Raw genomic sequence first — 57,671 nt, forward strand, 5'->3', positions numbered from 1 at the left:
GAGAGCATCAAGGGATGTGGGAATGACGTTTGTTGAGTAGCCAGCACCAGCGGCAGCGAATCCGCCCATCAAACCCGCCAAGGGGTGCCTGCCTGCCGCCTTGAAGGCAAGGGCAGCCAGGGGCGGCACTACCAGGAAGGCGGTATCTGCCATGATTGAGCCAACAACACCAATAAAGCCCACCGCGTAAGGCAGAATCCAGCGAGGTGCGCCGCCGATCGTGTAACGAATGGAGGCAGCGAGGAAGCCTGATTTCTCTGCTATTCCAATGGCTAACAGAATAGTGATCACCGTGAGCAACGGTGGAAATCCAATGTAGTTAGCTCCAATAGTGGTGGTAAACCATGTAAGGCCTTCTGCGCTGAACAACCCTTTGATGGCTACAGGCTCTTCTGCACCCGGTACTTCGATGACGATATTTTGCCAGGCCATGATGCTCGACAGAATAGCGGTGACAAGGAAAAGCAGAGTGAAGAGGGTGAAAGGTTCGGGTAGTTTATTACCGACGCGCTCAATACCTGTTAGCAACCGGTCTGTGACGCTCTTTTTTGGGGCTGTTGCGGGGGTTGTCATGCCAGTCTCTTTTTCGTCAAAGCTGAAGGTACGCTGAGAAAACAGTCTAACCGCAATGAGAGCTGTACAGGTGTTTTGAATCACATATTCTATGTGTGTCGGCGGTCTCCCCACCCCGGGTAGGCAGGGTGCTCTGTAGGGAGTCTCCGATAAGCTGGGTTCTATGACTCTAGCCAGCGTTACCACTAGCACCGACCTCACCGTCTTCGGCATCTTCTTCTACACGGCGCTGTTCGTTTCTATGGGTCTGGCACTTTTTTGTGTAGCAACCGTGCATAAGCAGCCCCATTTCACCGAGATGCAGAAGCTCAAGTGGGTGCTCTTCACAGTCTTCGTGCCCATCGTAGGCCCCATCGCCTACCTGCTGAGATTACGCAGTGACAAGAAAGAGGGATTGCACTAGGAGCCGCATAGTAAGGTGGTTAATACGATAAACCTATTCGAATGGAGAAGATCGTGCCCATCACCGTAAAAGCCCTACAAAAATTTGGCCCAGACCAGCCCTTTAAGGTCACTGAGATTGAACGCCGCGATCCGCGTGAAGATGACATCGTCATCGATATCAAGGCTGCGGGCATCTGCCACTCTGACATTCACACCATCCGCAATGAATGGGGCGAGGCGCACTTCCCCCTAGCAGTAGGTCACGAAATCGCCGGTGTGGTTGAAGCTGTAGGTTCTAAGGTCACCAAATTCAAGGTGGGCGACCGCGTAGGCGTTGGTTGCCTGGTTAATTCTTGTGGCGAGTGTGAACAGTGCGCCGCAGGTTTTGAAAATAACTGCCTGAACGGGGCAGTGGGTACCTACAACTCAAAGGATGTAGACGGCAGCATCACCCAGGGCGGCTACGCCCAAAAGGTGACCGTCAATGAACGTTTCGTTCTGCGCATTCCCGATGCCATGGAGTTTGACGTAGCCGCTCCCCTACTCTGCGCTGGTATTACTACCTACTCACCGCTAGCTCGTTGGAAGGTAGAACCCGGCCAGAAGGTTGCCATCTTGGGTCTAGGCGGCCTGGGGCACATGGGCGTGCAGATTGCTGCAGCTATGGGCGCTGAGGTCACTGTGCTTTCCCGTAGCCTCAAGAAGGCGGACGCCGCTAAGGAACTGGGTGCCTACCGCACCCTGGCGACCACCGAGGAGGGCTTCTTTACTGAGCACCGCGGTGAGTTTGACCTGATTCTTAACACCATCTCGGCACCTATCGATCTGGATGCCTACCTGGGCCTACTGAAACCCCGTGGCATCATGAGCGTGGTGGGTCTGCCGCCGGAGGCGCTACCCCTGCACCTGAACCGTCTGATCGGTGGCGGTAAGGTACTAACCGGAAATAACATCGGCGGTATTCCTGAAACCCAGGAAATGCTGGATTTCTGCGCGCAAAACGGCATTGCCGCCGTCATTGAAAAAGTCGGCATTGATGAAGCGGACGCCGCCTACGAGCGTGTGGTGGCCGGTGATGCACAGTTCCGCATCGTCATTGACACTGCAACGTTCGATGACGCTGAGGTGACCGCCTAAAAACTGAGCTAGGCAGCGCCACTATCGCTCTATAGCCCGAAGCCCTACCCGCCACTGATACATGCATGTAGTATCTGTTGTCAGGTAGGGCTTTGCGCTTTGTCAGCGCATTCTTGGCACCATCAAAGGAGATTTACCGTGCCTACTCTTCACGACGTCGTCATTCTGGGTGGGGCGCGCACTCCTCAGGGCAAACTTCTAGGCCAACTCGCACCACTTTCTGCAGTGCAGTTGGGCGCCCACGCAGTATCAGCAGCTCTAGAGCGCACCGGCGTTGCGAAAAACGCTGTTGAGCATGTCTATATAGGTCAGGTACTGCAGGCTGGTTGCGGGCAGAACCCAGCCAAGCAAACCGCTATGGCCGCCGGACTACCTGCGCATGTGCCAGCAGTGACCGTCAATAAGGTCTGCCTTTCAGGGCTGGTGTCCATTATTGATGCAGCCCGAATGATTCGTCTGGGCGAGGCTTCGGTGGTGGTAGCTGGCGGTCAGGAGTCCATGTCGCAGGCACCCCACGTTGCCTCCGTCCGTGCTGGTCACCCCTACGGGAACCTGAACCTGGTGGACACCATGGCCGGTGATGGCCTGTCGGACGCCAGTGAAGGCATTTCAATGGGAAACTTGACCGAGCGAGGTAACAGCAACCTTTCCATCACCCGCCTACAGCAGGACGAGATAGCTGCCGCTTCCCACCAGCGCGCAGCAGCGGCACAGCAAGCCGGAGTCTTTGATAAGGAAATTGCGCCTCTGACCATTCCGCAGCGCAAGGGCGAACCCCTGGTGATCTCGGCGGATCAGGGGGTGCGCGGTGACTCCACCACAGAGACCCTTTCGCGTCTGCGCCCCGCCTTCAGCGAGGAAGGCACTATCACCGCGGGTAATTCTTCGCCCATTTCTGACGGTGCGGCCGCCCTGGTGCTGGCATCCAAGGACTACGCAGAAGCTCATGGACTCACTTGGTTAGCTGAAATCGGAGCGGCGGGTCAGACCGCGGGGCCTGATAACCAGCTGCACCACCAGCCCTCACGTGCCACTGCAGCAGCCCTGCAGAAGGCAGGCTGGCAGGCTAGTGACCTCGATTTTTGGGAAATCAACGAGGCTTTTGCCGCTATCACCCTGGCGTCCTCAGATGAGCTGGGTGTTGATGCACAGAAGGTCAATATCCACGGTGGAGCCATCGCCCTGGGCCACCCCATCGGGGCCTCGGGTGCTCGTATCGCCCTGCACGCGGCCCTTGAACTGGCACGCCGCGGTAACGGTAAAGCTGCGGTCTCTCTCTGCGGTGGTGGCGGTCAGGGTGAAGCCCTGCTGCTCTTCCGCTAGGAAGCGCTGACACCTCAACACAGTAACCCTATTGAAGGTGCTGTCTTTTTTGACTCTTCCCAGAGCTTTGGCACAATTCGCTGTAGCCTCATTGAAACCGCAATTCTGGGCGGCATGGAAGTCTCGGTCACAGGGGATGTGGCCAACTGGATGGTGACCGTGGACGAAATCACCGAAGCCCCTCTGCGAATTAAGCTGGGCTCAATAAACACTCAGCGGTGCCCGCCCCGGTGATGCTCTACAGTTAGCACATCACCGGGGCGGGCACCGCTTTCATAGCGATAAACCCTAGTCAGCGAAGGGGTAATCGGTGTAGCCGTGAGCACCTGGGGTATAGAAAGTTTCCATATCCGGGGTGTTGAGTTCCAGGCCCTCACGCCAGCGGCGCACCAGATCTGGGTTAGCAAGGAGCATACGGCCCACTACCGCGGTGTCTGCCAGGCCCTCTTCAACAATGCACTTCGCCTCTGCCAGGTCAGTGACTTCAGTAAAACCGCTGTTGAGCTGGGTGAAACCACCAAAGGTCTTGCGCAGGTGTGCCACGAAATCGCCGGCAATATCGATGTGCAAAATCGACAGGTACGCAAGATCCAGGTCAGCTAACCCCTCAAGGAGAGCGTTGTAGGTTGCCAGGGTCTCTTCGCGGTCGTCTTCGATATTGCCCTGGACGTTGTGCTCGGGAGAGATACGCAGGGCAGTGCGGTCAGCACCAATAGCATCAGCAACCGCGCGCACCACCTCAATGACCAGGCGGGCACGATTAGCCGGCGATCCACCGTACTCGTCAGTGCGCTGGTTAGCTGAGGGTGTCAAGAACTCGTGCAAGAGGTAGCCGTTAGCGCTGTGTAGCTCCACAGCGTCCATGCCAGCCTCGATAGCGTTGCGGGCTGCCGTGACAAACTCTTCTACAATGCGGGGCAGCTCCTCGGTGGCCAGGGCACGGGGTTCGGGCACATCTTCTCTGCCGTTGGCCCCATGCAAGGTCACCCCGGGTGCGATAGCGCTGGGCGCCTCAGCTTGCTCACCATTGTTAATACTGGGCAACGTGAGGCGGCCACCGTGCATAATCTGCATGACGATGGTGCCACCCTTGGCGTGCACAGCGTCGGTGACACGGCGCCAACCAGCTACCTGCTCGGCGGTGTAGATGCCAGGTTGCCTCACGAAAGCCTGCCCTACGTGACTGCTGGCGGTGCCTTCGGTGACGATGAGCCCGGCGGTGGCGCGCTGAGAGTAATACTCTACGTGCAGGTCAGAGGGCACACCGTCAGCGCCGGCGCGGGAACGGGTGAGAGCTGCCATGGTAATACGATTGGTGAGATTAAGAGCGCCAGCTTGAGCCGGGCTAAAGAGGTCAGTCATTGAATATGCCTTTCACAAATTGTTTTCACCCCTGCACAACCGCCCGCGGCACCAACCTATTCCCTGAAGACCCCGCTAACTTGTTTTATCTTCTTAAAATGTGCTCAGCACCCTACCCTTTTTAGCTGGTGGGGGCAGTATTGTTAGAGCAGATATCACTTTTCTCAAGGAGTTCTTATGGCCGGTGGTTTGGCTGCCCTTTTAGATGACGTTGCAGCACTGGTGCGCCTGACTGCAGCGAGCGTAGATGACATTGCCGCTGCCGCTGGTCGGGCCAGTGCTAAAGCAGCAGGTGTGGTAGTGGACGACGCCGCAGTAACCCCCCGCTACGTTGAAGGTCTCTCCCCCGCTCGCGAGGTGCCCATCATCAAAAAAATTGCGATGGGTTCACTGCGTAACAAGCTGCTCTTCATCCTGCCGGCTGCGCTTTTGCTGAGCCAGTTTGTGCCCTGGATGCTAACCCCGCTTTTGATGCTGGGCGGCACCTACCTTTGCTTTGAGGGTGCCGAGAAGGTCATCGAAGTGCTCTCCAAGAAAGATCACCAGAAGAAGAGCCCCGCTATTAAGCAAGGCCCTGACGCTGAGAAGCAGGTGGTGTCTGGGGCGGTGCGCACCGACTTCATTCTTTCCGCCGAAATCATGGTGATTGCACTCAACGAGGTAGCCGCAGAGGGCTTTGTGTCGCGTGCCATCATTCTGGCTGTGGTAGGCGTAGGCATCACTGTGCTGGTTTACGGCGCGGTGGCGCTGCTGGTCAAGATGGACGATATTGGGCTTGCGATGGCAAAGCGCGAATCCGCCGGTGCCCAAAAGTTTGGCATGGGGCTGGTTAAGGCTATGCCCATCGTGATGAACTTTATTTCTGTCGTTGGTATCTTCGCTATGCTCTGGGTAGGTGGGCACATTATTCTGGTCGGCCTGGATGAGCTAGGCTGGCACGCCCCCTATGCCTTCGTACACCACATGGAGCACTACGGCGCTGTGGTTCCTACCATCGGTGGGGTACTGGCGTGGTGCATTAACACCTTCTTCTCCATGGTGCTGGGCCTGGTGTGGGGTAGCGTTATCGCTGGCATCATGCATTTCCTTCCTTTTGGTCACGGCAAGGGCCACGAAGAAGACCACGGGAATGACCATGATGTTGAAACTGACCAGCAGGAGGTAGCCGCCCCCACCGGTGAGCACGGCGGGTCTATAAAAGCCTAAACTTTCTGCGCAAGCCCCGGTGGTTCAGTAATATTCGCTGAACCACCGGGGCTTTGCTCTATCCAGCTACTGTGACCCGTTCCATGCGCATAGTGAAGATGGGCATGCTATAGTTACTCAAGGTTCAACCCCGGCATGGTTGCCGGTGAGCCAAGACCACTGACGTGGCTTTAGGGTTGCCCCGCATCGCTCATACGCGAGGGGCGCTCTCATCTATGAATTTCTCAGCTCAGCACTTTGGCACTGACGAGCACAGAGAAAATACTTCATCACCCGCACCCTACGGTGCGCCCCTGCTTTCGTGCACTTTCGTATGAAAGCAGGTTTAGCTACGTCCCCTCTGCCCGTACTCGGGCATCATAGGGCTCTAGCCCTATCAGAAGACTAAGAAGGTAAAGAAGAAATGACTTACGCATCCATTAAAAATATTGAAACCGCACTAATGCGCGAGCTGACTGTTCAAGAGGCTCGGTACGCCCCGGCACTGCTAGCTCAGGCCGAACAGCTGATTAGTGATCGTGTACCTAGCCTGGATAATCTCTGCGCTTCAGACACTGATTTTGCTGCTACCGTGGCGCAGATTCAGGGTGAAGCCGTTGCCCGCGTCTACCGCGCTCACCGTGTGGGTGAAGGCACCGGCAGCTACCGTATGAACATTGAGATGGCAGCGCAGATTCTCTACATTAGCGAGGACGAAGCCGCCCGCCTGCGTCGCAATAGCGGCTTCTCAGCCCGCGACAGCTTCCTGCAGCTGAGCATGATGGCACAGGCTCCCGCCCGTGAGTTCATCGGCGCATAGTCCGCAATAAGCCAACTAGCCTGCTAGTTGGCTGGGGTGAGTGATTAGCCCAAATACTCGTGTGGTCTAAAAAGATAATTCAAAACTGGCACTATTTTTAGACCAGTTATCTGGGGCACAGTAGAATCCATGACTGAAAACCAGACCACCGAAACCACCGGCTCACCCCTGCTCAAGACCGGGCTAGCTGACATGCTCAAAGGCGGCGTCATCATGGACGTCGTCACCCCCGAACAAGCAAAAATTGCTGAGGACGCAGGCGCCGTCGCCGTCATGGCACTAGAACGAGTGCCTGCAGACATCCGTGCCCAGGGCGGTGTCGCACGCATGAGTGACCCCGACATGATTGAAGGCATCATCGATGCCGTCTCCATCCCCGTCATGGCTAAAGCCCGCATCGGCCACTTTGTTGAAGCCCAAATCCTGCAGCACCTGGGTGTGGACTACATCGACGAATCTGAGGTGCTCTCACCTGCTGACTACGTCAACCACATCGACAAGCAGGGCTTCACCGTGCCCTTTGTCTGCGGCGCTACCAACCTGGGCGAAGCCCTGCGCCGCATTACCGAGGGTGCCGCCATGATCCGCTCCAAGGGCGAAGCTGGCACCGGCGACGTTTCAGAAGCCACCAAGCACATCCGCACCATCAAAACCCAGATCGCCGAGCTGCAGGCTCTGCACACTACCGCGCCAGACCTGCTCTACGTCAAGGCTAAAGAGCTGGCCGCTCCCTACCAGCTGGTTCAAGAAGTAGCGCGCACCGGCAAACTGCCCGTGGTGCTCTTTACCGCTGGCGGCGTCGCTACTCCCGCGGACGCTGCCATGATGATGCAGCTGGGCGCTGACGGCGTCTTTGTGGGTTCCGGTATTTTCAAGTCCGGCAACCCCGAGGCACGTGCCAAAGCAATCGTCAAGGCAACCGCTTTCTACGATGAGCCTGCTGTGGTGGCTGAAGCCTCCCGCGGTTTGGGCGAAGCAATGGTGGGCATCAATGTTTCCGACCTGCCTGCGCCCCACCGCCTAGCAGAGCGCGGCTGGTAACCGGCAAAAGTTCTCGGCATCTCAGTAAGACACGAGCGGCGGTTTGCCGGTGAGCACCCTTAAACGCCTGCCCCGAGCCAGCTCATCGTCATACCATCGCCTGCGTCCACCAGTAAAAAACCCCGGAATCATGTTTCCCCAACTTTTTGTAATTACAAGAGGAAGGCGCCTATGAGCCACCTACCCGGAACCGGTAAAACCGTAGGGATTCTAGCCCTGCAGGGTGGAGTTGCCGAGCACGCAACTCTCTTGGAAAGTCTGGGAGCGCAGGTTCGGTTAGTTAAAAAGCCTGAGCAGATAGAGGGTCTGGACGCCCTGGTTCTACCCGGCGGCGAATCCACCGTTCTTGACCGTCTCACCCGTCTCTTTGGGCTGCGTCAGCCCCTGATGGACGCCATAAACGGCGGATTACCCACTCTGGGCACCTGCGCCGGGCTAATTATGCTGGCTGACCGGGTGGAAGACCCGGTAGCAGGCCAGCAAACCCTTGGGTGCCTGGGCGTGACGGTTCGACGCAATGCTTTTGGCCCGCAGGTCAATTCTGCCGAAACCACTCTTGACTGGGGTAACCAGGGGAACCAGGTGGGCGTCCGTGCGGCCTTTATTCGCGCACCGTTGATGGTGCAGGCGAGCGCTGGGGTGGACGTGTTGGCCCGCTACCGCGGAGAAATTGTGGGTGTTCAGCAGGGCAAGATCATCGGCATTTCTTTCCACCCCGAGCTGACCGGCGACACCACGGTGCACCGGCACCTGCTGAGTTTGACCTAAACAGTGCCGTACCTGCAACAAAAGAAAGTTGTTGCACTTATTTTACTGAGCGTTAATGAACTGCGCGAGCTGGAACTCGCTCTGGGGTTTACTGGCACTGAATAAGTAAATACAACCGTTATGAATAAACCTCGTCGCTCATGGAAGATACGCTCTCTTCTATGAGCGACGATGTTTATAAGGTAGCAAGAGATGCCAACTTACTCCTCAGCAAAACACTGCGGGACCGGGTGCTCATGCCCTGCTATTGATGTTATCAATCAGGTATTTACTTCACAGAGCATCCTGGATGAGTCCGGCTATCACTGGCGCTGGTCTAGTGTGGCATTCTGCTCTAGAAGCTAGACCCGCCGCCACCGCCGCTGAAGCCACCGCCGCCCCCAAAGGATGAACCGGAGCTAAACCCGCTCCCACCGGTTTCATCACTACCGCTACTGGGCGCGACGTTACTACCTGAATAGAGCAGAGGAGCTACCATATAGAAGTGCCAGAAGACCGGCGGTAGCCAGCAGAAGCAGTGCAGGTTTGCGAGCGGTCATAATTTCCATCTTTTTAGCCGTCATTGGCAAGCGGTTATATCCACCCTACCCAAGCAGTAGACTCACTACCTCCATCGAGCGGAGGATATTAGAGGGGTAGGTGCGCCCTAGAAAGTGCTGACGCCGCTTGCCTCCTGGGCACGGTAGGCAAAGTTTTGCAGGACGCCGCGGAGCCCGGTAGACGCCGGGTGTACCGCATAGTCAACGGTAAAGAGGGCAGGGGCACCGGCGTCATTGGTCCAGATTATCTGCCACATGGCCGCGAACTCCTCGGCAAGGGGGGAGCTTTCTGGCACCTGCACCCGCAGGCTGGTTTCCAGGTTAAAGCCGCTCACGTTGCGGCGGGTAAAGTTCCCTGACCCGGCAAGGATCTGGCACTGTGCCGGGGTGAAAACTGCCAGGTACTTGGGGTGGAACTGCTCGCCGTGGGTCTCGTACCAGCGCACCTCTACCCCGGCCTTCACCAGTTCAGCTGCCACCGGCTTACCCGGTAACCCGGTTTTCCTACGCCCAAAGGCGTCGATGTTCTGGTCCAGAATGACCTGCACCTGCGCACCGCGGGCAGCAGCACCCTTGAGGGCAGAGATAATGCTGCGTTCAGAAAGGTAGAACATCCCCAGGAGCACCCGGTCACCGGAACCGGCGCCCGCCAGCATCTTCAAGGCAGCATCACGAATACCTGTCTCAGTCACCAGCTGAACCTGCGCGCTGCCTGCCGCGGCGGCGTCCTCACCTATCTCAGAATCGAGTGCTAGCCAAGAGGCGAAACGCTCAAAGACCGCAGGCTCTCCGCCAGAGAGCCGATACACCGCAGCTTCACTTGCCACTAGATCAGCTAGTACCGGGCCGGTGCCCCAGAACCCCAGGTTGTTGTTAGGGGCAGAAGCATCGTGCGGGTTAGCTGAGCTGACCACCGCTTCGCGCTCGCTGATAGCCACCTTGCGGTGATTTGCCTTAAAATTCAGCAGGCGCAGGTAAGAGCCCAGGCTCACCTTGGGAGCAGAAGGAGCGAGTGGATTAGGTAGAACGCCGGGCGGCTCCGGCAAGTGCCGCAGATAGGTGCGGTAGAAGCTGGAGTAGAGGGGGTGAGAGTCGCGCAGCGGCTCAAGGTTAGTTTCCACCACCTGCACCCCGGCGGCACGCAGAGCCTCAAAATGAGGCTGGGGCGTGCTGCCGTAGAAAGTGTTCATGGGGTCGGTGATAAGCACTATCGCAACATTTGGCGCGTCCGCTCGCTTAGCCAGGAGGGCGTCGGTCAGCCGCTGGGCTAGAGCGGGGTAGGTGCCGGCAGGCTGGCTGTAATCGGCGTTGAAGAGGAATATGTCCAGCACCAGGAAGCGTTCGGCTCGGTCAATGAGCTGCTCCACGGCGTCAAAAATCTGCTGGTCAGAGATGCTTTGCCCATCAGCTCGGTAGGTGAGATCAGCCAGAAGGCGCACCTGCCCCGAGTGGACGCGCCCACTGACATTCAGACCGGCGGGTAGGGCACGGCGGGCGGCAGCGACCCCCACCAGTACTGGGGCAGCAAGAAGTGTGGCTGTTGTGAGCTTGGCGATAGGGTGCATAAACCCAATCTATCGGTTAACTCCTGATTTGGTGCACCGTATGTTTGCTTGGCTGGGCCCTAGGAGTACTCCGGTCACCCTAAAACCACCCGTACCCCGCTTGCAGATTTTCCTTACATGTGTAAACTTTACAAACGTAAGGAAAATCTAGGTAGAAGAAACGCATGACCACCGACCCCCGCCCCGCACGCTCCCGCAGCGCCCTCATCCACGCCATCACCGACGTTCTCACACAGCAAACTCCTGACGCCATCAACATCACAGACATTGTTAAGGCCGCTGGCGTCAGTCGCCCCACCTTCTACCAGCACTTCCCAGACACCACGGCACTCACCCGCGCCGCCGCACTTGAAAAGCTGAAAGCAACCTTCGCTGCTATTGACGCACAAAATCTCACCCCCGAGGCTGAGGGCTTCACCAACCGGTTCACCACCGCTCTCCTCCTCGAGTTACGTGACGATGCCACCTTCTGCCGCAACGTACTCAAAACCGCGGGTGACTCCGCCCTCATGAGCGAACTCATCAGCTTTCTCAGCACCCGCCTGCTCAACCACTCCCCCTTTGCAGCCGGGGTGCGGCCCAAGGCCACAGAACACGAAAGTTACGCCGAGTTTATTGCTGCTGGCATAAGCTGGTCGGCAATGCGCTGGCTGTGCACGGACTTCACCGGAAATAACACCCCCGAGGCTATGGCAGAACGGCTCACCGCCATGGTCCGCGCAGCAGCCTACTAAACCAGCAGAGCCGAACCTACCTGCCACAAGATTTTAAAAGCCGAAAGAAGATTTAAGATGTCGTCACGCCGAGCTAAAAAACCGCAGCTCAACGACCGCTTTAGCGTTATGAAGTACCTCGTACTACTAGCGGTCATCATCATCCCTTCCCTCTACGCAGGGGGATTGACCTGGGCTAACTATGATCCCACGGGCAGGATTGATACTGTGCCTGCTGCCATCGTCAACGAGGATCAGCCTGCGCAACCATCAGGGGGTGATCAGCTCAATCTGGGGGCAGACATCACCGATGAGCTACTGAGCAACACCAGCACCAGCAATTTCAACTGGCGGGTGATGGAGGCGGACACAGCCAGCAAGGCACTTGAGGACGGTGAAATCATGGCAGTTTTGACTATCCCCTCAGATTTCTCTGCCAACGTAGTTTCCGTTTCAGACAACGATCCAGCGGCGGCCCGCAAGGCACAGTTAGATATCGCCACCAATGATGGGTCTAATCTTATCGCTGGCAATATCGCCAACGTTCTGGGCACCTCGGTGGCTGACCGCCTCAAAGAGCAGGTTACGGATGAGTACCTGCAAAACATCTACGCCGGTTTCACGACCCTGCACGATTCTCTGGGTGAAGCTGCCGACGGCGCGAGTCAGCTGACCGACGGCGCTACCAGCGCCAAAGACGGCAGTGACGAGCTGGTTCTGGGCCTGAATGACCTCAAGAGCGGCGCCGATTCGCTGGCATCCGGCTCTAGCGACCTTGCCGCTGGCGCTGCCAGCGCTCGTGATGGTGCCGGTTCACTGGCGCAGGGTGCGGGTTCTTTGGCGACCGGCGCAAACGATGTGAATAACGGCGCCGGCGCCCTAGACGATGGCAGCAGCAAGGTAGCTGAAGGTGCCAGCAGTCTCAATGACGGTGCAGGTCAACTCTCAGAAGGCGCAACCAGCGCTAAGGAGGGCGCGGGTGCTCTCTCCACCGGAGCTACCTCGGTGAATGAGGGCGCGAGCGCTCTGTCCACCGGAGCTACCTCGGTGAATGAGGGCGCGGGTTCTTTGGCGACCGGCTTAGATCAACTTAATACCGAGGTTTCTGGGCTACCCGCCCAGGCCGATGCGCTGGCTGCTGGCACGCAATCGCTGGCTGATGGCGCCGCGGGCCTTGTCACCGGCGCACAGGATCTGGAAGAGGGTGCCGGGCAAGTTTCTGAGGGAGCTTCTGCCCTATCTGAAGGTTCTGTTGCAGCTCTTGAAGGTGCACAGCAGCTGGACGCTGGTGCTGTGGCTCTGCGTGATGGCACGGGAGTCTTGGCGGAAGGTGCAGACAAGGTTTCCACCGGTGCTCAGACTCTGATTGATAACTGGGCTCTACTAACTGACGAACAGAAGCTGGCTGCCGTTCAGGAACTTAAAGTGGGAGCTGACGCGGTCAGCACCGGCGCCAGCACATCCAACGCGGGTGCAAGCACCCTAGCCGAGGGCACCACTGCCCTTGTGGGTGACCAAAACGGTGGTCTCACCAAACTTTCTGCTGGGGCAGGCACCCTAGCGACCGGGGCGTCGTCCCTAGCCACCGGAGCAACCACGCTCTCTGACGGGGCCGACACCCTATCAGCTGGCGCCACCGAACTGAAGGATAAGGCAGCCGCCCTCCCGGAGGGTATGAGCACCCTGGCAGATGCTGTCTCCCAGGCTTCCGATGGGGCGGACGCTCTAGCGCAGGGAACCGAGAAGCTAGCGGGCGGTGCCACCGGCCTCTCTGAAGGTACGGACAAACTGGCAAGCGGCGCGTCCGATCTTGCCACCGGCACTGACACTCTGGCTGCTGGCGCATCTGACCTGGCGGCAGGCACGGGAACCCTGGCAGCGGGGGCATCTGATGTATCAGCAGGTGCTACCGCCCTGCACGATGGCACCGGCAAGCTGGCAAGCGGCGCAGGTGATCTCTCATCAGGTGCCGGCACCCTGGCAGATGGAACCAGCGAACTGGCCTCCGGGGCGCAGACTCTTGCAGACGGTGCGGGGCAGCTCAATACCGGCGCAAGCAGTGCGGTGGACGGCGCGAGCTCACTTTCCGTTGGCTTGGGAGATTTGAAGGAGGGCAACCAGAAGCTCTCCACCTCCCTGGGTGAAGCAGTAGATGAGGTTCCCGCCTTTAGTACCGAGCAGGCGCAGCAGCTAAGTAACGTGACCTCCAACCCGGTCACACTAGAGAAGTCCCGCCTAAATGAGGTAGCTACCTACGGTCACGGTCTGGCCCCCTATTTCATGCCACTGGGTATGTGGGTGGGTGCGATTGCCTACTTCATGATGTACCCGGCGATCTCCCGCAAGTTCGCCCGCAGCGGTCACTCCGGCCTCGCCACCTTGCTGGGCGCGCTCATTCCGGTGGGCGTCATGGGTGCGATCCAAGGCCTCGTGGTTGCTCTGGTCCTGCACTTCCTGGTGGACATCAACATGGTCTCTTTCTGGGGCATTGCCGCTTTCTCTATGCTGACCTCCATCACCTTCATGACCATCAACCAGGCGCTCATCGCCCTGCTGGACGCCCCGGGCAGGTTCATCGCGCTCATTCTGACGGTTCTGCAGGTGGGGGCATCGGGCGGCACCTACCCCATCGAAACGGCCCCAGCCTTCCTACGTGCTGTTCACCCCTGGCTACCACTCACCCACTCCCTGGAAGGCCTGCGTTCCCTCATTGCCGGTGGAACCCTGGGCATTGCTAGCGGGGTGCTCTGGCTACTGGGCTGGACGCTGATTGCCGTTGCGGGCACTGCCTTCAGCATCTGGGTGCGCCACCGCCGCGAAGAACGTGCTGAAGCAGCCCTAGCAGCGGCACGGCAGGCGCAGGCGGTCTAGCAAGGCAGCTTTTGGGCGGATGGAAGAGGGCTCATTCACCCAACCAAATCGTGGATGAGCCCAGAGCGCCGCCCAAATCTGCGGGGCACGGATAAACTTGGTGAAGACCACCAGCCCCCGCAGAAAGTTGACCATGGGTTTCTTTGACTCCGCGCTCGCTCCCGCTGCTGCCCTTCAGCCCCTCACCGCTGAAAGGTTGCAGCAGGCACTGACCCGCCTTGAGGTGAATTGCGATGAGGAAGGCGGCAACCTTATTGCCCAATTTGAGCAGGGATACTTCTTCTTTCTGCTGATGGGCAAGGGACAGTTGCTCAATATTCGCGGCACCTGGCGCGGCTCTCTACCCGTCGATAAGCTACCAGCAGCTAGTGCTTTTGCTGAGAGTTGGAACCGTGAAATGGTGCTGCCTAAAACCTACCCAACTGTTTTTGAGCAAGATAGCCAGCAGCTGGTCATCATGATGGCAGAGACTAACCACCCCACCGGTGCAGGGCTGACCGATGAGCAGCTGGATGAGCTACTGAGCACCGGTATTTCAGCCGGACTTAACGTTTTTGAGGCACTGAATCAGAACCTGAGTGAGGCATAAATGGCACAGCGTTTTAAGGTCGATTTAGGTGGCCTGGTTGAATTGCTCTCTAAGAACCTCTACTCGGGCCCGCAGGTTTACTTGCGCGAGGTTTTACAGAACGGGGTAGACGCTATCACCGCCCGCACCGCCCTTGACCCGGACGCTCCTGCCCGCGTCCGTTTGGAGCCTTGGGCTGACGGTGGCGGTATCACCATTACCGATACCGGTATTGGCTTGACCGCCGCCCAGGCGGAAGAATTTTTGGCGACCATTGGGCGCACCTCCAAGCGTGATGAGGTACTGGGGGAGGGCCGCGCCGAATACTTGGGACAGTTCGGTATTGGTTTGCTGGCCTGTTTCTTGATTGCTGACGCCGTTGAGGTGACCTCCCGCAGTGCCACACCAGGGGAAGCTCCGGTGCGCTGGGTAGGCCTGGCTGATGGCACTTTTGAAGTGCAGACTCTCGCCGATACTGAAGTTGAAATCGGCACCACGATCTCGCTCAAGGCACGGGCGGACGCAACCCATTGGGTTGCTGAGGAAACTGTGGTGACGTTGGCGAGTGACTACGGGGATATGCTGCCCCTGGAGGTTTCTGTGCGGGTAAACGCTGGCGGTCAGCGAGTCTGGCGCCGCATTTCGCGCACCAGGCTGCCCTGGGCAGTGGCTGTGGAGAAAAGCACTGAGGGCACAGAGCATGGCAGCACCGCGCCCAACGCCCATGAAACCGCTATGGCACTCACCAACTACGCCGAGGCGTCCCTGGGCTTCACTCCCCTAGCCACCATTCCCCTGAATGTTCCGGCAACCGGCACCACCGGCGTCGCCTATGTTCTGCCGCAGGCGGTATCCCCCGGCTCTGGGCGCCACCGTGTCTATGTGAAGCAGATGCTGGTCAGCGGCCGAGAGGACACCCTGCTACCTGACTGGGCATTTTTCGTGCGGGCGGTGCTGAATTCTGAGAGCCTGACCCCCACGGCATCCCGAGAGCAGCTCCGTGAGGACGAGGTGCTTTTGCTGACCCGGGAGGCTATCGGCGAGCAGCTTAAAAGCTGGATTACCGCTACGCTTACCGAGCCCTCCCCCGTGCAGGCCCGCCTACTGGAAACCCACCACCTGGCGCTGCGTGCTGTAGCGCTGGCTAGCGACGATATGCTGGATGTGGTGGCCCAGGCTCTGCCTTTTGAAACTACCCAGGGCTTTACCACTCTGGCTGAGGTTGCTCGTGAGGGCGGGGCAGTCCGCTTCACCCCCACCACCGAGGGCTACCGCCGTATCGCCCCAGTGGCGCGCGCCCAGGGTCTCTGGGTGGTCAATGGTGGCTACGTCTATGACGCCGATATTCTTGCCAAGCTGGCGCACCGCCCTGGCTGGGAGGTCACCGAAATGACTGCCGGTGAACTGACCCAGACCCTTGAAGGGGTGGGCATCGACCGTGAATTTGAGGTCATGGCCGCCCTAGAGCGCGCCAAGGCTCTATTGGCTGAACAGGACTGCGACGTGCAGCTACGCAGTTTTGCCCCGGCGGACGTACCCGCCGTGCTCCTGCGTGATGCTGAGGCTGAACGCCGCAGGGCTATCAGCCAGGAAAACGAAGCTGCCGGGGACGTCTGGGGCGGATTGCTGGGGTCCTTTACTGACCCATCAGACAGTAAACCCAGCCGCACGCTGATGCTCAATGACACTAACGACAGCGTCCGCCGCTTGCTGGCCCAGCCGCACCATACATCCTTTGAAGCGGGCATGAACACCCTTTATCTCTCGGCGCTAATGCTGGCCGGTGAGGGACTGGGATCGCGGGAAACCGGGTTGCTCAGTGACAGTCTGAGCCAGTTGCTGGCCGCTGCCCTGCGCACCGAAAACTAGGGGGCATCATGTGGTCACTTGAAGAAGCAAACCTAAAAATCGCCCGTCTGCGGGAGATGCCCTACGGCACCGGCCGCACCGCAGCTGCTGAATTCATCGCCCGTACCATTGAAAACGAGGGGCCGGAGCAAAAGTTGCCCGAAGCCCTGCTTGAGCTGGTTGAAGCCTACGTTTTTGGGACCCCCAACCCCGCGTCCTTCGCCACCTTTTCTCAGCTGCTGCGCCTCTGGGACACCCACCCCGAATACTTCAGCGAGCATGATGGCCGCACCCTTTTTTGGCAGTTCAAGTGGGTGACCGGAGACCTTGCCGCCTGGCCGCAAATCTCCCAGCAACAGGCCCGTGGCCTACTGGATGAGATGCGCCAACGCTACACTCTGGCTGGGTTTAGCACCGCCGCGGTGGACCGCGCCGAGTACATGTGGGCAGGGCACCTGGGGCTGGACGAAGAGGCCGAACGCTGGCGGGCTATCTGGTTGGCACACGGTGAGGACGAGATGGATTGCGGTTCCTGCAAAATCGGCGGCACCCTGCGTGAGTATGTGGTGGCCGGGGAATTTGAGCAGGCAGTTGCTCTGGGTGCGCCTACCGAAGATTTGTGCAACAGGGAACCCGCCAATTCCCACCGCCAGCTTGCCCTGGCTTATCTGCACCTGGGCGATGGTGAAGCGGCGGGGCGACAGCTGGCTCGTGCGCAGGCGACCAGCGGGGGGCACTACGACCCCGATGATCTGGGTATGGAGTTTGAGATTTTGGCACGCGGCGGTCAGCTTCATGCCGCATTGGATTTACTGGCGGCTCACGGCCAGCGGGCACTGCAGTTAGAGGGAGATCCCGGCGATAACCGCGGCTTTTTGCGCTACCTGGTGGCAGGTTTGGCCTGGACAGTTGAAGAACAACGCCAGTTACCCACCCACCTGCACCAAGCTGACACCCTGGGCGAGCTGTATGACTGGGCGGTTCAACAGTCCGTTCCGTTGGCTCACGCTTTTGATGAGCGAGCAGGCAACCGCCGCTTTACCGAGTCCTTAGAGGCAGCCCAGCAGGAGCCCAGACTAGCTGACCTGGTAGTGGTGAGTGAAAAAAACACCGGGCTGAACTTATCCACCGGCACCCGGGCACACGGTGCGGCGCAACCCGTTGCTGACCAGAGGGGGGCGGCTTCTATAAAGCACGACGGGGACACCGACCCCTACGTCACTGCCGATGGCTTTCTTGCCGCGGGTGATCTAGTGCAGGCTGCCCACTGGTACGAACGTGCCGGGGAAGCACGAGAAGAAGCCGGTCAGCTGATGGAAGCTGGTATCGCTTTTGCTGATGCCGCGCAGAGCCTGGCTCAGCTACTGGAACGCCCGCGAGCGTTCGAGCTCTTTGAGCGCGCTTGGGAGCTACTACTTGCCGGGGGCGCCCCAGCGCGCTTACTCCTGGCGGTACTGGCCGCCCGCGGGCAGATGGCTGAGCTACTGGGGCAGTATGAGGGGCTGGAAGCGGCAGTTCTGGCTGCACGCGCCCGGGCGGAAGCTGAGCACAATCAGCTAGAACAGGCGGACGCTGAACCCTGGCAAGTAGGAGCAGCAGCTGCGCTGGTCACCCATGCTGATGACCTTTTGGCTAGACTATATGCCGCAGAGGGAAAGTATTATGATGCCGCACAACTTGCTGGTGAGGTGGCTAAGACCTATGAGCAAGCGGGGCAGAGTGCCCGCTGCGGCGCCGCGCTACTGCTGGCTGGTCAGTGCGCTAGGGACGCCGGGCAGAGCACCCAGGCTGCGAAGTTTTTGGAGGGCGCCGTGGCAGCTCTTGATGCGGCCCAGTGCAAGGAGTCTAAGGCTAAGGCTCTGAACCTGCTGATTGAGATGCTTAATAAGACCGGGCAAACCCACCGCGTCCAAGACCTGCTGGACGGGTTACTCTAGGCTGATCCCTATTCGCAGAAATTAATTACACATCAATCACCAGTAAAAAAACTTCCGGTTTTTACCTTTTTAATGAGAATATGAAAGGACGCCCCCAACAGACATTCGCCCCAAGGAGTAGCTTGTGCACCACCAGCCAGAACCCCTCTTCACAGTAGAAAATTCACCGAAGTCAACCTCTCTTCTGCGCGGAGATGCAGCGCTGAACCAACTCTCTGAGCTTGGTATAGAACTGGAAGTTCTCAAGCAAGCCCTAATGAGTGGCCATAACGGGGCAGCGCAGGTCACCGCCGTCCACCCCAAAACCGCTGCAGGCACCTATCGTTGGTATGAAACCGTGGCCGCACTGAGAAACTCCCTTATCCAAGAAGGCTGGAAGCAAACTGATCACAGAAACGCTCCCCGAATCATGCACCCAGAACTTAATGTTTCCATCATGGTTGCCACTGGAAACGAAAAAACAGGGACTAAAGATACGCCTTCTAACGCTACTGCAAAGGGGGTAATGACTCAGCGAGATGTTTGGAATAACAGCGACTCCGAACAGCAGGTCATCCAAGAAGTAGTAGAAACGATTGAGTCCCAAACACCTGCCACTTGGGTCCTACTTTACTTCTACAGCCAAAAATTCAACCATATTCGAGCTGAGCTATCACTCGCTAGCGCAATGGATGATCGTGGTTTCATTACAAAATGGGAGGAACGTCTTATCCTTCCGGTGATGGACCTGTCAGGCGAGGATGAACTTCTTGATATACAGTCTGATGATGTCCCTGAGGATATTATTTTCGAGATAGGCAATGAACAAGCAAGCTAACACGATTGACCCCACCAGAGTCCAAGTTGCTCGAGAAATTTCTGGTCTCACTAAGGTGGAATTGGCCGCATTTTTAGGAGTCACCCCGCGCACCATCAACACATTCGAAAACGAAGGTGCCCCTGATAAGCACCGGGAAGCTCTAGCCACAGCAACAGGACGCCCTACCGGGTTTTTTAGCGACGAGTCCTTTGAGCGTATCGATATTGAGAATGTCCTTTTCCGAGCAGCAAAGAAGGTCCCTCAAAAAGCTAAAAATGGAAGTACTTCTCTGGGCGCTGTGGGTTTACAGTTTTATGCTCAACTTGTAGCCCCTTATTCTTTGCCAGCAGTTGACGTACCTACTGTAGATAGCAGTAGACCTGAGGCTGCGGCTCAGCGTATCCGCACCGCGTGGTCGCTTCGTGAAGATCCATTACCTAATATGATTCAGCTTTTTGAGTCTCGGGGTATACGGGTGCTGTCATTGCCGAAGTCTATTCAGAAGCTGGATGCTTTTAGTTACTGGTACACCGACGGTAAGCCCTATATTTTTTTGAACACAAGCAAGACTGCGGAGCGAGTGCGTTTTGATCTGGCACATGAGCTGGGTCATCTTGTTATGCATGCACGGGGGGCCACTGAGGGTGCTGATTTAGAGAAGGAAGCAGACCGCTTTGCGGCGGAGTTTTTGATGCCTTCACGCGCAATTAACCGTGATATGCCTGCTTACGCTGATGTTTCCACAGTATTGAAGCTAAAAAAGAAATATCGTGTGTCTGCAATGGCGATGAATTATCGTGGCGGGGAGCTTGGGATTCTGAAAGAGTGGGGGCTACGTCAAAACTATGCAGAACTGGCTAAACGCGGTTTCCGCTTAGGGGAACCGGGAGGCTTGCCCCTGGATCGTTCGCGTGTGATTCCTTTTGTAGTTTCGCAGATGCGAGAAAAAGGTCAGAGCATGGCCCAACTAGCTGCCGAAGTGGGGGTGACAATGCAGGACGTGAACGGTTTCTTATTCGGCGAAGTTCTGGCACCTGTCAGCGCCTCAAAGCAGGACGATGTGCAAGGTTCCTCTGACTATCAGATACCGGTTCTTTCAGTAGTCCGTTAGACCAACCAAGCGCACCGCGTCCAAGACCTACTGGACGAGTTGTTGCGCCAAGACGGCAACAATGAGCCTTACATCCCCACAAATAATCTCAAGCCAGATGAGAAGAACCGTTACCACGATAAGAAGGGCACAATGAAATAGAAACAAGGGTCCACTAACACCGTCTTTTGGATTATGCTTACCCTCCTCGCAGTCATCTTTGTTGTTGTATCCTACGTTCAAGAAAGCTATAAAAGCGATGCTCTTTATATCGCTTTTATTATCACTCTTTCCGCCCTTGCTTTTGTTGGCTTCCGAAGCGCACGGAAAGAACAGTAGAGGTTAACCAACCCCATCCATACCAACTAGACAAGGACCTCGCCATGCAACTGCAGGGCGCCGAAAGGGTACACGTACACCATGCTGAATGAGCTAAACCCCATCCCCTTCAAAGCGAGGGTGAAAGAGTTTGCCTACGACTACCTGGTGATCCTTGCTTACTTAGTGCTGCTCTTCGGGGTGACTATGACCGTTTACCTGCTGTTCCTGGGTGGAGTTCCCCAGATGAGCGAACTGCAGTCTCAGCTGGTTGCCCTGGTTACCTCTGTGATTCCGATTGTCCTAATTTTTACCTATCTGGACTACGCACAAGGCGGTAGTTTCGGCAAGAAAAAGGCTGGCCTCAAACTGGCCTACCGCCATAAGTCAGTGAAAAGTAGCCTGCTAAGGAACATCGTCAAGTTCCTACCCTGGCAGCTGGGGCACATGAGTACGATCCACGGTATCTACACGGATTATGACCTGCTGGCTGTTGGGCTCTCATGCGTCAGCATTACATTAGCTGCCCTACTTCTCTTGATGACACTGTTGCGGAAGGATAAAAGACACCTAGGTGACCTATTGGCAGGCACCCAGGTTCAAGTTCAATAGAATCTAAGGATTTAATACTTGTCCAGCCCCCAACGAACGTCTACGCTCAGAGCAAGGCTCCCAGAAAAGTGGTTTGTAGTGATTTATCCTCAATTTCCACCCTCCGATGGGACCGTTATCTAGTTAGTGCGTATGAGGTGTGCGCCTACTTTTAAATAAGTCTCAAGGGGTGATTGACATAGAAACATTCAATGCACAGGATTATTTTCTTTTTTACGACATTATGAGCAAGTCACGAGACGGGATACTTCCACTCAACTTTGACGAAGACACAGAAGAAACTAATCTCGTATATGCGTTAGTGGACGCGGGGTACGTCAAAGCACAGGTACGTGCAAATGGAAAAATCGCGTCTGCATTTCTGACCATAAGCGGACGGGCATTTCACCGCCAAGTGCGTCGGTGGGTTGAACGGGACGGGCGCAAAGGAAAAGTGCAGCTAAAAGTCTTTGAGGACGCTGCGAACAACAGGGGTATAACGCTTGAAAAACTGCTTGATACCGAGATAGACGGGCAAGCAATCTCGGCTGCAGAAATACTTGAAGCGTTAGATGAACTCGAAGAATGCAATGCTATCTATATCCCCAAAGGCGGTAGGGGAGTTAAAGAGCACGGGCTACCCCTCCAAACCAGAATCCGTGAGGGGTGGATAACGCGCATGGAAAAGGGCGAACCGCCAGCATGGGATCACCTAAACTCTAGAATCGGGGGCACCTACAATACCGTGGATAATTCACAACATAACACCGCAAATATCAGCGGCAACCCACAAAACGTTCAAACATCATTTGGGCATAACTCGGTCCAAAACCAAACGAACTACACCCTCAACGCAGACTCTTCGCGAAAGGTCCAAGAATATTTCACTAACTTACGAGAACTACTTCAGGAAGCGGGGCTGGAACAATCACAGCTTGCGGTGCTTGAGGAAGAAACTAGAAATGCTGAGGCTGAGATCTTAGCGGCAGAATCCGTCGAAGCAAGGCAAGGTATTGCCAGTATATTTGTAGCGAAAACTCTTTCTGCTGCAGTAACTGCCATAGGCACAGAAGCAGGAAACAGGGCTATTGAAATGCTTAGCGAACTACCGCAGTTTCTAGGTTCTCTACCTATGTAAGAATCCGCCAAAGGCAGAATGGGAGCCAAGCATTTTGCTTGGTTCCCATTCTGCGTTTTACAGTATTTTCTTTGTCTTATCTAGGGCCTTATGTATGAGCTGAACTGCTCTAACATGGTCTGCTGTAAAGTCCCGCACCAACGGCTACTACGAGGGTGCTTCTGCGACACTGACGGCAACCAGACCGGAATCACCGCTTAGCTCTAGCGGATCCACACTCCGCTGCGCGCCCGCCACCACAGGGTCAGAGCGCGGGCACCCATGTACCAGAGGGCGTAGGCGCACCAGAGCAGCAGGTAAGCCAGGGTGGCAAGCTGAACTTGTGCCCCGGCACCCTGCCCAGCGAACCAAAGATGCAGACCCACCAGCACGGGAGTGTAAACCGCCAGGGTGCACAGGGCAGCTATCCCCAGGTAACGCACATCGGCGGCACCGATCAGCACGCCGTCCATAATAAAGACGTAGGCAGCCAGCGGCTGCCCCACCCCCAGCACCAGCAGGGAGAGGGCAAAGAGACGCTGAACCTCAGGGTCCGGGGTAAAGATCCAGGCCAGACCAAAACCAAGCGCCGGGCAGATGAGCGCGGTGAGCAGACCAAAGCCCAGACTCCACCGCACCAGGCGGTTTTTCAACTGCACCACAGCGCTCCTACCCGCAGGGGTCGCAAGGTTCTGAGCGCCCATCTCCTTACCCAGAAGCGCCTGAGCGGCAATCGCCAGAGCATCCAGGGCAAAGGCCAACAGGTTAAAGAAGCTCAAAGTCAGCTGGTAGGCGGCAAGGTTAGCCGGCCCCTGGGCGGTCACCACAAAAACAGTTGCCAGCAGGGCGATGCGCATCGACACTGCCCGTAGCATCAGCCATGACCCCACCTTAAAAACAGCCGCCAGGCCGGGGCCATCAGGTGCAAAACCTACCGCATAGGTGCGTACGCCCACCACCACGCGAGCAGAAAGCAGCAGTGCCATACCCCACTGCACAGCTGCGGTAGCGATAGCAGACCCGGCAACACCCAGCCCCACCGGGTAGACCAAGGCCCAGCTGAGCACCACGTTAACCGCAGCGCCGCCGGTGGCAACATAGAGAGGTGTTTTAGTGTCTTGAAAACCGCGCAAAGCGCCGGTTGCAGCCAAAACCAGTAGCATGCCAGGTAGCCCCACCAGCGAGGGCAAGAGGTAGGCAAGCCCGTAGGTCAGCACATCCCCCTGGGCGCCCAGGGCTGTGAGGACGCCGCGCGCACCCACCGCGAGCCCTGCGGCTATTAGAACACCCAAACCCAGCGCCACCCAAAGACCGTTACGGGCAGCGCGATAGGCACCCGACGCATCTCCAGCACCGAAAGCGCGGGCTACGGCCGGAGTGGTGGAGTATGCAAGAAAAATCATCAGCCCCACCACAGTATGGGCCACAGTAGAGCCCAGTGTCAGCCCAGCCAGCTGCAGACTGCCCAAATGACCCACAATGGCAGAGTCTGCCAAAACCAGCAACGGCTCAGCGATTAGGGCACCAAAAGCGGGAACCGCCAGCGCAAGGATCTGGCGGTTCAAACTGGGGCGTGGTTCCGGTGTCTTAGACATTAGGCGCGTTTCATAATGTAGGTTTTTCTGCCGGCAAATTCATCGGTAGAGGCGATTGCAAAACCCTCTTTTTCGTAAAAACGAATGGCTCGGGCATTAGTAGTGAGCACTTCAAGCTCAGCCGGGCCATCCGTAAGGACGCCCTTCATGAGTGCCTGTGCCACACCCGTACCAAAGGCCTCCGGCAAGAGGTAAAGGATCTCTAGTTTCTGTGTTTCGTAGGGCATGCAGGTAGCAAAAGCTAGCCCTAGGAGGGAACCAACCTCTGGCATGTCCAGGGAGGTGCCTCCATCGGTTCTTGCTGCCACTAGCGCTTTACGGCGCTGCCCCAGTTGGTTCTGCACATCCTGGGCCGTATTGGGAGTTGATGCGAGCCATTCTGCAAAGGCTGCTGCCCGCACGGGCACCTGGGCCTCTTGCTGGGCAAAAGTATCGGCAGTAAAGTCATGGGCATAGGCCTTGCGCCAGGACACAATGCGCAGTTTCTCCCAGGCTAAAGCCTCATCTTCCCGCGGGGCGCGAACTTCAAAATCCATAATCTTCCCTTAGCGCCACCTCAAATGTGCTAGCGAGGTCTAATCCAGTGGCGCACAGAAAAATCATACAGCGCTAAGACGTAGATGATAGATAAAATCCTGCCCCAGCACGCCGGTTGTTAACTCAAATGTGCGGGTTCCCACTTTAATGAAGCCCATTTTTTCGTAAAATGCCTGCGCACGGTAGTTCTCTTGGTGGGTTCCAAGATGAATACCGTCGTAGCCAGCAGATTGAGCATCTTCTACCAGTTGCCCCATCAGCATCCCCGAAATGCCCACTCCTCGGGCGCCTGCCCCCACATAGAACTTACTGAGATAAGCCGCATTGCCAGCAACCTCGACCGGCTGAGGCTGCGCCGTATCTATCGCCGAGTAGGCAATGATTTGCCCCTCCGTATCAAGCACAAGATTAACCGTATATACCCCGCTGGCAATAGCTTGCTCTAGCACCTCTTCACTCAGGTTCTCAGCGATAAAAGCTTCAACAGCCTCACGGGGCACCACGGCAGGGGCTGCGTCTGGGAAATTCTCGCCAGCAAAAACCGAGAGAGCTGCAGCGTCCGCCGGGGTAGCAGCGCGGAGGGTAAAACTCATGGGGAGGCTATTCTTTCTCGTAACCGCGCAAGCGGTTCAGAGCGCGGCGTTCGTCCTTAGTGGGTCTGCCCGAACCTCGTTCACGGCGTGGCATAACCCCGGAGCTCAGGTAGGCGGGTTTGGGTCCAGAGATATCCTCATAGCAAGTCACTGCCACCGGTGCACCCACTCGCTTGGCCAGGGTTTTCTTGACCACGAAGGTGCGCTCCCACCCCGGGTAGCGCACCTTGACCACGTCCCCTGGCTTTACCTTTTGGGAGGGCTTGGGGTGGGAATCATTGAGCCGCACGTGCCCCGCCTTAACCTCATCGGACGCCAGCCCGCGGGTCTTGAAGATGCGCACAGCCCAGAGCCAGGCGTCAATCCGCACGGGAGCCTGAGGTAACTGGGTGCTGGCATCTGGGTGAGTCATGCTCTCAAGGTTACCTAAAACAGGTGCCTAGATTGAAGTCAGCGTAGAGCTTAGACCACGCCGGTGGCACCCAGTAGGGATCCCACCGCGAAGGTCACTACCAGAGCCAGCGCACCGCCAATCACCACGCGAGTTGCAGCACGAATGTAGTGCGGGGAGCCTCCCCACTTGGCGCCCAGGGCACCCGTAATAGCAAGGGCAACCAGCACACCGGCGAAGGTTGCAGGGATACGAATTGATACTGGCAGGAGGAGGATGAGCAGGGTGGGTAGAAGCGCGCCCACCAGGAAGGCACCGGCCGAAGCGAAGGCTGCGGTCCAGGGCGAGACGCTTTCTTCTTCGTCAAGACCTAACTCAAAGTGGAGGTGGGTACCCAGAGCATCCTTCTCGGTCATGTCAATAGCCGCTTTGCGGGCAGTATCGGGGGCGATGCCGCGGTCCATGAGAATCTGAGTCAGTTCGTCCAACTCTTCTTCAGGCATGTCGCGGAGTTCAGCTTTTTCTTTAGCAACCAGTGCCTTTTGGCTGTCCACCTGGGAGGATACTGAGACATATTCCCCCAGCGCCATAGAAATAGCGCCGCCTACCACGGCAGCAGCAGCCGCAAGCCCAATGGTGGGTGTTGAGGTGGTAGCACCTGCTACACCAACCACGGTGGCGGCTACAGAAACGATGCCGTCATTGGCGCCCAGGACGGCGGCACGCAGGCGGTTGAGTTTCTCCTGATAGGTGCCCATGTCATGAGCTTCTGAGACGTGCGGGGTGAATTCTTGTGTGGTCATACGTCGACTGTACTCTGGCGTCCTACCAGCTTCTAGCAAGTGCACAGTCATCACCCATTCGGTAGCTCTTAACCACCGAGTTAGTAAGGGCAAACTATCCTTGCCACCAGTGCCACCAAAGGAGCCAAATGCGCTACTTTTTACGCATACCCGCATAGATGAGGGGTTTCGCTACCTCAACCAAAAGGTAGACCGCCAACCCTCACCGAATGAGACGGTGTGACTACTCAATGGTTGGGGCTGAAGCAGGGAGAGCCTAGATGAAGACGCACTGGGCATCTCTCTTTAGTGCAGGTAGCGGCGTACCCAGTGACCCAGCTGGCTGTAGGCGTCCGACCGGACGGCCGGGGGTGAGAGGAAAATATCGTGCACCGCCCCTTCAATCACCAGGCTGGTAACCTGCCTACCCAGCACCGGAGCCCACCGACGAATGTGTTGCACGTTGAGCACCGCGTCGAAGTCATGTTTCTGAGTGCGCGTCTTCATGCGCCCCGACCGTGCTGAACTCATCACAAGCACCGGCACACGCACGTCCAGACCGCGGTGGAGCTGACGCTGCGCCCGGCGGATGGCCGCCAACCAGCCAGCGTAAATAGGTGGGAAGTCAAAGGTCTTCCAGGTCTCGTCAAAGCTCCACTCCCCACCAAATTTTTGGTGCAGGCTCTCAGCGGCCGGATCATTTTTAGCCGGTTGGACGATGGCCCGCGGCTTAACGCGCGCCAGGGCAGAAACCCCGGCGGTCAGTGCCACTCGGACTAGCGGCGGGTCAAAGTGATCCAGCCACGGTGAATTGAGAATCAGAGCGGTCAACTCAGCAGGCTGGGTGCGGCGCGCCCAGAGGGGAGCAATGAGGCCGCCGGTGGAGTGCGCCATCAGCACCACCTTCCGATGCCCGTCCCGCCCGGCGATGAGTTGCCAGGCACGGTTGATCTCTAGGTCGTAGTCAGCTAGGTCTTCGGTGTAGTAAAAAGTTTGACCATCGGTGTGAGAACGCCCGTATTTTCGGAGGTCAAGGGCGTAGAAATCGTACCCCTGGGCTGCCCACCAGTCGCCGAGTTCGCGCTGAAAGAAGTAGTCCACGAAGCCGTGGAGGTAGAGCACAGCACCTCGGGGCTTGCCGTCGGTAGCCGAGGCTACAGTGTTCTCAGCGGGACGACGCACTAGGGTTGCGGTGAGGGCCCCTTCGGCGTCAGCACCCAAATCTAGGGTTTCTCGGGTGTAGGGGGAGCCTAGGATATCTTCGGTCATATCACCACTCTACTATCGGGGCACCTTGAGTTTCATCGGCACACCCCTCGTCATCACCACATGGAACCCAGACTGCCCAAAAATCGGCGCCGGTAACGTATGCTTTTTTCAACTACCTTTTGAGGCCCGTATCACCCCGTCGGGCTTTCCCCTTACCTCTTGAAAGGCCACCACCATGACCTACACCGTAAGTGACTACCTGCTTGATCGCCTGAATGAGCTGGGCCTGCGCGACCTTTTTGGCGTACCTGGCGACTTTAACCTGCAGTTCCTGGACCATGTGATTGAGCATGAGGGTATCGTATGGGTGGGCAATGCTAACGAGCTAAATGCTGGTTATGCAGCGGATGGTTATGCACGTGTGAACGGCATCGGTGCCCTGGTCACTACCTACGGTGTGGGTGAGCTTTCTGCTATCAATGCCACCGCTGGTTCTTACGCTGAGCAGGTGCCGGTTCTGCACATTGTGGGCGCTCCTTCTAAGGACGCCCAGGCAGCGCACCTGACCATGCACCATACCCTGGGAGATGGGGATTTCACCCACTTCATTCGTATGGCATCTGAGGTTTCCTGCACGGTGGCTGACCTAGAGCATGCCACCGCCGTCAGCGAGATTGATCGTGTGCTACGCGAGATGATGATCCATAAGCGTCCCGGCTACATCCTTTTGGCTACCGATGTGGCGCGCGTGGAGGTTGATCCCCCTGCGGCGCCGCTGAATGTTCCTGCTAAGCTTTCCTCCCCCGGTGCCCGCGAATCCTTCCGCAAAGATCTCACCACCTTACTTGCCGGCAAGAAAACCACCGTACTGGCTGACCTTTTGGTGCACCGCATGGGCGCACAGAGCAACCTGACCGAGATGCTGGACGCCACCGGCCTACCCTACGCCACCCTCATGTGGGGTAAGACCCTAGTCGATGAGTCCAAGCCCGAGTTCGCTGGCATCTACGCCGGGGTGGTCTCTAACGAGCGCACCAAAAAGGCTGTGGAGGACGCTGAGATTCTCATTTGCGCCGGTGTTACCTTTACCGACACCACCACCGCCGGGTTCTCACAGAACCTTCCAGAGCACACCGTCTTCCTGGACGCTCAGACTGCCCGCCTTGGCCGCAAAACCTACGCACCTCTCACCCTGGATACCTCCCTGGATATCGTGCGGGAAGTTGCCCTTGAAGTCGGCGCCCTGCCCCAGGACCTGCTGCCCTGGGAGGAAGAAGACCATGCTGACATCGATATGGACGCCCCTCTCACCCAGGACGTTCTCTGGTCGCTGCTCTCCCGCGAGCTAACACCCGGCAATATTGTGGTGGCAGACCAGGGCACCTCATTCTTCGGTATGGCATCACGCCGCTTCCCAGAACGCTCCATGTTCATCGGTCAGCCCCTGTGGGGCTCTATTGGCTACACCCTGCCCGCCATGATGGGCGCCGCTATTGCTGATAGGGACGCCCGCGGCGTGCTGCTGATCGGTGACGGTTCAGCACAGCTGACCATCCAAGAGTTGGGCACCATGCTGGAGCAGAAAATTAACCCCGTGGTTGTGCTCATCAACAACGATGGCTACACGGTAGAGCGCGCCATCCACGGCGCCGCCCAGCCCTACAACGATATCCGCACCTACAACTGGCAGCTGCTCCCCGCCGCCCTGGGTGCCCGTGAGGACGAAGTGCTGATGTTGCGCGTCAACACTGCCACCGAGCTGGTGAACGCTGCCCGCCTTACCCAGCAGACCCGTGACCGCCTGGTCTTTATGGAAATCATGATGGATAAGGACGACGTGCCCGCCCTGCTCGCGGACGTCGCCTCAGCCCTGACCCGCGCTAATTCCTAGCGGTGATCTACCTACGGCCGGAGCCCCTGCCGCAGAGGCCTTACTCGTACCCGAATTTATCAGGTCTTCCCAAGATGGGCCCATAAAACACCCTGGGCCTCATCTCAGCTAGAGATGAGACCCAGGGCTGCTTATGTAACTAGGGGCTAGGCCACGTAGTAGAGACGCTTGTTGACGAACTCATCCATGCCGTAGGGGCCCAGCTCACGGCCGTAGCCAGAGCGCTTGACGCCGCCAAAGGGAATCTCGGCACCTTCACCCGCAGGGGTATTTACGTTAGCCATACCCACCTCAAGCTGGCGGGCAACAGCAGCTGCGCGGGCTTCATCCTGACTAAAGACTGCACCACCCAGGCCGTACTGGGAATCGTTGGCAAGGGCGATCGCCTCTTCTTCGCTAGCTACCTTGTAGACAGTAGCTACCGGGCCAAAGAGCTCCTCGTAGTATATTTCTGATCCAACCGGAACATTAGTGAGTACGGCGGGGCTGATGTAGGAAGATGCCTCATCGAGTAGCTGCCCACCGGCGTGTAGGGTTGCCCCTGCCTCGACGGCGCGGTCCAGCTGCTTTTTCAGACCCTCAGCGGCAGTGCGGGATGAGAGCGGGGTGAAGGTTCCTTCACCAGCTTCTTCAGGTTTGGCGGGCTTCATGCCCTCTGCCAGAGTCACCAGGTGCGCCACGAAGTCCTCGTAGATGTCTTCCATGATGATCATGCGCTTGTTGGAATTACAAGCCTGACCGGTGTTGTACATACGGGTGCCCCATGCCAGCTCAGCGGCAGCTTTCACGTCATCGGTATCTAGCACGATGTAGGGGTCCGAGCCACCCAGCTCCAGCACAGCCTTCTTGAGGTTCTTACCCGCGATGGCAGCAACGGCTGCACCGGCACGTTCTGAACCGGTCAATGAAACGCCCTGCAGGTGCTTGTGCTCGATGACCTTCTCAATCTGCTCATGGGTCGCGAAGACGGTGTTGTAAACGCCCTCGGGCAGACCGGCGTCCTCCATAATCTGCTGGATAGCCAGGGCAGAGCGGGGGCAAATTTCGGCGTGCTTGAGCACGATGGTGTTACCCAACATGAGGTTGGGGGCAGCAAAGCGGGCCACCTGATAGTAGGGGAAGTTCCAAGGCATGATGCCCAGCAGAACGCCCAGTGGCAGACGCTGGATGTGCGCGGTTCCGCCTTCGCTGGGAATTTTTTCATCGGCAGCAAAGCGGGGGCCGTTGGTAGCGTAGTAGTCGAAGATAGCGCTGCTAAATTCAACCTCTTCTACACCTTCAGAGAGGGGCTTGCCCATTTCGGTGGAGATAATCTGCGCCAGCTCATCCTTGCGCTCTTCAAACAGCTCGGCGATACGGTGCACAACCTTGGCACGTTCTTCAATGGGGGTCGCTCGCCAGCTGATAAAAGCTGCGTGGGCGGTATCCACGGCTTCTAGCGCCTGGGCGTCGGTGGTGCTCTCGAAAGTTTCTTCAACCTTGCCGGTGACAGGGTTTTCTACACGATAGTTAGGGGTAGACACGGTGCTCACTCCTTACAGTGGGGTGGTCTTAGTGGAGGTTAGCCAGCGACAGCGCGGATTTCTTCAATGAAGATATCCAGTGCCTGATTCAGCAGGTCATCGCTGATGGTCAGAGGAGGTAGCAGGCGCACTACGTTGCCGTAGGTGCCGCAGGTAAGAATGAGGACGCCGCGCTCAGCGCAGGCGGCAGCAATCTGCTTGGCTGCGGTGGGGTGGGGGGTCTTTGAGTCGGAGTCAGACACAAATTCCACGGCGAACATGGCTCCGCGCCCGCGGATTTCACCCACGACGTCCAGCTCTTCTACGAGGGAGCCCAGCTTTTCGCGGGCGGTTTCTTCGATATGGCGGGCACGGGCTGATAGATCCCATTCCTCCATGGTTTCGATGGTAGCCAAGGCAGCGGCGCAGGCAACAGGGTTACCGCCGTAAGTTCCGCCCAGACCACCGGGCTGAACCTTATCGAAGAGTTCAGCGCGGCCAGTAACAGCTGACAGCGGCATACCGCCGGCAATGCCCTTAGCGGTGGTAATCAGGTCAGGTTCAATACCCTCATGGTCGGAGGCAAACCAGCTGCCGGTGCGGCAGAAACCTGCCTGAACTTCGTCCGCAATAAAGACGATGCCCTTTTCGCGGGCCCAGGTAACCAGCTCGGGCAGGAAACCCTCAGCGGGCACAATGAAGCCACCTTCACCCTGTATGGGTTCAATCAGAATAGCGGCAACGTAGTCAGCACCGATCTGCTTCTCAATCATTTCGATGACGCGGTTAGCTGCCTCTTTGCCGCCCAGCTCGCCGTCACGGTAGGGGTAGCTCATGGGTGCGCGGTAGACCTCGGGGGCAAAGGGGCCAAAACCCTGCTTGTAGGGGGCAGCCTTAGCGGTCAGTGCCATGGTCAGGTTGGTGCGGCCGTGGTAGGCATGATCGAAGACCACCACCGCGTTGCGGCCGGTAGCGGCGCGGGCAATCTTCACGGCGTTCTCAACGGCCTCAGCGCCGGAGTTGAAGAGCACGCTGCGCTTGTCAAAGTCACCGGGGGTCAGCTCGTTGAGCTTTTCAGCCACGGCAACATAGCCCTCGTAGGGGGTCACCATGAAGCAGGTGTGGGTGAAGTGGGTGGCGGCTTCCTGAACAGCAGCGACAACCTTGGGGGCTGATGCGCCCACGGAGGTTACAGCAATACCTGAGCCAAGGTCGGCAAAGGAGTTGCCATCAACATCCACAATCACACCGCCGTCTGCATCTGCTGCGTAGACGGGCAGGGTGGAGGCGACACCGCCGGGTACGTTAGCGGTGCGGCGAGCTGCTAGTTCTTCGGAGCGGGGGCCGGGAACGGCACCTTTGAGGCGGATTTCCTGGGGCAGGCGGTAGGTGATGTCAGACATTTTTCTCTCAAAGATTAGGAGTGGACGGGGGCGAGACGGTGCCCGGACGCCGGGGTGCGGCCCCCGGGCGCCGTCAGAGGTTAGATGTGTAGCCTAGTAGGCGTAGGGGTCGCGCAGGCCGATGTACTGCACCGAGGAATATTCAGCGATACCTTCAGCTCCACCTTCGCGACCCATTCCGGACTGCTTGATACCGCCAAAGGGTGCTGCGGCGTTAGAGATAACTCCGGCATTGAAGCCCACCAGACCGAAGTCCAGGTGGTCGCTGGCACGGTAGAGACGGTCAATGTTCTCGGTGAAGACATAGCTCGCCAGGCCGTATTCGGTGTCGTTGGCGAGTTCGTAAGCTTCGTACTCGTCACTGAAAGTGAAGATGGGAGCTACGGGACCGAAGATTTCTTCGCGGGCCACGCGGGCATCGGCAGGGACATCCACCAGCACGGTGGGCTGGTAGAAGTAGCCCTCCCCCTCACCGCGGGCGCCACCAGTCAGGGCGCGGGCGCCCTTAGCCAGGGCGTCCTCAACCAGTTCAGCTACTGAGTCCTGAGCTTTCTGCTCAATCAGCGGGCCGCAGGTGGTGCCTTCGTCCAGGCCGTTGCCCAGTTTGAGATCTGCCATGGCGGCAGCGAACTTGGTGGAGAATTCTTCTGCTACAGATTCGTGCACGAAGAAGCGGTTGGCAGCGGTGCAGGCCTCACCCATGTTGCGCATCTTGGCGGCCATGGCACCGGAGACTGCCTGCTCCATGTTGGCGTCTTCAAAGACGATGAAGGGGGCGTTGCCACCTAGCTCCATGGAGGTCCGCAGTACCTTCTCGCTAGCCTTAGCCAGCAGCTGCTGGCCCACGGGGGTGGAGCCAGTAAAGGAGACCTTGCGCAGGCGGTCATCGCTCATCAGTGGCTCTGAGATAGCCGAAGCTGACTTAGAGGACACCACGTTGAGGACGCCTGCGGGCAGGCCGGCGTCCATGAGGGTCTGGGCGAAATACTGGCTAGTTAGCGGGGTCAGGCGCGCGGGCTTGAGGACCATGGTGCAGCCGGCAGCGATAGCGGGAGCAACCTTGCGGGTGCCCATAGCCAGTGGGAAGTTCCAGGGGGTGATCAGCAGGCAGGGGCCAACCGGCTTGTGGCGGGTAATCATGCGCAGGGTACCCTCGGGCATGTTCAAGGTGCGGCCGTAGTGGCGGGGGGTTTCTTCAGAGAACCAGCGCAGGAACTCAGCACCGTATTTGACCTCGCCCAACGCCTCGGCGAAGGGCTTGCCCATTTCCAGGGTCATGAGGGTGGCGAACTCATCTGCACGTTCGGTGACCAGTTCAAAAGCGCGGCGCAGAATCTCGGCGCGTTCACGCGGAGGGGTGGCTACCCAGCCGTGCTCCCCTGCGCCCTTTTCAGCTGCGCAGGCGGCGTCCAGGGCGGCCACTGCGTCCTCTTCGGTGGCGGACGCCAGGGTCGCGATAATCTCACCGGTGGCGGGGTTTTCAACATCGAAGGTTTCACCGTTGGAGGACTCCCGCCACTCACCGTTAATCAGTAGACCTGTGGGCACCTTTGCCAGCAGCTCTTGAACGTTGACAGCCATAATGTGCACTTCTTTCTCTTCATTGAAAATATGTCCTGGGTCTATGCGACCGCTCATGTTTATTTAGTTTACGCGCCTAGGCTGGCATGTTCCCAGGGTTACACCTCGGGCAGGTCAATCATGTGCTCGACATCCATGGGCACCTTACCGGCAAAGAAGTCCGGGCGCTTGATGCGCTGGTAGATCATGGCGATGACTCCCAAAACCAGCAGAACTAGAGACAGAATGAAGACCAGCCCCACACCACCAATTTCTGAGCCTGAACCATAGGCAGGGTCCATGGAGTCAAAGAACGTCTGTGCGAAGAAGACAACCAGAATCAGACCGCCCAGCAGGGGGAAGATGAACTTATTAAAGAGAGCCTTCACCCCCGATGATAGGGAGGTTTTGCGGAAGTACCAGACGCAGGCGAAAGCGGTGATGCCGTAGTAGAGGCAGACCATGAGGCTGAGGGCTGAAATGGTATCCCAGAGCACCGAGGTGGAAATAAAGCGCATGACTACATAGAAGACGGTAGCAATCAGACAAGAGACGATGGTGGCGTAGCTGGGTGCCTGATACTTAGGGGAAAGGCTAGCGAATTTGGGGCTCAGCGCCTTGTAGTAGCCCATAGCCAGCAGGGTTCGTGCCGGGGACACTGCGGTGGACTGCAGGGAAGCCAGGGCAGCCACGAGCACCGCGAAGGACATAAGAATGCCAAAGGCACCCAGGACCGGTCCAGAGAGAGCAGCGAAGATATTTTCCTGGTTGTCAGGGTTCCCCAGGCCCAAACCGGTTTCACCAGTACCAGCAAAGGCCAGGGTGGATACCGACAGGAAAAGGTAGAGCACCACAATAGTCAGGATGGTACCGACAGCGGCGTGCCCACTGGTGGTGTGCTTACCTTCTGTTTCCTCGTTCATGGTCAGCACGGCGTCCCACCCCCAGTAGAGGAAGAAGACCAGGGACATACCCGCTGCCAGGGTTGAGAAGGAATCGATACCAAAAGGGTTGAACCATTCAAGGCTAAAGCTGAGGTTGGCGAAGCCGGTGCCGGTGCTTGCCTTGTAGAAAGCAACGGCAGAGAAAACGGCGAGGACGGCCAGCTGGAAGATGATGAAGACGGTTTGGATTTTCTGGGTGGCGTCCAGACCGCGGTAGGTGATGTAGCAACCGAAAGCCATGAAGGCGATGAAGGTGGCGATATTGATGAGGTTGTTGCCAGCAAGGTCAGCGACGCCCGGGTTAGAGAGGACCTGCGAGAGGGCCAGGTAAAAGAAGTCTACGGCGATACCCGCTAGGTTGGAGAGCACCAGGATGGTGGCGACCAGCAGGGCCCAGCCACCCATCCAGCCGGCGTAGGGGCCGAAAGCTTTGGTGGTCCAGGTGAAGGTGGTCCCGGCGTCGGGCATGGCGGCGTTGAGCTCGCGATAGCCGATGGCAACCAGCAGCATAGGAATGAAGCCGATGAGGAACATGGCTGGCATGTAGAGGCCAGCTTCTGCGGCGACGGGCCCTAACGCACCGGAGAGTGAGTACGCGGGGGCTACCACCGAGATACCGATAATCATGGAGCTGAAGAGGGTGACCTTACCCGAAGAGAGGCCCTTTTTGTTAGCTGCCCCGGTGTCTACTGCGCCGTGGGGGTTGGTTGATGCGGTCACCGGGGCGCTGCCCGCTGGTACCGGGTTCTGAGGGGTCTGAGACATCGCCCTTCCTTTCACTACCACCGTTGGCAGATGAGACTAAAAGTCAACTAAACGAATGTTGTTCGTTTAGTTAGCCAGATTACAACCTCGTATACGATTTGTGAAGTCTCGTGGCGTTTTTTCTTAGGATGAAAGAGCGGAGCGTCTATTTCCAGTCACTATAGGCAGCTAAAGCCTCCTGGCGAGAAAGCTTAAGATCGACCAAGGGAGACGGGTAATCTGGCGCTAGCACCCCATACCCTTGCTCGGCGCCTCGATGGATTTCTACAGCACTAAGGTGGGCCAGCTCAGGTACCCAGCGCTTGATATACCGAGCTTCTTCATCGAATTTCTTTCCCTGCGTTACGGGATTAAAGATTCTGAAATAGGGTGCGGCGTCCGCCCCTGACCCTGCGACCCACTGCCAATTAGCCGGGTTTGAGGCAAGATCAGCATCCACGAGAGTATCCCAGAACCATTTTTCTCCCAGCTTCCAATCCAGCAGCAGGTTCTTGGTGAGATAAGAAGCAACCACCATACGTACCCGATTGTGCATATAGCCGGTTTCCCAGAGTTCGCGCATTCCCGCATCCACCAGGGGGACGCCAGTAAGCCCCCGGCACCAGGCGTGGAACAGTTCTTTATTTTCTGGGTTATCAGCCTTGCCCCAAGGAAAGTGTGACCACTCAGCACGGAACTCTTTTTCGTGCAGCTCAGGATTGTGAAAGGCCAGGTGCCAGCAAAACTCCCGCCAGCCTACTTCGGTTGCAAACCGAGTGGCATCAGTGGTCATCACCGAGATTGAACGCCCCACACGATATAAAACGGTCGCGGGGCTTATTTCACCAAACCGTAGATGGGGTGAAAGAAAGCTGGTGGAGGGAGCGGCAGGAAAATCCCTTTCTCTGGCATATCCTTCAAGATTCCCGTCCACAAACTCATTGCAGGCAGCTAATGCTCCCTTCTCACCGGGTGTCCAGCGTTGTTTCAACCCTCCAGACCAGTCTGGGCGGGTAGGCAGAAGATCCAACTCTTCGAGGGAAAGGAGGGCGGCGCATTGCTTCCTGACCTCCTGAGATAGGGCCGCAGGATTCTGCGTAAGAGGTTCAGGGGCGCCATAGGGTTCCCTAAAGCCCTGAGCCGATATGGCCTTCCAGAAAGGAGTAAAGACCTTATAAAAATCACCGGACGCCGGCGAAACCTCCCACGGTTCATGCAGGAGATGGCCGGCATAGCTATGCGCTTCTATTCCTTGACTTTTAGCCCAGGTTTTGAGGGCGGCGTCGGCCGAGCGCTCAGGCAGGGTGTAGCGGCGGCTCCAGTGGAGATGGGTGATACCCAGTGGGGCGCTCAAGCTGGCAACGCTAGCCGTTCCCTGACCTCGGGCGAAGAAGAGGGGGATCCCCAGGTTTTCCAGTGATTCTTGTAATTCCGCTAGAGAGTGATGTAGCCACCAGCGACTTGCCCCGCCCAGCGGGCGTATCCCTTCCGTCTCCTCATCAAAGACGTAGAGGGCAAGCACTGTCGTATCTGGGTGGCGGTGCGCGAAGTCGGTTGCAGCACGTAGGGCACGGTGATCGTGAGTTCTTAGATCTTCACGGAAAAGAAGCAGGTGCACACGGGTAGTCATATCCTCACTCTTTACTGAGAACCTGATAGTGATGCAGCCTGACGTCCGGACGCTAGAGCCCCTTGGATGGATGCTTGATTGAAGTCACCGGCGACTGCCAGCTTCCCGGTAGGAGACCAGGCTGAGCGACCCGTCATGATGGGAAGGGCAGGAGAGACGCGGTGGCAGGTGAGCAAACGCCACGTATCACCTTCGCATCCAAACATTCGCTGAACACGCTGGGCGACCACCTCAGCTTCCAGGTCTGAAGAACCCACAACGCTGGCCTGTATGAGGTGTTGCCCTGCCGGTGCGTAGGATGGGCACACGTTGGACACGACAGCGGCATGGTTAATGAGAGGGTTGTCTGAGCAGTCAAGGTGCAAATAAGTAGATGCGGTAGGACGCTGGTCTGCAGCGAACCACCAGGTTGTCAGGTCCCCCGTAGCCGGCACCTCAGAATCGAGAAGATAAGCGCTCTCCAGCGGGCCACCTGCAACAATTACCCGATCAGCATGCAAATCTTTTCCATCAGAACGGCGCAGGAGTACCTGTTGATCCTCCTCGATAATTTCAACGATTTCTGTTGAGTAGCGGATGGTGACCCCGTCAAGATCAGCCATCTGGTAGGCAATAGCCTCCATCCCCTGAGCGGGAAGGGAGGGTGAGCCTTTGAGGAAGTAATAGATGAGTTTCCGGCCAAATTCTGGGGTGCATTCCAGGGATGAATCAGCGGTCACCGCGGCGAGGAAGGTACGAGCACCTCGTTCAAGGGAGGCGCTGAAACCGGCCCGCTCAAGAGCCTGGTCGAAGGTTGTTGATTCGCGGTCTTTCAGCAGGGAGTAGACCGCACGGGCGTCCGTTACAGAACACTCACGCAGCAGCGAGGGCAAAGCCAGCGGGTGACGGGTGGGGTCGCTGAGCGTGAACTGCCTGTCATCTTCGCAGATCACTGCACCGCGACTGAAAGCATGCAGGTCAAGGGCAGGAAGGTTAAGAGATTTCTTAGCCTCGGGGTACTGAGGGTTAAGGAGCTGAAAGCCGATATCGCAGGTAAAACCATCGATGTGATCAGTGGCAATTCTGCCGCCGGGCTTAGAGTTTTTCTCAAGAACGGTGACGCTCTGACCAGATTGAGCGAGATAACGAGCGGAGTTTAGGCCTGCTATTCCAGCCCCTACGATAACGGTGTGCATTGATGGCACCTTCCTGTAGCTCAGTAATTCTTTACAGCTTACGTGAGACAACCCTCCTTTTTAACGTTCAGAGTAAGGCTAGAAGGTGCACCTACTGGGGGACAGGGCCCAGAGCAGCAGAGAGGGAGCATGCAGAGGCTACCACCGAGATACCGATCATCATGGAGCTGAAGAGGGTCAGCCTACCCGAAGAGAGAAAGTGCGGGGCCTAGCCGCAATAGCGCGCGGCCGCTAAATTATTTGCCCACCACCGGGATTGAGCCTGTCCACGGCTGCTGAGATGAGCCGCGGCGTCCGGGTGAGTAGTCACGCGGCACCACAACCAGCGGAATGGGCAGGTGGGTAAGAATCTTGGCAGTGTTGGAGCTCAAGAAGAGTTCACCGCGCTGACTCAGCTTAGAAGAACCCGCCATGAGCACGGACTGAGGTGACCAGTGAACCGACTGCACGGCGTCTGGCACAGTGGCCCCGTGCCCCACAGTAACGCTGAGTAGCTCAGGTTTTTCAAGGGTGACCGAGGACTGCTTAATGAGCTCTCGCACCCCCGCCTCAGCCTCACTGGCGGCAGCCGCGGAGTCTGCACCCTCAATGAGGGAAACTAGCCGCACCTTCAGGCCGGTGCGGTTGGCAGTCGCTATCGCCTCTTCCACCAAAGAGATTGAGTCAATCTCGGGGGAAACAGCGCAGTCGATCTGCTCGATGTCAGCGTCAGAGGCGAAGTTTCGCGGCGCTAAGATGACGGGGGTGCGGGATCGGTGCAGCAGGGCATTACCGGCGGCACCGATGGAGTGGAAGAGCCAGCCACCCGTCCTTGCGCCGCCCACGACGATTGCCCCGGCGTCAGTGGCTTCGGCAAACTCCATCAGACCGGCGGCAGTTGATTCCGCCTGACGCAGGTGAAAACGTGCCGTGAGGTCGGTGGGCACGAGGTACTGGGCATCTTCGAGCCAGCCTACCGCCTGTTCCCGCAGGATACTGCCAAAGTTGCTGCGTGGGGCAGCGAGGTGCGGGTTCTCATTTTTGAGCACGTAGACCACATCGAGCTGCGCCCCCAGGGAGCGTGCGAGCACGACGCCCAGGTTAAGGGCATCACGGCCGCGGTCGGTGGGTGAGTAGCCAACAACGTAACGCATACGGTGGGCTCCTTCCAGGTTCTAAGAGTTATTCAAAAGGTGACTCGGAGGAGCAAGCTCATCACCTGCCTGCTGGCTGGGGGCTGGCGTGAATTGCCTTGTGAGCTTGCGAACCAGGTAAGAGGGTCAGCAGACAGGTTAGGGGGCTCGCGGGGACCGGTAAGCACCTTTTAAATAAGCCTAGGAGTATTTACAATTTTTCGCTGAGCTGCTTTGCTACTTGCTGGCCCATGCGTACGGCGCCGTCCACATGCTGGTAGCCTTCACCGGCGATATCTGAGCAGGCCCAGTGTATGGGCCCTACGGGGTCATGCTGGTACTGACCCCAGCGGGAGAGGCCACCAAGGTCATAGGAAGCGGCGTAGGCACCACGGGTCCACTCTTCAGCTCCCCAGTCAGAGAGGTAGAAGGCAACCGGGTTCTTGGCTTCTTCACCGATGAGCTCAGCCATTGCATCCAGGATAGCGGTTTTGCGTTCTTCTTCTGAGAGGGTGAACATGAGGTCAGCTTTCTCATCCGAGATGAAGCCGACCAGGGTTCCGCGGGTTTCTTCTTCGCCGGTAGCGGGGTCGTAGTTGGTGTTGTCGTAGATTTCCTGCACCAGGTTTTCGCAGGCAAAGCAGGTGCCTGAAAGCCCACGGTCGCGCCAGAAGGGGCGGTCATAGACAGCGTGTACTTTGATGACCAGGCCCAGGGACTGGTGCTGGTGCATCTGGTGCTGACGGCGATCCAGCGAGGGCACGAAGGAAACGCGGGAGTAGAGGTTGGGCGGTACTGCCATGATGGCGTACTGAGCGCGCACCTTCACGCCGCCCTCGGGGTTGGCTACGCCGTCCTCGCTGAAGTCTTCTGCTTCAGCCAGTACGGGGTAGTCGCCTTCTTCTTGCCAGCGTAGTACGCGCACGGGGTGGCCAAGCACGATGTTATCGTCACCGATTTTTTCTGCCAGCCCCAGGGAGACTTTCTGCATACCGCCGAGTACGCGCTTGTCGAGGATGAAGTCTTCGTCGACCAGGTGAGAGAAGGAACCGGCAGATGAGGACATCAACAGAGCCTGGAGGAGTGAGAAGGCGTGCTCGGGCTTGGTGAGCATGGCGCCAGCGATGAAGAGGGAGATGTTATTGCGGGCTTCGTCGTTATCAGTCTGGGTTTTGAGCCATTCACGGAAGCTGATGGCGTCATATTCTTTGGCGCGGGGGTGTTCCCAGGGGGCGGCAGGGTCTACTTCTGCGGTGAGTTTGTCCATGAGTCCGATGAGGCGTTGCATTTCTGCGGTGGTGGCTTCATCGACGGGGAAGGTGTCGCCGTTGTACTGGATGACGTCGCCGGCAAGGTTCTTATAGATAGAGTCACCTTCGCGGTAGCGGTCGAAGGTGGTGAGGCCGAGTTCTTTCACCAGGGCTGCGAGTTCGGTTTGGTCAGGGGATATCCACTGGCCACCGATTTCAATGAAGGCGCCATCGATATCGCCGTTCCAGGTGCGGCCGCCTACGCGGTGGCGGGCTTCGAGGACGGCAACGGAGTGGCCTGCCTGTTGGAGGCGGTAGGCGGCGGTGAGGCCGGCGGGGCCGGCGCCAATAATGACGACGTCGCGGGTGATTTCCTGAGGAGCCATGGGGAGCCTTTCCTTGGGTGGTTCGACACTGAACCGCTGATAAACGAATGTCGTTCGTTTTAGGGTATCTCACATCACTATAAATGTGAAGTGTTGAGTCATAGCACGGCGAAATTATTTTTTCTTATACGGTGGTAGATATGACCGGCACCAGAATGACCAGAAACCGCACCGCAGGTAGGCCCACCGCCTCCCTTATCACGGCCCAAAAGATCACTCTGGCCGCACAGGAATTACTGTCCAAAAACGGTGACTTTACCATGTCTCAGCTGGCCAAGAAGCTGGGGGTCGCCCCGTCCTCGCTTTACAACCACGTGGCTTCGCGCGATGAAGTACTAGCAGGGCTGTCAGACCACATCGCTCAGGGTATTAGTACCCACGAATTGCAGGAAGCCGCCGCCCGCGTTAGGGCAAGTGACCTAACGGCGAGAGTAGCACGGAACCTCTGGGTAGAAGCGACCGCAAGCTGGGCACGATCTTATCGCACCGCCTTTTCCCTCTCTCCCGCCCTGGTAACAACGCTGGCAGTCACCCCGGTACGCAACGCCCCGGGCACTCTGGGCATGTATGAACAGGTCACCAGCGCTTTTGTTGCCTTTGGATTCACTCCGCGAGATGCCCTACTCACAGTAGAGGCGCTCGAAGCTTTCTTGCTAGGTTCCGCCACAGACGTTCACGCCCCCATCGATATCTTTGATCCGGGGCAGCGCGCAAGCAGTCACCCCACCATGGCAGAGGGGTTTGCAGAACTGGGCAACACACCCCAAGATGAGGCTTTTGAACTGGGGCTGGCAGCCCTACTGGCCGGGTTGAGCACCAGACTCCCCTAGCCACCCTGTTCACACCCCCTGCTTTGACACGCGCAAAAAATCTTCGACTATATAGACAAACAAACTAGACAGACTAACTAGTTAATGTAACTATATAGATATGACCGCAACACTATACCCCGCAGACTGGCTCCGAGGCCTCCTCACCACCTGCGTCCTCAAAACCCTAGAGAAGGGCCCCACCTACGGCTACGCCATCATCACCCAACTAGCAGAAGCCGGGCTGGGCGATATCAAAGGTGGCACCCTCTACCCCCTGCTCAACCGGCTAGAAAATCGCGGGCTGGTTGAGGTGCAGTGGCGCGAAGGGGACGGCGGGCCTGGCCGCAAATACTTCTTCCTGACGGACGCCGGCACCCAAGAACTCGCCACCCTCACCGTCACTTGGCAGACCTTCTCCACCACCGTCACCACCCACCTGACTCACTAAGGAAATAGCTATGAAAACTCCACTGGATACCTTTATCGCCACCCACAAGAGCTGGGTGAATCCCTTCATCGTGGAACTACGCCTAGACAACGTACCCGGCAGCGCTATTGGTGACGCCCTTGAAACCGTCCACGCTCACTGCGCTGATAGCGGCGAGACCCCGCACGAGGCCTTCGGTGACCCCAAGGACTATGCGCACTCACTAGGTCTGGCAGGGGCACCCGACTCCACCCTGCTGCCGATCATCATCACCTCGGCGGTGAGTCTTGCCGCCTTCTTCATCTTCTCTGCCGCTTTCAAAGCCTGGGCACGCTCGGAGGATTTCGCAATCAATGACGTCTCGCTGGTGGCAATAGTTGGTGCGCTGGTAGCAACTGTGGCAGCTATTTCCACCATGCGCTGGTGGGCAGAAAAACCGCTACGTTTCAGCATTTTTGCGATCGCTGCTGCAGGCTTCGCCGTATTGGGAGCCCTCGCCGCTAGCATGGACCGGCCAGCACTACTGAGTCTGCCCAGCTTAGGCGTCACCATGATCGCAGCGGTGATATTGGTGGGGACCGCGGTCTTTGCTACTGCCCGCGAGCTCCGCTCCTCCGATACTGACCCATTAATCAGCCCCTTTGAGAGTCCTGAGGCCCTGGACCGCAAGTCGCGCAACAGCCGTCTCCTCATGCTTCTCGGCATCTGGATGCTCCCCCTAGTTGCCCTACTGGATGCCACCTTCACCCTCATCCTGCTGAGCTAGGCCCCCACCCTCACAAAGATAGAAGCCCCTGCCGCACCACCCTAGGTTTAGTTGATGCGGCAGGGGCTCGCCCTTTGATTTTCTTCCGTTAGGCTACTGCCAGACGGGGGTATCTATATCCACTCCGTGGATGACAGCGTTGGCGTTGATAGCTGCGCTGATCCAGGCAGCTAGGCCAGTGGAGCGCTGGTTGTAGTGGGCGGTGAAGCGCGGGTCGCTCACATAGGTCATGCCAATGAGAACCTGCTGGTTATAGGAGCAGTCAAAGTAGTCCTGCATAAGGCTAAGATGCTCTTCGGCCAGCTTGTTGGCCTCGTCAGACCCAGGGGCAACCTCGCCTGCGAGCGCCCGAGCACAGGCCTGTTCAAAGGCGTCCATGCGGTCAGAAACCCGCATCCAGTCGTGGTCGGTAAAGCCGGCAACTCGCTGGGCTGACTGCTGGTAGGCATCAGTGCTGCCGTAGGCAGCTTCTGCCTCGTCACGGTGCTGGGCGTGACTAGCTTTGGCGCGGTCAGCCGCGCTCATGGTTTTTTTCATGGTGTGAACCTCAATCATTGTCTGCACCGAGTCCAGCACGGACTGTAGGTGCTCCTGTTTTTCTTGCAGAAGGTCCCGTTGGCTGAAGAGTTCTTCAATGGGCGCGGTGCCGCTGGCTAAAATCTGCTGAATTTTTTCCAGCGGGAATTCGAGCGCCCGGTAGACAAGAATCGTGTGAAGTTTATCGATATCGTCCGCTGAGTAGAGCCGGTAACCGCTGGTCGAGCGCTGGCTGGGGGCCAGCAGCCCGACGCTCTCGTAGTGGTGTAGCGTACGGACGCTCACCCCTACTAGCCGGGCAACTTCGCCTACGGTCAAAAAATCTGGATGCATGTTTTCCTCCTGCTAGTTACCAGGCTAGGTGCTCACGCGGCGTGAGGGTCAAGCGCTACTTCCTACCAATATTTACTTTAGATTTAAGAGAGCTACCTCCACCCACCCTGAACACCTGAGAAACCGGCGGCGCACTGTAGGCTGGTGGGGTAGGTTTTATCTTCTTTAAGGAGCGCTCGTGGCAAAAATTAATGACACTATCGGCTCAACACCGCTTGAGGTATTTGTGCCTGCTGCCGGTGATAACCCTGCTGACCCGCAGGACGTCGCCCGCAACACTTTCTTTGAGCAGGCGCAAGAGCTTCTTGACGCCGGGCTAGAAATCGCCGTCTATTCCACCGATTCCTACCCTTCAGCATTTACTGACTGCCCACAGGTTGCCGACCAGATTGTCATGAACGGGTGGGAAGTTCTACCCATTGTGTTGGTAGAAGGCCAAGTTAAAGTGTCTTTCAACTACCCTTCAGTAGAACAGATGCGGCGCTTTTCCCACTTTGCAGAGGTTAAGCAGCCTAAGGTATCAGCGGCAGCCGCGGCTTGTGGCCCTGTAGGTGAGGGTGCCGATGCCCCCACTCTGCCCACTCCGGAACCTGCTGGTTTTGCTGCCGTCCTAGCTGGTGTCACCGAGAAGCCGGCAGGCGGGCCAGATATCGGTCACCGCCTTAACCTCATGGGTGGCGATTTTGGCGATGGAATCCCCAGCGACGGTTCATCTGTAGCAGTCAAGGGCGATACTCAGTCATCTGTCTCTATCACCCAGGCGATGATGGGTGTGGGTAACGGTGGCGGTTGCTGTGGCGGCTCCTGCGGGTGTGGTTCTTCGTAGTTTTTAGCGCCTGCCTGCAGGCAGGTTAGGTTTTCGTTTTTTCCAAGGGAGTTGTCATGATTGGTGCACGTATAGAGCACAAGGATGAGTTTTTTATTGCGGGTTTCCGCGAGACTGTTCAGCAGGGTGCTGGCATGGGTGAGCTGTGGAAAAAGCTGACCGACCACGCTACGGCGCGTGGGGTGACGATGCCCGAGGTGCATTCCATGGGCGTCATTGTGGGCATGAACGCCAGCGGCCAGTTCGATTATATGGCGGGCATTCTGGTGGAGAACCTTGAGACTGCTCAGGCTCTGGGGCTCAACGCGCTGAAGGTGGACGGCGGGGAGTTCGCTGTAACCAACGTTGAAGGCCCGGTGCCCATGAGCATCATGGCAGGCGTGGATCACCTGATGGGCACCTTCTTACCCAAGGCTGGTTTCAAGCCTAACGGCCCGGTGTTTGAGGCCTACGGCCCCGGTGACCCCTCAGCCGCTGACTACCAGATGCAGGTTTGGGTGCCGGTCAAGGCAGCCTAGCGCAAAATCGCGTATAGAGACCAAAGATTAAGACGCCGGTGGGCAAGCTACATAAGCTGCCCACCGGCGTCCTTTCATACCAGGGGTTAGCTGACAGGGGCGCACAGGGGTTTCTGTACTACGCTTATGCGCCTTCAGACTTTTTAGCGCGTGATATTTCCGTAGCTTTGCCTGCGGCAAGAGCAACAGTGCCGGTCAGCACCCCGCCCCAAACGGTGTCCACCAGGGCGATGCTCAAGGGGAATCGATCAAGCACAGCAGCGTTGGTGAGGCCGAAAGTTCCCCAGGCAATGACGCCCAGCACCGCACCATCGCGCAGGCGAGCAAGGTGGGTGCGGGTTTCGTCGCCGGGGCGGACTGGTCCCTGCCAGGTGCACGGTGTAAAAGAGAGCAGCAGGTAGCACGTTAACGCTATCCGCCATGAGGTGGGGGATTTTGCTCTCGTAGATTTTAAGGGCTGCGCCACCAATCCAGGCGGCGTCCACAACTCCGGCGGTAACGGCGCCGGCGCCCAGGGCTTTTAGCCACTGTGAAGTAAGTTTTTTGCGTGACATGGAACTTCCTTCTTGGGTGCTTGAACTGGTTTGTAAGGGCCTGTGAGAGCATCTCGCAGTCCCAGTTAAGATTGACTACACGCCTGTCATTATCGTTGCACGCTAGGGCGGTTATAGATTCACTGATAATCCCTCTATTCCAGAATGAGATACCGGTGCGCTATTTTCCCCCGGCGGGTGATCAACAAAGGACGCCGGCAGGAGGCTCACTGAGCCACCGGCCGGCGTCCTTTTATCTCAAGGGTTAGCTGACGGCGCCGCGCAGGGTACGCAGGGCTACCTGCAGTACAGCCAAGCGGGGTCGGCCATCAGCAGCAGGGGCTGTCTGCTTAATTTCTTCCAGCATTGAATCTACGTGGCTGATACGCACGGGATGGGCGGTAATCCAGCGTTCCAAGGCCTCATCGCCCCCCTCTTCACCGGCAACGATTCCCTCGCCAGACTCCTGCAACACCTTGAGTGCAAGGGATGCAGCAATTTCATAGAGATCATCGCGCAGGGAAGATCGCGCCAGGGTCTCCCAGCGGTCATTGCGCGGCAGTTTAGAAATCATGGTCAGCAGGTGATCCACCGCGAACCGGTCGTAGACCGAGTAGTAGACGCGGGCAACCAGTTCGGCATCTAGCCCGTGAGCCTCTGCGGTACGCACTACGTCCATGAGAGCAAAAGCCTCAAATTCGCGGATCCAGTTGACCGTCAGCTCCTCGGGCAGACCCCACTCTTCTGCCTGGTTGCGCAGGGCACGCACACGGGCGCGAGTGTCATCAGCAAAGTAGTTGGGTAGCTCAGGCAGCAGCTCAGCGACCGGGCGGAAACGTTCGATCATTGCGGCGATGGGGGTGCCCACAACCACTGACCGCTCGGCAGCGAACCAGCGCACCAGGCGGTCTAGTACACGCTGCCAATCCCGGATGACTGACTGCCAAGCATCCAGGGGAATATTCGCAGGAAGGTCGCGGTGCAACTTTGCGGACTTGCCAACATTAAAAGTTTCACGTGAAACGTAGAAGGCACGCGCTACCGCATCGACACCCACACCGGTTTCTTCAATTGCGCGGAAAACGTGGGTAATACCGGCAAGATCTACAATTTCGTTGGCAACGCGGGTGCAGATGATCTGCTTGCGCAACGGGTGGGTTTCTAGGTGCTGACCGAAACGCTCCACCAGGGCAGGCGGGAAGTAGTCGGTCAGGACGCAAGCAAGGTAGGGGTCATCGGCAATATTGGTGGCCTCTAGTTGCTCGGTTAAGTGAATCTTCACGTAGGCTGCCAGCACGGACAGCTCTGGGCCGTTGAGGGTTTCCTGAGTCGCTTCGTAGCGCTCACGGATGGTCTCATCGGTGGGCAGGAACTCCACCTCGCGGTTAAGCCCGGCATTCTTTTCCAGGTCGTGCATGAGGCGGATGTAGCCCTCAACCCCGGGAATGACCCCGTGACGCTCAGCCTGCAGCAGCACGTTCTGGCGGCGGTTGGTCTCCAGTACCTGCGCCCCAACGTCCTCACGCTGAGCCTCAATAAAGCTGGCACGTTCCTCGCCGGACAGCTCACCGTGAGCCACCAGGCGGTCCACCAGAATCTTGATGTTGACCTCGCGGTCAGAGGTTTCTACACCGGCGGAGTTATCAATGGCGTCGGTGTTGATGATGATACCCTTGCGAGCTGCCTCGATACGGCCTAGCTGGGTGAAGCCGAGGTTGCCACCTTCACCCACGATGCGGGCACGCAGGTCTGCGCCGTCCACGCGGATGGGGTCATTGGCTTTATCGCCTACTTCAGCATGAGTCTCGGTAGACCCCTTGACGTAGGTGCCGATGCCACCGTTGTAGAGCAGGTCTACGGGTGCCTTGAGGATGGCTGAGAGCAGCTCGGGCGGTGACATTTCGGTGACGCCCTCGTCTAGCCCCAGAACTTCACGTACCTGATCTGAAACGGGGATGGACTTGGCGCCACGGGAGTAGACGCCGCCGCCTTCTGAGATGAGCTCGGGGTTGTAGTCCTGCCAGGACGAGCGGGGTAACTTGTAGAGACGCACGCGCTCTTCAAAGGACGCCTCGGCGTCCGGGGCGGGGTCTAGGAAGATGTCGCGGTGGTCGAAGGCTGCCACTAGGCGGGTGGGGCGCGAGCGCATGAGGCCGTTGCCGAAGACGTCGCCACTCATGTCGCCAATACCAACGGCGGTAAACTCTTCGTGCTGGCAGTCAATGCCTAGCTCAGCGAAGTGACGCTTGACGGACTCCCAGGCGCCGCGGGCGGTAATGCCCATGGCCTTGTGGTCGTAGCCCACTGAGCCACCGGAGGCGAAGGCGTCGCCCAGCCAGAAGTCGTATTCGGCGCTGATGGCGTTGGCGGTATCCGAGAAGGAGGCGGTGCCCTTATCGGCTGCTACGACCAGGTAGTAGTCGTCTCCGTCGCGGGCCAGCACGCCTTCGGGGCGGACGACGGTTTCGGTGCCGTCAGCTGCTACCGAGAGGTTATCAGTGACATCCAGCAAAGAGCGGATGAAGACCTTATAGGATTCACGGCCCTCGTTGATCCAGGCGTCGCGGTCTAGGGCGGGGTTGGGTAGTTGCTTAGGGTAGAAGCCGCCCTTGGCGCCGGTCGGAATAATGACGGCATTCTTGACCATTTGCGCCTTAACCAGACCTAAGACCTCGGTGCGGAAGTCCTCGCGGCGGTCAGACCAGCGCAGACCACCGCGGGCTATGGAGCCGAAGCGTAGGTGGACGCCCTCAACCCGGCGGGAGTAAACGAAGATTTCGTAGAGGGGGCGGGGCAAAGGTGCGAAGTCGATCTGCTGGGGTGAGACCTTGAGCGCCAGGGAGTCACGGCCCATGTAGGCGTTGGTGCGCAGGGTGGCTGCCATGACAGTTGCCAGGGAGCGCATGAAGCGGTCAACGTCCAGGGTGGGAATGGCATCTAGCACCACTCCCAGCTGAGCCCAGACGTCCTCGCGGGCTTGCTCACGGGCGTCCTGGCTATCGAAATCGGCTGCGGGGTTGAAGCTGACATCAAAGTAGCGGGCCAGCAGGGCGGTTGCCTTGGGGTAGTCCAGTAAGGTGTCTGACATGAACTCGGCGGTGAAGCCGCGGCCCAGCTGCAGCAGGTAGTGGGTGTAGGCACGGAAGATACGAACCTGCTCCCACGACAGCTTTTCAGCCAGAATGAGACGGTCCAGGCTATCCGATTCGCGCTTGCCCAGCAGGTAGGCGTTCAGTGCGTCCTCGTAGAGGTCAGCTACCTCGTCGGGCACTACCCCCTCGGGCAGGGTGACGCCGAAGTCGTAGAGCAGGAAGGAGCGTCCATCAGCGGGGGTGATGTCGTAGGGCTTCTGATCCACCACGACCATGCCCATGTTCTGCATGACCGGCAACAGCTCGGTGAGGGTGTGGGCGTCAGAGAGGTAGGTCTTGAGGCGGGTTTCGCCGTCCCCCTCTGCACAACGCACAGCAGCCGGCTTGGTTTCGGTCAGGGACTCAAAAATCGCGATGTCCTCTACCGCGTTCTCCACTTCGTAGTCAGCGCGGTAGGTGCCAGGCACAGCTTCTGCCCAGTCGGACGCTGCGGCGCGGCCCAATGCCGGCTCCTGACCCTGCTGGGTGAAGGTATCTTCAACGGCAGCGGCGGTAGCCTCACCCCAGGAGCGGGTGGCTTCCTGCAGGCGACGTTCAATAGGGCGAACGTCCACCGTGGGTATCACGTTGGGATCGCTCAGGCGCAGACGGAAGAAAATGCGGGCCAGCGATGAAGTAGAGAGGTATACGTCAAAGTCTAGGCTCTCGATATCTAAGAATTCGTGGAAAACCTTTTCAAGACGCTGGCGTACCAGGGTGTTGTAGCGGTCGCGGGGTAGAAAGACGGTGGCGGACACGAAACGACCAAAGGCGTCGGGGCGCAGGAAGAGGCGGGTGGTGCGACGCTCTTCCAGACCCATGATGCCGCGGAAGGTTTCGGTTAGTTCATCAAGGTCAGCATGCAGGAGCTCCAAGCGGGGGTAGTCCTCGATGATGCCAGCCATAGTTTTATCAGAGTGAGATCCGGGTTGATAGCCCAGGTGGCGTCGCATAATGGCAATACGCTCACGCACGATGGGGGTTTCAACCGCCGGTAGAGCGTAGGCCTGGCGGGAGAAGAGGCCTAGGATGACGTACTCCCCCACGATGGCGCCAGAGCGGTCAAAGTCGCGCACCCCAATGTAATCCAGGTATTCGTGGCGGTGCACGGTGGAGCGAGAGTTAGCCTTGGTGACATAGAGGGGTTTGGGTTCGCGGGCGTTATGTAGCCCTAGCCCTGTGAGCACGGTGGGTTCATTGCCCTCCGTGGCAGCCAGGATGCCCAGGGCGCTACCCAGACGGTCGCTAAGCACCAGTTGGTCAGCGCGCTCTGAGAGGTCGCGCTCCTTGACGCCCATGAAGAGGAAGTTACCGCGGGTCAGCCAGCGCAAAAACTCCTGTACGGATTCCACACGGGTAGCGGGGTCGGTTTCTGAGTTCAATTCCCCGGTGTAATGCTCGGACCCACCCAGGGTCACTCCCGAGAGTTCGGTGAGACGGTCAGCGATATCGAGCACGCGGCTGGCCATGGCGTCACTGTCGCGGGAGGCACGGCGTACGTCCACTAATACTGCCTGGATTTCCTCTTCGAGGGTTGAGCCGGCTTCCTCATTGAGGCGGCTGGTAAGTTGCACTGCAATCCAGGATTCGATGATGGTTCCGCGCGAGTCACCCTTGTTCTGGTCGATCCGGGGCATAACGGCGGTATCGCCGCTGGCAACGGGCTGATCGAAGCCGGCGCCGGCCAGGCTGGTAATCTCTCCCTCGTCATTACGGGCTACCAAGAAGGTGGGGTGAATCAGACCCGAGATACCACCCCACTGGGCGGCAATTTGGGCGGTGATGGATGAAACCAGGAAGCTGGTGTCATCAACAACGACCAGCAGGGTGCTACCGGCATCGGTATTGTGCACGGTGACCAGTGCTTCGCCAGGCTGACGCTTAGCAGCAAGTTCGCGGTGGGTCTGTGCGAGGCTGGTCAGCTCCTCGCTGGTCATACCTTCTAATTCTTCAGCTGAGCTGTGGAGGTAGTAATCGTTAATCCAGCTTTCGGAGCCGGACCACTGGGGTGAACGAGTGTTCGTAAGCAAGGGGTTACCTTTCGCTGTCTTCTAATCACGTCTTTGTGACATCTGGACGCAACAGTGCGTGCCTCATCCTTAATAGTAGACCCCGCTTTAGGTTTGGTGAACTACAACACCACCCAGAAGGAGGGGTTTATCAAATGCCAGAAAGGGGCCCCCTCACCCTATGCACCCACCATATTTTGCCACAACAAGCCAGCCCTAACCTGTCTATTTAAAACAGGCACTCTCCTTGGATTGTGCACACGTTCCTCATTCTTGAGCTGGTAATTTTCGCGAGACGCTTCATCTCATATTTTAGAGAAGCGCTTCTACTTGGGGTTACTTCTATTTTATGCTGGGACTTCTAGACGTCGCGCGCTATCAACGCGCCATAGAGGAAGGGCCCCTTTTGTCAGCCTCACCCCACGCCGAACTTTCAGAGAAAGTTCTCTACGCTTACTCCCGCTACCTGATTCAACTCGGTGCGGGCTTCCCCCAGGCTGTTACTGACCAGGCAGTTGCCCAGAATCCCGCCCTCGCTGCGACAATCGTTGATGTCTTCGAAACTGGCTTTGACCCAGCCCGCGGCGGCGAAGCGGAGGAACGCCGCGCCGCCCAGCGCAAGGCTGCTGCCAGCGCCCAAGTCGATATTGATGCACTGACCGACGCTGATACCAAGACATACTTCTCCCGCCTACTAGAAGTAGTGCTTGCCACTGTTCGCACCAACGCTTATCAGGGCAAGGAGTCTCTGGCTCTCAAAATTAGCACCCGCGATGTTTCCTTCGCCCCCCTCCCCAGGCCCCTGTTTGAAATCTTTGTAGAAGCAGACACTGTTGAGGGTGTGCACCTGCGCTTTGGTAAGGTGGCCCGCGGCGGTCTGCGCTGGTCTGATCGCCCCGAGGACTTCCGCACCGAGGTGCTGGGCCTGGTTAAGGCTCAGGTCACCAAAAACGCGGTTATTATCCCCACCGGTTCAAAGGGCGGTTTTGTGCCCAAGAACCTGCCTGATCGCGACGCTGAGCAGGAAAAGTATAACGAGAGGGGCGTTGCCGCCTACCGCCTCTTCATCCAGTCTCTACTGGATGTCACCGACAACCTGGTCACCGAGGGCGGGCACCCCAAGATTGTTCGCCCCGATCACGTGGTGGCTTTGGACGACAATGACCACTACCTGGTGGTTGCTGCCGATAAGGGCACCGCAACCTTCTCAGATATCGCCAACGGCATCTCCGTAGATAACGGCTTCTGGCTAGGCGATGCTTTTGCCTCCGGCGGATCAATCGGCTTTGATCACAAGGAAATGGGCATCACCGCCCGCGGCGCATGGGAGTCCGTCAAGCGCCACTTTGCTGCCCAGCAGCACGACGCTCAGGCTGAAGAGTTCACCATGGTCGGCATTGGCGGCATGGCGGGCGACGTCTTTGGTAACGGTGCTCTGCTGTCCGAGCACATCCGCCTCATCGGCGCCTTCGACTCCCGCCACATCTTCCTGGACCCCAACCCGGATGCCGCTACCTCCTTGGCTGAGCGCAAGCGCCTCTTTGAGCTGCCCCGCGCCTACTGGACCGACTACAACACCGAGCTGATCTCGGCAGGCGGTGGCGTCTTCTCCCGTTGGGACACCGAGATCCCGGTATCCGCTGAGGTACGCGAAGCCCTGGCCCTTGAGGCCAACAGCGCAGAAACCCTCACCGCTGACGAGCTAATCATTGCCCTGCTCAAAGCACCCGTTGACTTGCTCTACACCGGCGGCACCGGCACTTACGTGCGCGAAACCGGCGAGACCAACAAGGACGCAGGAGACTCCTCCAACGACCACCTGCGTATTACCGCACCCGAGCTGCGCGTGCGCGTCATTTCGGAGGGCGGCAACCTGGGCCTGACCCAGCGTGCTCGTATCGAGGCTGCAGCAGGTGGCATCCTGGTCAACACTGACGCTATCGATAACTCAGCCGGTGTGGAGACCTCTGACCGCGAGGTTAACCTCAAGATTCTGATGAATCTGGCGATTGAAGCAGGCGAATTTAGTGCCTCAGACCGCCCCGACTTTATTGCTGACCAGGTAGAAGAGGTGGGGCAGCGCGTGCTGCGTTCCAACCTGGAACAGAACGTACTGCTTCAGGCAGAGCGTTGCGGTGTCTTTGGCACCGACGAAATCGCCGGCGAATTCATGGACCACCTGACCGAAACCGTGCACCTGAACCGCGAGGTAGAGCTCCTACCTTCGGATGAGGAGCTAGCGGACCGGGTGGAGGCAAACGTGCCACTGACCAGCCCCGAGCTGTCCGTGCTGGTTGCCTACGCCAAGATTGACCTGGCCCAGGCTCTGGTAGAAAGCGGTTACGCTAACGAACCAGACCTGGAACTCAGCGATGTACTTGCCGACTACTTCCCGGCAGCAGCAACCGAGAAGTTCGGCCACCACTTTGATAAGCACCCGCTACGTAGCGAGATTATTGCTACCCGCGCAGCAAACCGCATGATTAACCACTCCGGCATTAGCTTTGTCTATGAGATGCAGAAGAAGCACGGCGCGTCGGTCAACGATGTAGCCCGCGCCTTCCGCGCTGCTCGCCTTGAAATCGGTATCCCCGATATTGAAAGTAACGGCGATTTTGAGGCATGGGTAGAAGGCGCACAGGCTCTGCGAGCGCTGATTGATCAGAAGCTAAGCTAACCTGCCCGGCACTATCTCTCTAAAAATACCCCCTGACTGTCCCCGTTTATTCGGGGCGGGCGGGGGTATTTTGCTGATAGGGGCTTTATTAATGAGGCAAGGACGCCGCGGATTGACGTCCTTACCCCGGTCAGCGAGATGTCGCTTAGCTCTTAGTGTTATCGATATCGACCAGGGTGAGCTTGCCAGTTTCACGGGTGTTCAGGGCAACCAGGCTGGCAAGGAGTGCCATCGCGGCGGTAAAGGCGGCAGGACCAACCCAGCTGGCGAGATTATCCCCGGCAAGGGCTGTAGCAGCTGCAGGTGCAATACCTCCGGAGAGGGCAAACCCGATTTGGGTTCCCAGGGCTAGGCCGGTCACGCGTACTGCGGTGGGGAACATTTCGCCGTAGAAAGAGGGCCAAATACCGTTGGCCATAGAGTAGAAAGCGCCGTGCATCAGTACCCCGAAAATGAAGACCAGGGGAATATTTCCTTCGGTGATGGCATGCAGGTAGGGGAACATGAGCCCGCCAGCGACCAGGGCTCCGGCAGCAAAGATGGGCTTGCGGCCCACTTTGTCTGCCAGAAGCGCCCACAGGGGTATGGCTAGGAGGCTGAGCCCGTTAGAGGCGATGGGCACCCAGAGCATAGTGGAGGATTCGATGCCGTGGCCCTTGGTGGCAAAGGAGATGGAGAAGGTGGTGAAAACCATGTTGACGGTGTTAACCATGGCGCAGAGGGCTACGGTGATGACCGCGCGCTTGTGGCTGGAGAAAACCTGGCCCAGCGGAGTCACACGGTGTACGGACACCACAGCTTGTTCGCGGGTTTCAGTGAAACGCGGGGCCTCTTCGAGACGGCGGCGAATAATCCAGGCAGCGACCACCACAAAGGCTGAGAGCCAGAAGGGGACGCGCCATCCCCAGCTCAGTAACTGCTCTTCGGGTAGAGCTGCGAAAGGTAGGAAGACGGCGGTAGCCAGCAGGGAGCCGAACTGGGTGCCGTGTAGCGTCCAGGAGGTAGTAAAGGCTCGCTGATGGTCATGGGAGTGCTCCAGGGACATGGAGATAGCGCTGGCCTGCTCACCGGATGCCGAGAGCCCCTGCAACACGCGGCAGAGCACCAGCAAGATGGGTGCAACAATGCCCGCCTGGTCATAGGTGGGCAAGCAGCCGATGGCGAAGGTAGCGACACCCATCATGAAGAGGGTCAGCATGAGCACGAACTTCCGCCCAAACCGATCTCCTAGCGGCCCCATGAGCAGGGCACCTAGGGGACGCACCACGTAGGCAACGCCCAGCACCATCATGGATTTGAGAATGCCCGCAGCGTCCGAATCATCGGGGAAGAAGATAGGCCCCAGCACCAGGGCAGCCGCAGTGCCAAACACCGCGAAATCGTAGTATTCCAGGGCAGAGCCGATCCAGGAGGCCAAGGCGGCTCGGCGCGGCGATTTCTGCTGGGCTAGTGCACTCATGGTGACTCCCGGTATCAAAGTGTGTGTTAGGGCTTGTCAGCACCTGCCGGGTGACACTGTGCGAACATAGGCGCTACTCTATGGCCGAGGTCGCACAGAGGTCAACATTCGAGGTGCGTCATCCCGCATGCTGAGTTCGCTCTCTGAAAAACAGACTGCTAGGGACAGGAACCTGAGAACAAATTAGCTCAGGTTTCAAAAGTGGACTCTCTGGCAAACAATAATCAGATGGTTCAGTCACAATAGAAATTTCATCAGGATCAAGGCCATACCACTTGCTGATGGAACGTACTGATCAACCGATTTGCGACCGAGTATTAGGGTTTAGATCTACCGCTTGACTCACCATCGCGATACGAACGGGAACGATTTCAATGGGTGATCCCTGTCCTTTTGCTTCAACACCGGCAGCTGTTGCCACTTCTTTGCCAAAATTGCGAGACAGATTGACTACTTTGATGTAAGAAGCGGTCTCAGCTATAGCTTGTAGCTTCTCAAGCGTGATATCGATACTCCCATTATTTGACATAGAGAATCTCATAAGGGGTCTTGCCTGATACAGCTAAAACCTCTTTCAGTTGCCTAAACGCTGGCAGCAAAAGGGGAGTCATGGAAGGAACGAACGCCCCCCTTCGTTATAGGCAGGGACATCTGTTTGCGTAAAAGTAATAGCCCAGCTTCAGGCTGGGAGGTTAGCCTCGTTCAAAAATCAGGAGGACCTAGGAATCTTTCGTATCAAAGTGACGAGGGTAGGAATGATTCTGAGAGCACCTAAATCAAAAGCTAAGAACACCTGGGGTATCACGAGGGAAAGTTTAGAGTTCACATTGGTTTTTTGTACGCCCTGGCGGATGTAGATATTGTGACGCCACCTTTTTCCAAAGCATTGCCGCAAGGTATCTATGATGCGCTGATAGTCAGCTGCTGTTGCTTGACGGTACCCTAGGAGCCGATAGGGTTGCCCAATACCTAGATGTTCCAGCATCAAGTACTGCAACTCATCTCTGTAAGCCGGTGCTGAATCCCCAAATTTCTCCCACAAGTAACCAAGCGCCGGGTAGATATCAAAAATAGCGGATTTTGAGGAATTCATAATCGAGTTATTCACATCGATTACATAGTTATAAACATACTCCGGGGCATAGTATATAGAGGCAGATTGGGATGTCACGTAAGGCATGAGCGCAAGATCTTCATAGATGCGGCCCACCGGAAATCTGTTGCCCTCATACAATTCAGTACGGTGAACCCTGGTCCAAGAAGCTGGCTTAGACAAAATCATGCGTCGGCGAGCGCTTTCAGTATCAAGGTTCCTATATTCTGGGCAGACCTCAAGCTCTTTGACTAAGTTGCCGTTGGCATCCACAAGATTAATGTTAAAGAAAATCGTGTCTTTTCCAGCCTCCATACCCCGTGAAACAGCCTCAAGATAGTCAGGCTGCCATGTGTCATCCGGGTCTAAGAAAGTGACATAGGTAGAGCGCTCTACTAGATCCAACCCCAGGTTACGCGCTGACGAAACGCCACCGTTCTCCTTATGGTGCACTTCGATCCAAGGATACCGCGTGGAGTATTCCGCTAAAATTTTGCTCGTTTGGTCAGTTGAACCATCGTCAATGCATAAGAGGCGTAGCCGCATTGTTTCTAGTCTGGTCTGTGCAAGAACACTGTCAAGGCAGCGTGCAAGGTGGTCTTGCATATTATAGATAGCCAGAATTACGGTCAGGTCATACATCTGATGTGGTGTCCTTTGAACGCAGGGCTAGTCCGCCCAAGTGAATAATAACGCCCGCAGATGGTCCTGCAATAAGGCCAATGATAGAACGTAGCGCAAGATCAAGGGGAAGATAAAGACAGGCCAGCGCCACAAGAACAGTAAGAGCCCAACCTGCCAGATAAAGTACGTGCTTGCCGCTTGCCAAACTGGCGGTCCCCGTCAACACCACCATCGCCATGATGGCGGATGCCAGGGTGAGGGCACTTAGTGTGAAGGGGGAGAGCACACCGGCGTAGTTGGCGTAGAGCAGGTTGAAAAGAAAGGGGCCCACTAGGTAGGCTGCCACAGCGCCTAGAACACCAATTCCGGCCAACGCGATGAGAGGCTTCGCCAAAGCAGCTAGGGGCCGGTGCTGTTGGCGCAGGAAAGCAGAGATCGCAACACCTTGGAACATCTGTAGTGGAATCATGATGGGGGCACGCGTAATACTGATACCTAAGATGAGGGCAGCGAGTAGCAGAGCCTCTTCGGCGCCCCGGGTTTGCCCTACTGATGCTTTGAGAATAACGGGAAACCCGGTGACCATCACTGCATATGCAGCGGAGGTAAGAATTGACCAACCAAGGGTGCGCATTGACCGAGAGGCAGACGTATCACCCCTCACTGAACCTAG

Annotated in this window: 46 protein-coding genes and 1 pseudogene (2 of these 47 running past the window's edge); 23 read left to right on the plus strand and 24 right to left on the minus strand. The window is 57.6% G+C overall.

The window, feature by feature from the left end:
• Positions 1-573 carry the start of an AbgT family transporter gene (locus tag M3668_RS08520; protein WP_251380414.1) on the minus strand. The gene continues 1,065 nt to the left of window position 1, outside the view, so 573 of the gene's 1,638 nt are visible here — the first part of the coding sequence; it begins with the start codon at positions 571-573; its stop codon lies off the left edge, out of view.
• 163 nt (positions 574-736) lie between these two features.
• Between M3668_RS08520 and M3668_RS08525 the strand changes: the two genes are divergently transcribed.
• From M3668_RS08525 to M3668_RS08535, 3 genes are all read left to right on the plus strand, one after another.
• Positions 737-976, plus strand: coding sequence for a PLDc N-terminal domain-containing protein (locus M3668_RS08525; protein ID WP_251380415.1), 240 nt, complete (start codon positions 737-739; stop codon positions 974-976).
• Positions 977-1,029: 53 nt separating this feature from the next.
• Positions 1,030-2,094 carry an NAD(P)-dependent alcohol dehydrogenase gene (locus tag M3668_RS08530; protein WP_251380553.1) on the plus strand — a complete coding sequence of 355 codons (1,065 nt, stop codon included), beginning with the start codon at positions 1,030-1,032 and terminating at the stop codon, positions 2,092-2,094.
• A gap of 138 nt (positions 2,095-2,232) precedes the next feature.
• Positions 2,233-3,417, plus strand: a complete 1,185-nt coding sequence (locus M3668_RS08535) for an acetyl-CoA C-acetyltransferase (protein WP_251380416.1) — start codon at positions 2,233-2,235, stop codon at positions 3,415-3,417.
• Positions 3,418-3,705: 288 nt separating this feature from the next.
• On the opposite strand, the gene M3668_RS08545 is transcribed toward M3668_RS08535, so the two are convergent.
• Entirely contained in the window at positions 3,706-4,779 is a 1,074-nt protein-coding gene (locus M3668_RS08545; protein WP_251380417.1) for an alkene reductase, read from the minus strand.
• Positions 4,780-4,956: 177 nt separating this feature from the next.
• On the opposite strand from M3668_RS08545, the gene M3668_RS08550 reads away from it, so the two are divergent.
• The 4 genes from M3668_RS08550 (at position 4,957) to pdxT (ending at position 8,593) form a co-directional block, all read left to right on the plus strand.
• On the plus strand, positions 4,957-5,985 hold the full coding sequence (locus tag M3668_RS08550) for a DUF808 domain-containing protein (protein ID WP_251380418.1): 1,029 nt from the start codon (positions 4,957-4,959) through the stop codon (positions 5,983-5,985).
• A gap of 403 nt (positions 5,986-6,388) precedes the next feature.
• Positions 6,389-6,784 carry a Gp19/Gp15/Gp42 family protein gene (locus tag M3668_RS08555; protein ID WP_251380419.1) on the plus strand — a complete coding sequence of 132 codons (396 nt, stop codon included), beginning with the start codon at positions 6,389-6,391 and terminating at the stop codon, positions 6,782-6,784.
• Positions 6,785-6,913: 129 nt separating this feature from the next.
• Positions 6,914-7,825: a pyridoxal 5'-phosphate synthase lyase subunit PdxS gene (gene pdxS, locus M3668_RS08560; RefSeq protein ID WP_251380420.1), complete on the plus strand. Its 912-nt coding sequence runs from the start codon at positions 6,914-6,916 to the stop codon at positions 7,823-7,825.
• A gap of 171 nt (positions 7,826-7,996) precedes the next feature.
• Positions 7,997-8,593 (plus strand): pyridoxal 5'-phosphate synthase glutaminase subunit PdxT, encoded by a 597-nt coding sequence (gene pdxT, locus M3668_RS08565; RefSeq protein WP_251380421.1) that lies wholly within the window; start codon positions 7,997-7,999, stop codon positions 8,591-8,593.
• A 646-nt stretch (positions 8,594-9,239) separates the two neighbouring features.
• Here the strand turns inward: pdxT and M3668_RS08570 are convergent.
• Positions 9,240-10,697, minus strand: a complete 1,458-nt coding sequence (locus M3668_RS08570) for a phospholipase D-like domain-containing protein (protein ID WP_251380422.1) — start codon at positions 10,695-10,697, stop codon at positions 9,240-9,242.
• Positions 10,698-10,861: 164 nt separating this feature from the next.
• On the opposite strand from M3668_RS08570, the gene M3668_RS08575 reads away from it, so the two are divergent.
• From M3668_RS08575 to M3668_RS08615, 9 genes are all read left to right on the plus strand, one after another.
• Positions 10,862-11,431 carry a TetR/AcrR family transcriptional regulator gene (locus M3668_RS08575; RefSeq protein ID WP_251380423.1) on the plus strand — a complete coding sequence of 190 codons (570 nt, stop codon included), beginning with the start codon at positions 10,862-10,864 and terminating at the stop codon, positions 11,429-11,431.
• Between the two features lie 57 nt (positions 11,432-11,488).
• The gene (locus tag M3668_RS08580; protein WP_251380424.1) at positions 11,489-14,281 is read left to right on the plus strand and encodes a YhgE/Pip domain-containing protein; all 2,793 of its coding nucleotides are present in this window, start codon (positions 11,489-11,491) and stop codon (positions 14,279-14,281) included.
• A 100-nt stretch (positions 14,282-14,381) separates the two neighbouring features.
• Positions 14,382-14,870 (plus strand): type III secretion system chaperone family protein, encoded by a 489-nt coding sequence (locus M3668_RS08585; protein ID WP_251380425.1) that lies wholly within the window; start codon positions 14,382-14,384, stop codon positions 14,868-14,870.
• A complete protein-coding gene (locus M3668_RS08590; protein WP_251380426.1) occupies positions 14,871-16,718 on the plus strand; it encodes an HSP90 family protein in 1,848 nt (615 codons plus the stop codon).
• Between the two features lie 8 nt (positions 16,719-16,726).
• Complete coding sequence (locus M3668_RS08595; RefSeq protein ID WP_251380427.1) at positions 16,727-18,634, plus strand: hypothetical protein; 1,908 nt, start codon at positions 16,727-16,729, stop codon at positions 18,632-18,634.
• A 124-nt stretch (positions 18,635-18,758) separates the two neighbouring features.
• On the plus strand, positions 18,759-19,451 hold the full coding sequence (locus M3668_RS08600; RefSeq protein WP_251380428.1) for a hypothetical protein: 693 nt from the start codon (positions 18,759-18,761) through the stop codon (positions 19,449-19,451).
• Positions 19,435-20,544 carry an XRE family transcriptional regulator gene (locus M3668_RS08605; protein WP_251380429.1) on the plus strand — a complete coding sequence of 370 codons (1,110 nt, stop codon included), beginning with the start codon at positions 19,435-19,437 and terminating at the stop codon, positions 20,542-20,544. Before M3668_RS08600 ends, M3668_RS08605 begins: the two co-directional genes overlap by 17 nt.
• Before the next feature lie 399 nt (positions 20,545-20,943).
• On the plus strand, positions 20,944-21,453 hold the full coding sequence (locus M3668_RS08610) for an RDD family protein (protein ID WP_251380430.1): 510 nt from the start codon (positions 20,944-20,946) through the stop codon (positions 21,451-21,453).
• Positions 21,454-21,622: 169 nt separating this feature from the next.
• Complete coding sequence (locus tag M3668_RS08615) at positions 21,623-22,570, plus strand: hypothetical protein (protein ID WP_251380431.1); 948 nt, start codon at positions 21,623-21,625, stop codon at positions 22,568-22,570.
• Positions 22,571-22,773: 203 nt separating this feature from the next.
• Here M3668_RS08615 and M3668_RS08620 read toward each other — a convergent pair whose 3' ends face one another.
• The 6 genes from M3668_RS08620 to M3668_RS08645 all read right to left on the minus strand — a co-directional run bounded on the left by M3668_RS08620 (position 22,774) and on the right by M3668_RS08645 (position 27,716).
• Positions 22,774-24,144 (minus strand): MATE family efflux transporter, encoded by a 1,371-nt coding sequence (locus M3668_RS08620; protein WP_251380432.1) that lies wholly within the window; start codon positions 24,142-24,144, stop codon positions 22,774-22,776.
• Positions 24,144-24,680 carry a GNAT family N-acetyltransferase gene (locus M3668_RS08625; RefSeq protein ID WP_251380433.1) on the minus strand — a complete coding sequence of 179 codons (537 nt, stop codon included), beginning with the start codon at positions 24,678-24,680 and terminating at the stop codon, positions 24,144-24,146. Before M3668_RS08625 ends, M3668_RS08620 begins: the two co-directional genes overlap by 1 nt.
• Positions 24,681-24,743: 63 nt before the next feature.
• Positions 24,744-25,274 (minus strand): GNAT family N-acetyltransferase, encoded by a 531-nt coding sequence (locus tag M3668_RS08630; protein ID WP_251380434.1) that lies wholly within the window; start codon positions 25,272-25,274, stop codon positions 24,744-24,746.
• Between the two features lie 7 nt (positions 25,275-25,281).
• The gene (locus M3668_RS08635; RefSeq protein WP_251380435.1) at positions 25,282-25,686 is read right to left on the minus strand and encodes an RNA-binding S4 domain-containing protein; all 405 of its coding nucleotides are present in this window, start codon (positions 25,684-25,686) and stop codon (positions 25,282-25,284) included.
• Positions 25,687-25,736: 50 nt separating this feature from the next.
• Positions 25,737-26,468: a VIT1/CCC1 transporter family protein gene (locus tag M3668_RS08640; protein ID WP_251380436.1), complete on the minus strand. Its 732-nt coding sequence runs from the start codon at positions 26,466-26,468 to the stop codon at positions 25,737-25,739.
• 285 nt (positions 26,469-26,753) lie between these two features.
• Positions 26,754-27,716 (minus strand): alpha/beta hydrolase, encoded by a 963-nt coding sequence (locus M3668_RS08645; RefSeq protein WP_251380437.1) that lies wholly within the window; start codon positions 27,714-27,716, stop codon positions 26,754-26,756.
• 175 nt (positions 27,717-27,891) lie between these two features.
• Between M3668_RS08645 and M3668_RS08650 the strand changes: the two genes are divergently transcribed.
• Positions 27,892-29,547 (plus strand): alpha-keto acid decarboxylase family protein, encoded by a 1,656-nt coding sequence (locus M3668_RS08650; RefSeq protein WP_251380438.1) that lies wholly within the window; start codon positions 27,892-27,894, stop codon positions 29,545-29,547.
• A gap of 146 nt (positions 29,548-29,693) precedes the next feature.
• On the opposite strand, the gene M3668_RS08655 is transcribed toward M3668_RS08650, so the two are convergent.
• The 8 genes from M3668_RS08655 to M3668_RS08690 all read right to left on the minus strand — a co-directional run bounded on the left by M3668_RS08655 (position 29,694) and on the right by M3668_RS08690 (position 41,253).
• Positions 29,694-31,070: an NAD-dependent succinate-semialdehyde dehydrogenase gene (locus tag M3668_RS08655; protein WP_251380439.1), complete on the minus strand. Its 1,377-nt coding sequence runs from the start codon at positions 31,068-31,070 to the stop codon at positions 29,694-29,696.
• Between the two features lie 38 nt (positions 31,071-31,108).
• On the minus strand, positions 31,109-32,452 hold the full coding sequence (gabT, locus tag M3668_RS08660) for a 4-aminobutyrate--2-oxoglutarate transaminase (protein WP_251380440.1): 1,344 nt from the start codon (positions 32,450-32,452) through the stop codon (positions 31,109-31,111).
• A 93-nt stretch (positions 32,453-32,545) separates the two neighbouring features.
• Positions 32,546-34,033, minus strand: a complete 1,488-nt coding sequence (locus M3668_RS08665; protein ID WP_251380554.1) for an NAD-dependent succinate-semialdehyde dehydrogenase — start codon at positions 34,031-34,033, stop codon at positions 32,546-32,548.
• Between the two features lie 98 nt (positions 34,034-34,131).
• Positions 34,132-35,721: an APC family permease gene (locus M3668_RS08670; protein ID WP_251380441.1), complete on the minus strand. Its 1,590-nt coding sequence runs from the start codon at positions 35,719-35,721 to the stop codon at positions 34,132-34,134.
• 145 nt (positions 35,722-35,866) lie between these two features.
• A complete protein-coding gene (locus tag M3668_RS08675; RefSeq protein ID WP_251380442.1) occupies positions 35,867-37,330 on the minus strand; it encodes a cryptochrome/photolyase family protein in 1,464 nt (487 codons plus the stop codon).
• Positions 37,331-37,341: 11 nt separating this feature from the next.
• Positions 37,342-38,505 (minus strand): NAD(P)/FAD-dependent oxidoreductase, encoded by a 1,164-nt coding sequence (locus M3668_RS08680; protein WP_251380443.1) that lies wholly within the window; start codon positions 38,503-38,505, stop codon positions 37,342-37,344.
• Between the two features lie 236 nt (positions 38,506-38,741).
• Positions 38,742-39,638 carry a universal stress protein gene (locus tag M3668_RS08685; RefSeq protein ID WP_251380444.1) on the minus strand — a complete coding sequence of 299 codons (897 nt, stop codon included), beginning with the start codon at positions 39,636-39,638 and terminating at the stop codon, positions 38,742-38,744.
• 190 nt (positions 39,639-39,828) lie between these two features.
• Positions 39,829-41,253 carry a flavin monoamine oxidase family protein gene (locus M3668_RS08690; protein WP_251380445.1) on the minus strand — a complete coding sequence of 475 codons (1,425 nt, stop codon included), beginning with the start codon at positions 41,251-41,253 and terminating at the stop codon, positions 39,829-39,831.
• A 140-nt stretch (positions 41,254-41,393) separates the two neighbouring features.
• Here M3668_RS08690 and M3668_RS08695 point away from each other — a divergent pair, with 140 nt between their 5' ends.
• The 3 genes from M3668_RS08695 to M3668_RS08705 all read left to right on the plus strand — a co-directional run bounded on the left by M3668_RS08695 (position 41,394) and on the right by M3668_RS08705 (position 43,258).
• Positions 41,394-42,083, plus strand: a complete 690-nt coding sequence (locus M3668_RS08695) for a TetR/AcrR family transcriptional regulator (RefSeq protein WP_251380446.1) — start codon at positions 41,394-41,396, stop codon at positions 42,081-42,083.
• Between the two features lie 100 nt (positions 42,084-42,183).
• Entirely contained in the window at positions 42,184-42,513 is a 330-nt protein-coding gene (locus M3668_RS08700; RefSeq protein ID WP_251380447.1) for a PadR family transcriptional regulator, read from the plus strand.
• 10 nt (positions 42,514-42,523) lie between these two features.
• Positions 42,524-43,258: a hypothetical protein gene (locus M3668_RS08705; protein ID WP_251380448.1), complete on the plus strand. Its 735-nt coding sequence runs from the start codon at positions 42,524-42,526 to the stop codon at positions 43,256-43,258.
• A gap of 93 nt (positions 43,259-43,351) precedes the next feature.
• On the opposite strand, the gene M3668_RS08710 is transcribed toward M3668_RS08705, so the two are convergent.
• Positions 43,352-44,128, minus strand: a complete 777-nt coding sequence (locus M3668_RS08710; RefSeq protein WP_251380449.1) for a MerR family transcriptional regulator — start codon at positions 44,126-44,128, stop codon at positions 43,352-43,354.
• Positions 44,129-44,306: 178 nt separating this feature from the next.
• On the opposite strand from M3668_RS08710, the gene M3668_RS08715 reads away from it, so the two are divergent.
• Both M3668_RS08715 and M3668_RS08720 read left to right on the plus strand, forming a co-directional pair.
• On the plus strand, positions 44,307-44,954 hold the full coding sequence (locus M3668_RS08715) for an arsenic metallochaperone ArsD family protein (protein ID WP_251380450.1): 648 nt from the start codon (positions 44,307-44,309) through the stop codon (positions 44,952-44,954).
• A 56-nt stretch (positions 44,955-45,010) separates the two neighbouring features.
• Positions 45,011-45,472 (plus strand): GyrI-like domain-containing protein, encoded by a 462-nt coding sequence (locus M3668_RS08720; protein WP_251380451.1) that lies wholly within the window; start codon positions 45,011-45,013, stop codon positions 45,470-45,472.
• 124 nt (positions 45,473-45,596) lie between these two features.
• On the opposite strand, the pseudogene M3668_RS08725 reads toward M3668_RS08720, so the two are convergent.
• Both M3668_RS08725 and M3668_RS08730 read right to left on the minus strand, forming a co-directional pair.
• Positions 45,597-46,026, minus strand: a pseudogene (locus M3668_RS08725) (DUF2177 family protein).
• Positions 46,027-46,270: 244 nt separating this feature from the next.
• A complete protein-coding gene (locus tag M3668_RS08730) occupies positions 46,271-51,166 on the minus strand; it encodes an NAD-glutamate dehydrogenase (protein WP_251380453.1) in 4,896 nt (1,631 codons plus the stop codon).
• Between the two features lie 385 nt (positions 51,167-51,551).
• Here M3668_RS08730 and M3668_RS08735 point away from each other — a divergent pair, with 385 nt between their 5' ends.
• Complete coding sequence (locus tag M3668_RS08735) at positions 51,552-53,822, plus strand: NAD-glutamate dehydrogenase domain-containing protein (RefSeq protein ID WP_251380454.1); 2,271 nt, start codon at positions 51,552-51,554, stop codon at positions 53,820-53,822.
• A gap of 145 nt (positions 53,823-53,967) precedes the next feature.
• Here the strand turns inward: M3668_RS08735 and M3668_RS08740 are convergent, their stop codons facing one another.
• The 4 genes from M3668_RS08740 to M3668_RS08755 form a co-directional block, all read right to left on the minus strand.
• Entirely contained in the window at positions 53,968-55,281 is a 1,314-nt protein-coding gene (locus tag M3668_RS08740; protein WP_251380455.1) for an MFS transporter, read from the minus strand.
• Positions 55,282-55,576: 295 nt separating this feature from the next.
• Entirely contained in the window at positions 55,577-55,810 is a 234-nt protein-coding gene (locus M3668_RS08745; protein ID WP_251380456.1) for a glycosyltransferase family protein, read from the minus strand.
• A 180-nt stretch (positions 55,811-55,990) separates the two neighbouring features.
• The gene (locus M3668_RS08750; RefSeq protein WP_251380457.1) at positions 55,991-57,016 is read right to left on the minus strand and encodes a glycosyltransferase family 2 protein; all 1,026 of its coding nucleotides are present in this window, start codon (positions 57,014-57,016) and stop codon (positions 55,991-55,993) included.
• Positions 57,009-57,671, minus strand: partial view of a hypothetical protein gene (locus M3668_RS08755; protein ID WP_251380458.1) — the 3' portion only. 408 nt of this gene lie beyond the right edge of the window; 663 of the gene's 1,071 nt are visible here — the last part of the coding sequence; its start codon lies beyond the right edge, outside the window; its stop codon occupies positions 57,009-57,011. Before M3668_RS08755 ends, M3668_RS08750 begins: the two co-directional genes overlap by 8 nt.

This window comes from Rothia sp. P100 (assembly GCF_023712425.1).
Taxonomy (GTDB): domain Bacteria; phylum Actinomycetota; class Actinomycetes; order Actinomycetales; family Micrococcaceae; genus Rothia; species Rothia endophytica.

Excerpts from the sequence above, each read along its gene's own strand:
- M3668_RS08720 (WP_251380451.1), top strand. The coding sequence starts at position 45,011 with ATGATTGGTGCACGTATAGAGCACAAGGATGAGTTTTTTATTGCGGGT.
- M3668_RS08695 (WP_251380446.1), top strand. The coding sequence starts at position 41,394 with ATGACCGGCACCAGAATGACCAGAAACCGCACCGCAGGTAGGCCCACC.
- M3668_RS08640 (WP_251380436.1), bottom strand. The coding sequence starts at position 26,468 with ATGACCACACAAGAATTCACCCCGCACGTCTCAGAAGCTCATGACATG.
- M3668_RS08685 (WP_251380444.1), bottom strand. The coding sequence starts at position 39,638 with ATGCGTTACGTTGTTGGCTACTCACCCACCGACCGCGGCCGTGATGCC.
- M3668_RS08635 (WP_251380435.1), bottom strand. The coding sequence starts at position 25,686 with ATGACTCACCCAGATGCCAGCACCCAGTTACCTCAGGCTCCCGTGCGG.
- gabT (WP_251380440.1), bottom strand. The coding sequence starts at position 32,452 with ATGTCTGACATCACCTACCGCCTGCCCCAGGAAATCCGCCTCAAAGGT.
- M3668_RS08630 (WP_251380434.1), bottom strand. The coding sequence starts at position 25,274 with ATGAGTTTTACCCTCCGCGCTGCTACCCCGGCGGACGCTGCAGCTCTC.
- M3668_RS08595 (WP_251380427.1), top strand. The coding sequence starts at position 16,727 with ATGTGGTCACTTGAAGAAGCAAACCTAAAAATCGCCCGTCTGCGGGAG.
- M3668_RS08605 (WP_251380429.1), top strand. The coding sequence starts at position 19,435 with ATGAACAAGCAAGCTAACACGATTGACCCCACCAGAGTCCAAGTTGCT.
- M3668_RS08745 (WP_251380456.1), bottom strand. The coding sequence starts at position 55,810 with ATGTCAAATAATGGGAGTATCGATATCACGCTTGAGAAGCTACAAGCT.
- M3668_RS08590 (WP_251380426.1), top strand. The coding sequence starts at position 14,871 with ATGGCACAGCGTTTTAAGGTCGATTTAGGTGGCCTGGTTGAATTGCTC.
- M3668_RS08710 (WP_251380449.1), bottom strand. The coding sequence starts at position 44,128 with ATGCATCCAGATTTTTTGACCGTAGGCGAAGTTGCCCGGCTAGTAGGG.
- pdxS (WP_251380420.1), top strand. The coding sequence starts at position 6,914 with ATGACTGAAAACCAGACCACCGAAACCACCGGCTCACCCCTGCTCAAG.
- M3668_RS08580 (WP_251380424.1), top strand. The coding sequence starts at position 11,489 with ATGTCGTCACGCCGAGCTAAAAAACCGCAGCTCAACGACCGCTTTAGC.
- M3668_RS08690 (WP_251380445.1), bottom strand. The coding sequence starts at position 41,253 with ATGGCTCCTCAGGAAATCACCCGCGACGTCGTCATTATTGGCGCCGGC.
- M3668_RS08665 (WP_251380554.1), bottom strand. The coding sequence starts at position 34,033 with ATGGCTGTCAACGTTCAAGAGCTGCTGGCAAAGGTGCCCACAGGTCTA.
- M3668_RS08545 (WP_251380417.1), bottom strand. The coding sequence starts at position 4,779 with ATGACTGACCTCTTTAGCCCGGCTCAAGCTGGCGCTCTTAATCTCACC.
- M3668_RS08570 (WP_251380422.1), bottom strand. The coding sequence starts at position 10,697 with ATGCACCCTATCGCCAAGCTCACAACAGCCACACTTCTTGCTGCCCCA.
- M3668_RS08705 (WP_251380448.1), top strand. The coding sequence starts at position 42,524 with ATGAAAACTCCACTGGATACCTTTATCGCCACCCACAAGAGCTGGGTG.
- M3668_RS08555 (WP_251380419.1), top strand. The coding sequence starts at position 6,389 with ATGACTTACGCATCCATTAAAAATATTGAAACCGCACTAATGCGCGAG.
- M3668_RS08700 (WP_251380447.1), top strand. The coding sequence starts at position 42,184 with ATGACCGCAACACTATACCCCGCAGACTGGCTCCGAGGCCTCCTCACC.
- M3668_RS08550 (WP_251380418.1), top strand. The coding sequence starts at position 4,957 with ATGGCCGGTGGTTTGGCTGCCCTTTTAGATGACGTTGCAGCACTGGTG.
- M3668_RS08525 (WP_251380415.1), top strand. The coding sequence starts at position 737 with ATGACTCTAGCCAGCGTTACCACTAGCACCGACCTCACCGTCTTCGGC.
- pdxT (WP_251380421.1), top strand. The coding sequence starts at position 7,997 with ATGAGCCACCTACCCGGAACCGGTAAAACCGTAGGGATTCTAGCCCTG.
- M3668_RS08610 (WP_251380430.1), top strand. The coding sequence starts at position 20,944 with ATGCTGAATGAGCTAAACCCCATCCCCTTCAAAGCGAGGGTGAAAGAG.
- M3668_RS08650 (WP_251380438.1), top strand. The coding sequence starts at position 27,892 with ATGACCTACACCGTAAGTGACTACCTGCTTGATCGCCTGAATGAGCTG.
- M3668_RS08680 (WP_251380443.1), bottom strand. The coding sequence starts at position 38,505 with ATGCACACCGTTATCGTAGGGGCTGGAATAGCAGGCCTAAACTCCGCT.
- M3668_RS08670 (WP_251380441.1), bottom strand. The coding sequence starts at position 35,721 with ATGTCTCAGACCCCTCAGAACCCGGTACCAGCGGGCAGCGCCCCGGTG.
- M3668_RS08750 (WP_251380457.1), bottom strand. The coding sequence starts at position 57,016 with ATGTATGACCTGACCGTAATTCTGGCTATCTATAATATGCAAGACCAC.
- M3668_RS08620 (WP_251380432.1), bottom strand. The coding sequence starts at position 24,144 with ATGTCTAAGACACCGGAACCACGCCCCAGTTTGAACCGCCAGATCCTT.
- M3668_RS08645 (WP_251380437.1), bottom strand. The coding sequence starts at position 27,716 with ATGACCGAAGATATCCTAGGCTCCCCCTACACCCGAGAAACCCTAGAT.
- M3668_RS08740 (WP_251380455.1), bottom strand. The coding sequence starts at position 55,281 with ATGAGTGCACTAGCCCAGCAGAAATCGCCGCGCCGAGCCGCCTTGGCC.
- M3668_RS08575 (WP_251380423.1), top strand. The coding sequence starts at position 10,862 with ATGACCACCGACCCCCGCCCCGCACGCTCCCGCAGCGCCCTCATCCAC.
- M3668_RS08625 (WP_251380433.1), bottom strand. The coding sequence starts at position 24,680 with ATGGATTTTGAAGTTCGCGCCCCGCGGGAAGATGAGGCTTTAGCCTGG.
- M3668_RS08675 (WP_251380442.1), bottom strand. The coding sequence starts at position 37,330 with ATGACTACCCGTGTGCACCTGCTTCTTTTCCGTGAAGATCTAAGAACT.